49 protein-coding genes and 1 pseudogene (1 of these 50 only partly in view) are annotated in these 57,671 nt (G+C 59.1%); 30 read left to right on the forward strand and 20 right to left on the reverse strand.

Translation table 11 applies throughout. From position 1 onward, the window contains the following. The first annotated feature begins 279 nt into the window (after positions 1-279). Positions 280-1,785: a CoA-acylating methylmalonate-semialdehyde dehydrogenase gene (locus AC6I79_RS01275; RefSeq protein ID WP_021507389.1), complete on the forward strand. Its 1,506-nt coding sequence runs from the start codon at positions 280-282 to the stop codon at positions 1,783-1,785. 23 nt (positions 1,786-1,808) lie between these two features. Then, on the forward strand, positions 1,809-2,624 hold the full coding sequence (gene iolB, locus AC6I79_RS01280) for a 5-deoxy-glucuronate isomerase (protein ID WP_058759327.1): 816 nt from the start codon (positions 1,809-1,811) through the stop codon (positions 2,622-2,624). 185 nt (positions 2,625-2,809) lie between these two features. On the opposite strand, the gene AC6I79_RS01285 is transcribed toward iolB, so the two are convergent. Together AC6I79_RS01285 and AC6I79_RS01290 are read right to left on the reverse strand one after the other, a co-directional pair. Beyond that, positions 2,810-3,652, reverse strand: coding sequence for a MurR/RpiR family transcriptional regulator (locus AC6I79_RS01285; RefSeq protein WP_031279682.1), 843 nt, complete (start codon positions 3,650-3,652; stop codon positions 2,810-2,812). Positions 3,653-4,108: 456 nt separating this feature from the next. Beyond that, positions 4,109-6,022 carry a bifunctional 5-dehydro-2-deoxygluconokinase/5-dehydro-2-deoxyphosphogluconate aldolase gene (locus AC6I79_RS01290; protein WP_498027523.1) on the reverse strand — a complete coding sequence of 638 codons (1,914 nt, stop codon included), beginning with the start codon at positions 6,020-6,022 and terminating at the stop codon, positions 4,109-4,111. 545 nt (positions 6,023-6,567) lie between these two features. Here AC6I79_RS01290 and iolD point away from each other — a divergent pair. From iolD to AC6I79_RS01310, 4 genes and pseudogenes are all read left to right on the forward strand, one after another. Further along, on the forward strand, positions 6,568-8,502 hold the full coding sequence (iolD, locus tag AC6I79_RS01295) for a 3D-(3,5/4)-trihydroxycyclohexane-1,2-dione acylhydrolase (decyclizing) (protein WP_159378026.1): 1,935 nt from the start codon (positions 6,568-6,570) through the stop codon (positions 8,500-8,502). Positions 8,503-8,566: 64 nt separating this feature from the next. Continuing rightward, on the forward strand, positions 8,567-9,580 hold the full coding sequence (iolG, locus tag AC6I79_RS01300) for a bifunctional inositol 2-dehydrogenase/D-chiro-inositol 1-dehydrogenase (protein ID WP_021507394.1): 1,014 nt from the start codon (positions 8,567-8,569) through the stop codon (positions 9,578-9,580). A 69-nt stretch (positions 9,581-9,649) separates the two neighbouring features. Then, entirely contained in the window at positions 9,650-10,546 is an 897-nt protein-coding gene (gene iolE, locus AC6I79_RS01305; protein ID WP_058770955.1) for a myo-inosose-2 dehydratase, read from the forward strand. Positions 10,547-10,709: 163 nt separating this feature from the next. Continuing rightward, a pseudogene (locus AC6I79_RS01310) lies at positions 10,710-10,799 on the forward strand (hypothetical protein); the annotation flags it as partial. A 110-nt stretch (positions 10,800-10,909) separates the two neighbouring features. Here the strand turns inward: AC6I79_RS01310 and AC6I79_RS01315 are convergent. The 3 genes from AC6I79_RS01315 to glpD form a co-directional block, all read right to left on the reverse strand. Continuing rightward, on the reverse strand, positions 10,910-11,368 hold the full coding sequence (locus AC6I79_RS01315; protein WP_159378027.1) for a DUF943 family protein: 459 nt from the start codon (positions 11,366-11,368) through the stop codon (positions 10,910-10,912). Then, positions 11,368-12,207: a DUF3289 family protein gene (locus AC6I79_RS01320; protein WP_159378028.1), complete on the reverse strand. Its 840-nt coding sequence runs from the start codon at positions 12,205-12,207 to the stop codon at positions 11,368-11,370. The genes AC6I79_RS01315 and AC6I79_RS01320 overlap by 1 nt, the downstream gene beginning before the upstream one ends. Positions 12,208-12,387: 180 nt before the next feature. Next, positions 12,388-13,896: a glycerol-3-phosphate dehydrogenase gene (gene glpD, locus AC6I79_RS01325; RefSeq protein WP_058759321.1), complete on the reverse strand. Its 1,509-nt coding sequence runs from the start codon at positions 13,894-13,896 to the stop codon at positions 12,388-12,390. A 227-nt stretch (positions 13,897-14,123) separates the two neighbouring features. Here glpD and glpE point away from each other — a divergent pair, with 227 nt between their 5' ends. From glpE to malQ, 5 genes are all read left to right on the forward strand, one after another. After that, positions 14,124-14,450, forward strand: a complete 327-nt coding sequence (glpE, locus tag AC6I79_RS01330) for a thiosulfate sulfurtransferase GlpE (protein ID WP_159378029.1) — start codon at positions 14,124-14,126, stop codon at positions 14,448-14,450. A gap of 32 nt (positions 14,451-14,482) precedes the next feature. After that, on the forward strand, positions 14,483-15,307 hold the full coding sequence (glpG, locus tag AC6I79_RS01335) for a rhomboid family intramembrane serine protease GlpG (protein WP_088517946.1): 825 nt from the start codon (positions 14,483-14,485) through the stop codon (positions 15,305-15,307). Positions 15,308-15,350: 43 nt separating this feature from the next. Continuing rightward, a complete protein-coding gene (locus AC6I79_RS01340; protein ID WP_058759319.1) occupies positions 15,351-16,109 on the forward strand; it encodes a DeoR/GlpR family transcriptional regulator in 759 nt (252 codons plus the stop codon). 240 nt (positions 16,110-16,349) lie between these two features. Next, the gene (malP, locus tag AC6I79_RS01345; protein ID WP_159378030.1) at positions 16,350-18,755 is read left to right on the forward strand and encodes a maltodextrin phosphorylase; all 2,406 of its coding nucleotides are present in this window, start codon (positions 16,350-16,352) and stop codon (positions 18,753-18,755) included. A 56-nt stretch (positions 18,756-18,811) separates the two neighbouring features. Next, positions 18,812-20,869: a 4-alpha-glucanotransferase gene (gene malQ / locus AC6I79_RS01350; protein WP_498027524.1), complete on the forward strand. Its 2,058-nt coding sequence runs from the start codon at positions 18,812-18,814 to the stop codon at positions 20,867-20,869. A 36-nt stretch (positions 20,870-20,905) separates the two neighbouring features. Here malQ and nfuA read toward each other — a convergent pair whose 3' ends face one another. Both nfuA and gntX read right to left on the reverse strand, forming a co-directional pair. Continuing rightward, positions 20,906-21,481 carry a Fe-S biogenesis protein NfuA gene (gene nfuA / locus AC6I79_RS01355; RefSeq protein WP_021507402.1) on the reverse strand — a complete coding sequence of 192 codons (576 nt, stop codon included), beginning with the start codon at positions 21,479-21,481 and terminating at the stop codon, positions 20,906-20,908. A gap of 58 nt (positions 21,482-21,539) precedes the next feature. Continuing rightward, positions 21,540-22,217, reverse strand: coding sequence for a DNA utilization protein GntX (gene gntX, locus AC6I79_RS01360; protein ID WP_059011196.1), 678 nt, complete (start codon positions 22,215-22,217; stop codon positions 21,540-21,542). A gap of 35 nt (positions 22,218-22,252) precedes the next feature. Between gntX and bioH the strand changes: the two genes are divergently transcribed. Further along, a complete protein-coding gene (gene bioH, locus AC6I79_RS01365) occupies positions 22,253-23,026 on the forward strand; it encodes a pimeloyl-ACP methyl ester esterase BioH (RefSeq protein ID WP_021507404.1) in 774 nt (257 codons plus the stop codon). Here bioH and AC6I79_RS01370 read toward each other — a convergent pair. Continuing rightward, positions 23,007-24,695 carry an alpha-amylase family glycosyl hydrolase gene (locus AC6I79_RS01370; protein ID WP_159378032.1) on the reverse strand — a complete coding sequence of 563 codons (1,689 nt, stop codon included), beginning with the start codon at positions 24,693-24,695 and terminating at the stop codon, positions 23,007-23,009. The two genes, bioH and AC6I79_RS01370, sit on opposite strands and share 20 nt — an antisense overlap. 96 nt (positions 24,696-24,791) lie before the next feature. Further along, positions 24,792-27,122, reverse strand: a complete 2,331-nt coding sequence (locus AC6I79_RS01375; protein WP_159378042.1) for a Tex family protein — start codon at positions 27,120-27,122, stop codon at positions 24,792-24,794. A 236-nt stretch (positions 27,123-27,358) separates the two neighbouring features. Between AC6I79_RS01375 and AC6I79_RS01380 the strand changes: the two genes are divergently transcribed. Next, a complete protein-coding gene (locus AC6I79_RS01380) occupies positions 27,359-28,621 on the forward strand; it encodes a hypothetical protein (protein ID WP_159378033.1) in 1,263 nt (420 codons plus the stop codon). A 53-nt stretch (positions 28,622-28,674) separates the two neighbouring features. Continuing rightward, on the forward strand, positions 28,675-29,181 hold the full coding sequence (gene greB / locus AC6I79_RS01385; RefSeq protein WP_058780186.1) for a transcription elongation factor GreB: 507 nt from the start codon (positions 28,675-28,677) through the stop codon (positions 29,179-29,181). A 102-nt stretch (positions 29,182-29,283) separates the two neighbouring features. On the opposite strand, the gene yjbE is transcribed toward greB, so the two are convergent. Further along, positions 29,284-29,526 carry an exopolysaccharide production protein YjbE gene (yjbE, locus tag AC6I79_RS01390; protein WP_021507409.1) on the reverse strand — a complete coding sequence of 81 codons (243 nt, stop codon included), beginning with the start codon at positions 29,524-29,526 and terminating at the stop codon, positions 29,284-29,286. Between the two features lie 510 nt (positions 29,527-30,036). On the opposite strand from yjbE, the gene ompR reads away from it, so the two are divergent. Together ompR and envZ are read left to right on the forward strand one after the other, a co-directional pair. Next, entirely contained in the window at positions 30,037-30,756 is a 720-nt protein-coding gene (ompR, locus tag AC6I79_RS01395) for an osmolarity response regulator transcription factor OmpR (RefSeq protein ID WP_001157751.1), read from the forward strand. After that, the gene (gene envZ, locus AC6I79_RS01400; RefSeq protein WP_031279686.1) at positions 30,753-32,111 is read left to right on the forward strand and encodes a two-component system sensor histidine kinase EnvZ; all 1,359 of its coding nucleotides are present in this window, start codon (positions 30,753-30,755) and stop codon (positions 32,109-32,111) included. Before ompR ends, envZ begins: the two co-directional genes overlap by 4 nt. A 133-nt stretch (positions 32,112-32,244) precedes the next feature. Here envZ and pckA read toward each other — a convergent pair whose 3' ends face one another. The 4 genes from pckA to AC6I79_RS01420 all read right to left on the reverse strand — a co-directional run bounded on the left by pckA (position 32,245) and on the right by AC6I79_RS01420 (position 37,815). Next, positions 32,245-33,864 (reverse strand): phosphoenolpyruvate carboxykinase (ATP), encoded by a 1,620-nt coding sequence (gene pckA, locus AC6I79_RS01405; protein ID WP_159378034.1) that lies wholly within the window; start codon positions 33,862-33,864, stop codon positions 32,245-32,247. A gap of 270 nt (positions 33,865-34,134) precedes the next feature. Then, positions 34,135-35,007: an Hsp33 family molecular chaperone HslO gene (gene hslO, locus AC6I79_RS01410; RefSeq protein WP_021507412.1), complete on the reverse strand. Its 873-nt coding sequence runs from the start codon at positions 35,005-35,007 to the stop codon at positions 34,135-34,137. A 25-nt stretch (positions 35,008-35,032) separates the two neighbouring features. Continuing rightward, on the reverse strand, positions 35,033-35,434 hold the full coding sequence (gene hslR, locus AC6I79_RS01415; RefSeq protein ID WP_021507413.1) for a ribosome-associated heat shock protein Hsp15: 402 nt from the start codon (positions 35,432-35,434) through the stop codon (positions 35,033-35,035). 239 nt (positions 35,435-35,673) lie between these two features. Further along, positions 35,674-37,815: an intracellular growth attenuator family protein gene (locus AC6I79_RS01420; protein WP_132466605.1), complete on the reverse strand. Its 2,142-nt coding sequence runs from the start codon at positions 37,813-37,815 to the stop codon at positions 35,674-35,676. Between the two features lie 397 nt (positions 37,816-38,212). On the opposite strand from AC6I79_RS01420, the gene nudE reads away from it, so the two are divergent. After that, complete coding sequence (nudE, locus tag AC6I79_RS01425) at positions 38,213-38,779, forward strand: ADP compounds hydrolase NudE (RefSeq protein ID WP_132466633.1); 567 nt, start codon at positions 38,213-38,215, stop codon at positions 38,777-38,779. A gap of 83 nt (positions 38,780-38,862) precedes the next feature. Here the strand turns inward: nudE and mrcA are convergent, their stop codons facing one another. After that, complete coding sequence (gene mrcA, locus AC6I79_RS01430) at positions 38,863-41,412, reverse strand: peptidoglycan glycosyltransferase/peptidoglycan DD-transpeptidase MrcA (protein WP_031279687.1); 2,550 nt, start codon at positions 41,410-41,412, stop codon at positions 38,863-38,865. Between the two features lie 148 nt (positions 41,413-41,560). On the opposite strand from mrcA, the gene pilM reads away from it, so the two are divergent. From pilM to trpS, 12 genes are all read left to right on the forward strand, one after another. After that, entirely contained in the window at positions 41,561-42,370 is an 810-nt protein-coding gene (gene pilM, locus AC6I79_RS01435) for a type IV pilus biogenesis protein PilM (protein ID WP_132466607.1), read from the forward strand. Beyond that, positions 42,370-42,912, forward strand: a complete 543-nt coding sequence (locus tag AC6I79_RS01440; RefSeq protein WP_058774995.1) for a PilN domain-containing protein — start codon at positions 42,370-42,372, stop codon at positions 42,910-42,912. Before pilM ends, AC6I79_RS01440 begins: the two co-directional genes overlap by 1 nt. Next, entirely contained in the window at positions 42,905-43,393 is a 489-nt protein-coding gene (locus AC6I79_RS01445) for a HofO family protein (RefSeq protein ID WP_132466609.1), read from the forward strand. The genes AC6I79_RS01440 and AC6I79_RS01445 overlap by 8 nt, the downstream gene beginning before the upstream one ends. Next, the gene (locus AC6I79_RS01450) at positions 43,383-43,763 is read left to right on the forward strand and encodes a HofP DNA utilization family protein (protein WP_159378036.1); all 381 of its coding nucleotides are present in this window, start codon (positions 43,383-43,385) and stop codon (positions 43,761-43,763) included. The genes AC6I79_RS01445 and AC6I79_RS01450 overlap by 11 nt, the downstream gene beginning before the upstream one ends. Next, positions 43,705-44,964 (forward strand): DNA uptake porin HofQ, encoded by a 1,260-nt coding sequence (gene hofQ / locus AC6I79_RS01455; protein ID WP_159378037.1) that lies wholly within the window; start codon positions 43,705-43,707, stop codon positions 44,962-44,964. The genes AC6I79_RS01450 and hofQ overlap by 59 nt, the downstream gene beginning before the upstream one ends. Positions 44,965-45,445: 481 nt before the next feature. After that, a complete protein-coding gene (aroK, locus tag AC6I79_RS01460; protein ID WP_010617392.1) occupies positions 45,446-45,967 on the forward strand; it encodes a shikimate kinase AroK in 522 nt (173 codons plus the stop codon). A gap of 39 nt (positions 45,968-46,006) precedes the next feature. After that, positions 46,007-47,095: a 3-dehydroquinate synthase gene (gene aroB / locus AC6I79_RS01465; protein WP_058780177.1), complete on the forward strand. Its 1,089-nt coding sequence runs from the start codon at positions 46,007-46,009 to the stop codon at positions 47,093-47,095. 94 nt (positions 47,096-47,189) lie between these two features. Next, positions 47,190-48,218: an SPOR domain-containing protein gene (locus tag AC6I79_RS01470; RefSeq protein ID WP_021507423.1), complete on the forward strand. Its 1,029-nt coding sequence runs from the start codon at positions 47,190-47,192 to the stop codon at positions 48,216-48,218. Positions 48,219-48,314: 96 nt separating this feature from the next. Then, entirely contained in the window at positions 48,315-49,127 is an 813-nt protein-coding gene (dam, locus tag AC6I79_RS01475) for an adenine-specific DNA-methyltransferase (protein WP_021507424.1), read from the forward strand. A 65-nt stretch (positions 49,128-49,192) separates the two neighbouring features. Further along, on the forward strand, positions 49,193-49,876 hold the full coding sequence (rpe, locus tag AC6I79_RS01480) for a ribulose-phosphate 3-epimerase (RefSeq protein WP_021507425.1): 684 nt from the start codon (positions 49,193-49,195) through the stop codon (positions 49,874-49,876). Then, complete coding sequence (locus AC6I79_RS01485) at positions 49,860-50,537, forward strand: phosphoglycolate phosphatase (protein ID WP_021507426.1); 678 nt, start codon at positions 49,860-49,862, stop codon at positions 50,535-50,537. Before rpe ends, AC6I79_RS01485 begins: the two co-directional genes overlap by 17 nt. 15 nt (positions 50,538-50,552) lie before the next feature. Further along, on the forward strand, positions 50,553-51,557 hold the full coding sequence (gene trpS / locus AC6I79_RS01490) for a tryptophan--tRNA ligase (RefSeq protein ID WP_058770971.1): 1,005 nt from the start codon (positions 50,553-50,555) through the stop codon (positions 51,555-51,557). A 40-nt stretch (positions 51,558-51,597) separates the two neighbouring features. On the opposite strand, the gene AC6I79_RS01495 is transcribed toward trpS, so the two are convergent. From AC6I79_RS01495 to nirB, 5 genes are all read right to left on the reverse strand, one after another. Next, positions 51,598-52,044 (reverse strand): hypothetical protein, encoded by a 447-nt coding sequence (locus AC6I79_RS01495; RefSeq protein ID WP_058780174.1) that lies wholly within the window; start codon positions 52,042-52,044, stop codon positions 51,598-51,600. A gap of 72 nt (positions 52,045-52,116) precedes the next feature. Beyond that, a complete protein-coding gene (cysG, locus tag AC6I79_RS01500; protein ID WP_088517935.1) occupies positions 52,117-53,481 on the reverse strand; it encodes a siroheme synthase CysG in 1,365 nt (454 codons plus the stop codon). A gap of 46 nt (positions 53,482-53,527) precedes the next feature. Continuing rightward, positions 53,528-54,331: a nitrite transporter NirC gene (gene nirC / locus AC6I79_RS01505; protein ID WP_021507430.1), complete on the reverse strand. Its 804-nt coding sequence runs from the start codon at positions 54,329-54,331 to the stop codon at positions 53,528-53,530. Positions 54,332-54,361: 30 nt separating this feature from the next. Then, entirely contained in the window at positions 54,362-54,688 is a 327-nt protein-coding gene (gene nirD / locus AC6I79_RS01510; RefSeq protein WP_021507431.1) for a nitrite reductase small subunit NirD, read from the reverse strand. Then, complete coding sequence (gene nirB, locus AC6I79_RS01515) at positions 54,685-57,225, reverse strand: nitrite reductase large subunit NirB (protein WP_132466616.1); 2,541 nt, start codon at positions 57,223-57,225, stop codon at positions 54,685-54,687. Before nirB ends, nirD begins: the two co-directional genes overlap by 4 nt. A gap of 235 nt (positions 57,226-57,460) precedes the next feature. Here nirB and AC6I79_RS01520 point away from each other — a divergent pair, with 235 nt between their 5' ends. Continuing rightward, a protein-coding gene (locus tag AC6I79_RS01520) for a cytosine deaminase (RefSeq protein ID WP_021507433.1) crosses the window boundary here: on the forward strand, positions 57,461-57,671 show its 5' portion. The gene runs 1,073 nt beyond the window's last position; 211 of the gene's 1,284 nt are visible here — the first part of the coding sequence; it begins with the start codon at positions 57,461-57,463; its stop codon lies off the right edge, out of view.

The raw sequence follows: 57,671 nt of genomic DNA on the forward strand, positions 1-57,671 counted from the left end.
GACCCTCTCGCTGACGGATCGTCCTGATAATCTCCCTGCTGCTGATTACGGGTGCAGGCCGCATCGGCATTGTCATCAGGCCCGCACTTTGCGCCAGTCCGCTAACGCTGGCGGAAAAATGCGATCCAGGCCGCTAAAAGTAAATTTTCCAAAAAGAACTATTTGAAAAATTTATTTCACTGTAATAGCTTCATAGCACGCTTTCCGTATTGCCTGATCGGGCGCGACCCAGACTGACCCGCGGCCTGCAGGGACCTTACACATCAAAGAGGCAACGACATGACTATCGTAGGAAACTTTATCGGCGGCAAAATCACGCACAGCGCCAGCAATGAAACCATTCCGGTCTACGATCCGGCGACCGGCAAAGTGATCCGCGAACTGACGCAAAGCACGGCGGCAGAAGTGGCGCAGGCCATTGAGGTCGCCCATGCGGCATTTCCGGAATGGTCAAAAACGGCGCCGCTGCGTCGTGCCCGCGTCATGTTCAACTTCAAAGCGCTGATGGAAAAACATCGCGATGAACTGGCGGCGCTGATTGTTTCTGAGCACGGTAAAGTCTGGTCCGATGCGCTGGGTGAGCTGACGCGCGGCATCGAAGTGATCGAATTTGCCTGCGGCATTCCGCACCTGATCAAAGGGGAAAACTCACCGAACGTCGGTTCCGGCGTCGACAGCTATTCACTGATGCAGCCAGTGGGTGTGGTCGCGGGCATTACGCCGTTCAACTTCCCGGCGATGGTGCCGCTGTGGATGTTCCCCATCGCGCTGGCGTGCGGTAATACCTTTGTGCTGAAGCCGCCGGCGCTCGATCCTTCTGCCTCGGTACGCATGGCTGAACTGCTGAAAGAAGCGGGGCTGCCGGATGGCGTGTTCAACGTGGTGCACTCCTCAAACGAAGACGCCGAGCAGCTGTATAAAGATCCGCGCATCGCGGCGGTCAGCTTCGTCGGCTCGTCCGGCGTGGCCGAGCACATCTACAAAACCGCCAGCGCGCATGGCAAACGTGTGCAGGCCTTCGGCGCCGCGAAAAACCACGCCATTGTGATGCCGGATGCCGATCTGGATGCCACCGTGAACGCCATCATGGGTGGTGCTTTCGGTTCTGCCGGGGAACGCTGCATGGCGCTGCCGGTGGTGGTGGCGGTTGGCGACGATACAGCCGACAAACTGATTTCGCGCCTGACGCCGCTGATCAAAGCGCTGCGCGTGGGGCCGGGCATGCAGCAGGGTGCAGAAGAGAATGAAATGGGGCCGGTGGTATCCGCTGCGCACCAGAAGAAAGTGCTGGGCTACATCGACAAAGGTGAGCAGGAAGGCGCGACGCTGGTGGTTGACGGACGCGGCGTGAAAGTCGCGGGCCATGAAGAGGGCTACTACGTTGGCGGTACGCTGTTCGATAACGTCACGCCGGAGATGGTGATTTGGCGCGAAGAGATTTTCGGACCGGTGCTGAGCATCATGCGCGCCAGCGACTTCGACAGCGCGCTGCAGCTGGTGAATAGCCACGAATTTGGTAACGGCAGCGCCATCTTCACCAGCAACGGCCACACCGCCCGTGAATTTGTGCACAACGTGGAAGCGGGCATGGTGGGCGTCAATGTGCCGGTGCCCGTGCCGATGGCGTTCCACAGCTTTGGCGGCTGGAAGCGTTCGGTGTTTGGTGCGCTCAACGTGCACGGTCCGGACGGGGTGCGTTTCTACACCCGCATGAAAACGGCAACCGTGCGCTGGCCAAGCGGTCAGCAGACCGTTTCTGAATTCAGCATGCCAACGCTGGGTTAATGTCGCGCAACAGGAGAAACAGGATGTCACTGATTTCAAAAGTGCAGCAGCCGGACAGCCACGGGCGTATCCAGCACGTGACGCCTGAGAGCGCCGGCTGGGAATATGTGGGCTTTGACGCTTATCTGCTGAAAAAGGGCCAGACGCTGCGGTTAAGCAGCGGCGAGAGAGAGCTGTGCCTGGTGCTGGTGGCCGGTCTGGCGTCGGTGAAAACCCGCGACGCAGAATTCCCTGGCATCGGTAAGCGCCTGTCGCCGTTTGAGCGCACGCCGCCTTACTCGGTTTACGTGCCGCATCATGATGAGGTTGAAGTCACTGCCGACAGCGATCTGGAACTGGCGGTATGCAGTGCGCCGGGCAGTGGCAATCTGCCCGCACGGCTGATTGCACCGCAGGATGTAGGCGTGGAGCACCGTGGCAAAGGGCGCAATCAGCGCCTGGTGCATAACATTCTGCCGGATAATCAACCGGCCGACAGCCTGCTGGTGGTCGAGGTGTATACCGACGAGGGCGCGACCAGTTCGTATCCCAGCCACAAGCATGATGAGAAGGACAGCCCGGACGAAACCTATCTGGAAGAGACCTATTATCACCGTTTCGACCCCGAGCCCGGTTTCGCCATGCAGCGCGTCTACACCGACGACCGTTCGCTCGACGAGTGTATGGCCCCGTATAACCGCGATGTGGTGACGGTGCCGCGCGGGTATCATCCGGTGGCGACGCTGGCCGGTTACGATAATTATTATCTGAACGTGATGGCCGGGCCGGTACGGCTGTGGAAATTTACCTGGGAGAAGGATCACGCCTGGGTGAACAGCGAGCAGTATCCGCGCCGTTAATCGGGTCTCCGCGCGGTTGCAGGAAATGCGCACCAGGTTAAACGGCGCACGCAAGCATATAAACGTGCACAGCCGTAGGGTGCGCATTGATGCGCACCAGGTTAAACGGCACACGCATTCACTGATGCGCACAGATAAAAAAAGGCAGCCATCTGGCTGCCTTTTTTCTATTCGGTACCTGAGGTTTATTCGCTGCTGCTGTTATTCAGCGCCAGCGACACCGCCAGGGTTTGCGCCAGGCACAGCGAGGCCACCTGCGAGCGGAAGCCATCCACCTGCGCTTCGCGCACCACAAAACAGACATCGCTGAACGCTGCCAGCGGGCTGACCTGGCTGTCGGTGATGGCGATCTGATGCGCGCCACGTTTAGCACCCAGCTCCACCAGTTCCACCGCTTCACGCGCATACGGCGAGTAGCTGATAGCGATGACCACGTCTTTCGGATTCACCATGCTGAGCTGTTCAGTGAACATACCGCCCAGGCCATCAATCAGAAAAGCGCGACGCTCCAGATGGCGCAGCGCATACACCAGATACGAGGCCACGCTGAACGAGCGGCGCAGACCGATGATGTAGATGTTCTCCGCCTCGTTGAGCATCTTCACCGCTTTGTTCAGCTGGTCGGGATTCACCTGCATCGCCAGCTGCTGCAGCGCCTGGCTGTTGACCATGGTAAAGACGTTGAGGATCTCCACCGGGCTCTCCGGTGAGCTGGCGCTGTCGTCTGTGGCCGTCTGGCGGAACAGGCGCGCCCGTTCGGTATAGTTCACGGTCTCTTCCATCAGGTGCTGACGAAAGACCTGTTTCATTTCGTTGAAGCCGCTAAAGCCGAACGCGTTGGCGAAGCGGATCAGCGTGGAGGGCGGAACATCCGCCTGCTGGGCGATAGAAGCGACGGTATCAAACGCGATGCTGTTGCTGTTATCAAGGATATAACGAGCCACCTGCTTCAGGCGTTTACTCAGCGTCTCGTAGCGACGACGGATATCGTCCTGTAACAAGGTTAATTGCGTTGGGTTATTGGTCATTACTTCGGCCCGTCAGAAAAGGAAATATGGCTGGATAATGAGCGCTATAGTACCAGATGGATGGAAAATTTCATTTGTTTGACGCTATCGTGAAGGCTATTTCATCGGTTTATGAATTGCCTCACAAAACTCAGGGGTTGAGGGCTTGCCCTCACCCTAACCCTCTCCCGCAGGCGGGAGAGGGAACAGTCCGGAGCGGTCTGATCGGTCTGCCAGGACTGGTACAATGCTTAACGAGCTGCCTGAACGGCTCCCTCACCCTAACCCTCTCCCGCAGGCGGGAGAGGGGACAGTCCGGAGCAGTCTGACCGGCCTGACAGGACTGGTACAATGCTTAACGACCTGCCTGAACGGCTCCCTCTCCCGGTGGGAGAGGGCTGGGGTGAGGGCATCCGCGCGCAACACACTAAAAAGCGGCCCGTCAGGCCGCTTCTCAGTACATCCTCTGCAAATCCGTCAGCCGCGCGCGGCGCGCCAGTAGCCAATCAGGCGCAGATAATTGCCTTTCACGGTCTCAATCAGCGCCTTATCATCCAGCTCACCGTTCAGCCACTGGCGTGACGGCTGGCCAAAAATGGTGCGACCCACGGCAAAACCTTTCACCCACGTCGCCTGAGCAGCGGCGGCGAAGCCGGCTTTCAGCTTCTCTTCCGGCGCATCAAGGCCGAGTAACAGAATGCCGCGACAGTGCGGATCCTGCTGCTCAATCAGCTCGCCGATCGCCTGCCAGCTCTCCGCCGTCAGCGGTGGTAGCTTCCACCAGTCGGGCTGCACGCCCAGGCTATAGAAGTGGCTCAGCATGTCGTAATAGTAGGACTCGTTACGGTCCGGGTTGCTTTCCGGCAGAATCACTTCCAGCAGCAACTCGTGCCCGCTTTTGTTACAGCTGCGCCACACGTCAAGAACCAGTTCGTCCTGCTCTTTACGCAGTTCAGCACTGTCATGGGGATGGTAAAACACCAGGCATTTGACGACGTGTTCGGCCGGCCAGTCCACCAGCTGAGAGCCAATATTGCCGTGCTCAAGACGCAGTGGCCGTGAGCTCGGCAGCTCAATGGGCCGCCCAATCCACCAGTGCTTGCCGGTGATGGCGTTGAGCGCTTTCTGGCCGTACGTGGTATCCGCCAGGATACCACTCTTCTCATTGAGACCGGCTTCGTTAGCCGCCTCCTGTGCCGCCTGCAACAGCAGCAGCTTCAGCTGCGGAATGCGCTCCTCGCTGACGCCCGCTTCGCGCGCCATATCGGCCAGCTGTTTACGGTGGTCAAAGGCGAACACATTCAGCTCCGGCCACTGCTGCTTACGCGTGGTAACGCGATGCAGATGATTGAGGCGCGCGTCCAGATCCGGACGTTTCACCGCGTTATCGCGGCTGAGGAAATCGTCCAGCTCCTCTTTGGTTGGCATCGCCGGCGCACAGCCGTGACGGGATACCACCAGCGCGCCACAGGCGTTGGCGTAGCGGCACGCCTGCTCCCAGCTCTCATCGTTGAGCCAGCCGCGCAGCAGGCCCGACATAAACGCATCGCCGGCGCCCAGCACGTTGAGCACCTCAACGCGCACGCCGCTGTGCAGGCGCGTCTGTTCCCAGCTATCGGGAATCTCGCCCTCAAACACCACACAACCCAGCGGCCCGCGTTTGCAGACCAGCGTGGCGCTGCTGGCCTTACGCACATTTTTCAGCGCGGTCAGCGTATCAGTGCTGCCACCGGCGATATAGAACTCTTCTTCCGTTCCGACGATCAGATCGAAATAGTGCACCACTTCCTGCAGCTGCTGCGTCACCTGGCCGGATTCAATGAAACGCGTTTCACCGTCACCCAGTGAGGTCAGACCCCATAGCACCGGGCGATAATCGATATCCAGCGCGGTGCGCAGACCGTTGCGCCGGGCAATATCCAGCGCTTTCAGCACCGCCGCCCGCGTGTCCGGATGCGACAGGTGGGTGCCGGTTACCGCCACGGCGCGGGACGAGGTAATGAACTCTTCGCGAATGTCCTCGGGAACCAGCCCCATATCAGCACAGTTGTCGCGATAGAAAATCAGCGGAAAGGTCTCTTCGTCTTTGATGCCGAGAATCACCAGCCCGGTCAGGCGCTGCTTATCGGTAATCAGCCCGTCAGTATTGCAGCCCACGCGCTGCAGTTCTTCACGCAGGAAGCGGCCATTGTGTTCGTCACCGACGCGCGCCAGCATCGCCGACTTCAGCCCCTGAATCGCGGTGCCATAGGCTACGTTGCCGGAAGAGCCGCCGAGGTATTTGTTAAAGCTGGTCATATCTTCCAGGCGCGAGCCAATTTGCTGGCCGTAAAGATCGACGGCGATGCGTCCAATACAAATCACATCAAGCCGCTTCTGTTGTGTACTCATACTGATGGTTTCCTTCTGTGATAAGCAGACACGGCGGGCGCTGCCGCCCACTATCAAGCGCAATGCTTCCGGGGTCTCGGGGTGCCTGACTGGCTATGTGGGCAGTATGAGGAATAAAAATTCCAAACACAATATGAAATGAAACATCCATCGCGATTTTGTGAGCCAGGTAAAACTCTGGTGCCGCTGCCTTTCCCGCCCTTTACGGCTTGCCCGTTTCGCGGGTGCTCTGGCTTGTGAGCCAGCTCGCAGGAAATGATGATGGATGAGAGGAAGCTGCTGACGTGAAATGAAATTTCGTTATGATGGCTGAGGCACAGCAGGCTGTTTCACTTTGCTGTCATCCCGTCCCGTCACCGCCCGCGTTTCAGCGCCGAATTTGATCTTCATCGCAAAATGAAATGTTTCTTCTGTAATCAGGTTTAATGGAAAAAACATTTGTTTATAATCGCCACACGTTTCACTTAGCGTCGGGCGCGTTTTCACCGCCGACCCGAACCGCGTCGTACCCCCTGAGCGGGTACCACATGTAAAGGAAGAAGCATATGGGCACTATCAGACTGACTACCGCACAGGCGCTGGTGAAATTTCTGGATAACCAGTACCTGAACGTTGACGGCGTTGAAACCAAATTTGTGCACGGCATCTTTGCTATTTTCGGCCACGGCAATGTGCTCGGCCTCGGCCAGGCACTGGAGCAGGACAGCGGCGATTTACAGGTGTATCAGGGCCGTAACGAGCAGGGTATGGCGCACGCTGCCATCGGTTTTGCCCGGCAGTCGCTGCGCCGTCAAATCATTGCCTGTACCTCTTCCGTCGGACCGGGTGCCGCCAACATGATTACCGCGGCAGCCACGGCAACAGCCAACCGGATTCCTCTGCTGCTGCTGCCGGGCGATGTGTTCGCCACGCGCCAGCCGGACCCGGTGCTGCAGCAGATCGAGCAGAGTCACGATCTCAGTATCAGCACCAACGATGCCTTCCGCGCAGTGAGTAAATACTGGGACCGCGTGAGCCGTCCGGAACAGCTGATGACCGCCTGTATCAATGCGCTGCGCGTGCTGACCGATCCGGCGGAAACCGGGGCGGTAACGCTGGCGCTGCCGCAGGATGTGCAGGGCGAAGCCTGGGATTTCCCGGAATACTTCTTCCAGAAACGCGTGCACTTGCTTGACCGGCGTCTGCCGACGGCGGCCCAGCTGGACGCGGCGCTGGCATTGATTGCGCGTAAGCACAAGCCGCTGATTGTAGTGGGTGGCGGCGTGAAATACTCCGATGCCGGTCAGGCGCTGCTGAGCTTTGCCGAGCGTTTCAATATTCCGTTTGCCGAAACGCAGGCCGGCAAAGGCACCATCGTTTCCGACCATCCGCTGAACGTGGGCGGCGTGGGTGAAACCGGCTGTCTGGCGGCGAACCTGCTGGCCAAAGAGGCCGATCTGGTGATCGGTATTGGTACGCGCTATACCGATTTCACCACGGCTTCAAAATGGATCTTCCAGCATTCGGAAATCAGCTACCTCAACATTAACGTCAACAACTTCGACAGCTACAAGCTGGATGGCGTGCAACTGCTGGCGGATGCACGCGAAGGATTAACCGCGCTGGAAGCCGGACTGAACGGCTTTGAGAATCACTGGGGTGGCCAGATTGAACAGGCGCAGAGCAAGCTGCTGAAAGAGACGCAGCGCGTGTACGCCGCCACTTTCAACACCGACGACTTTATTCCGGAAATCGCTGACCACATCGATCGCACCGCGCTGTTCGCCGAGTTTGAGCGTTTGACAAAGTCGGTGCTGACGCAGAGCAGCGTGCTGGGCACCTTAAACGAACAGCTGCCAAAGGATGCGGTGATTGTCGCCGCCGCCGGCAGTCTGCCGGGTGACCTGCAGCGCGTATGGCGCACCAAAGATTACAACGCGTATCACGTTGAGTACGGCTACTCGTGCATGGGTTACGAAGTGAATGCCGCGCTGGGCGTGAAGCTGGCACAGCCGCAGCGCGAAGTCTACGCCATGGTGGGTGACGGCTCGTTCATGATGCTGCACTCCGAGCTGGTCACCTCGATTCAGGAAGGGGCGAAAATCAACGTCATCCTGCTGGATAACATGACCAATGGCTGCATCAACAACCTGCAGATGGAACACGGCATGGACAGTTTCAACACCGAGTTCCGCTTCCGTAATCCGCAGGGCGGCAAGCTGGATGGCGGCTTCGTGCCGGTTGATTTCGCGGCGATAGCCGCCGGCTACGGCTGTAAAACCTACCGTGTCACCACGCTGGAGCAGCTGAAAGCGGCGCTGGAAGATGCGCAGCAGCAGACGGTTTCGACCCTGATTGACATCAAAGTGCTGCCGAAAACCATGGTGCACAAATACTTCAGCTGGTGGCACGTCGGCGTGGCGCAGGCTTCCACCTCAGAGCGGACGCAGCAGGTGGCCGACAAGCTCAATCAGCATATTCAACAGGCGCGTAAGTACTAACCCTTTTCAGGCCGGCGCTGCCCGGCCCGTTTTACCCTACTTATCCGACTCTACAGGTGTAATTATGACGCTCAAACTCGGTGTAATCGGTACCGGCGCAATTGGTCAGGAACATATTCGTCGCTGCAACAACGTGCTGCAGGGCGCAAAAGTGGTGGCGGTTTCAGACATCAATGTGGAAGGTGCGCGCGCGGCGCTGCAGCGGCTGAATATCCAGGCCGAAGTGTATCAGGATGGTCATCAGGTGATTAACTCGCCGGAAGTGGATGCCGTGCTGGTGACCTCGTGGGACCCGACGCATGAAGAGTTCACGCTGGCCGCGATTGCCGCCGGGAAACCGGTGTTCTGCGAGAAGCCGCTGGCACTGAGCGCGGAGGGCTGCCGTCGCATTGTCGACGCCGAGATCGCGCACGGCAAACGTCTGGTGCAGGTGGGCTTTATGCGCCCGTATGATGCCGGCTATCGCGCGCTGAAAAAGGTGATCACCGACGGTGACATCGGCGAGCCGCTGATGCTGCACTGCGCACACCGTAATCAGAGCGTCGGCGAGAATTACACCACCGACATGGCTATTACCAACACCCTGATTCACGAGCTGGATGTCCTGCGCTGGCTGACCGAGGACGATTACAAAAGCGTGCAGGTGGTGTTCCCGCGCACGACCTCAAAGTCACACGCGAAGCTGAAAGATCCGCAGATCGTACTGTTTGAAACGCAGAAGGGCATCCGCATCGATGTGGAGATCTTTGTGAACTGCGCGTACGGCTATGACATTCAGTGTGAAGTGGTGGGCGAAGAGGGCATCGCCAGACTGCCGGAGCCGTCGGCCATTCAAATGCGCAAAGATGCCCGCCTTGGCAACGCGCTGCTGACCGACTGGAAAGATCGCTTTATCGACGCCTACGACGTTGAGCTGCAGGCGTTTATCAATGATGTGAAAGCGGGCCAGCTGAGCGGGCCTTCCGCCTGGGATGGCTTTGCCGCCTCGGTGGCTGCCGATGCCTGCCTGAAGGCGCAAACCAGCGGTGCGATTGAGCCCGTTGCCATGCCGCCGCGTCCGGCGTTTTACCAGAAATAATCAGGCGCGTGCGCTAAACCTATCCACGGCAGCGGATTACCGCTGCCTCTCTGTGTCAGGGAGCTGAAAATGAACCAAGAGAACGTCAAACTGGCGATTGCGCCGATTGGCTGGACCAACGACGACATGCCGGAACTCGGCAGCGAAAATACTTTCCAGCAAACGGTCAGCGAGATGGCGCTGGCGGGTTTCACCGGTAGCGAAGTGGGCAGCAAGTATCCGCGCGATCCGGCGGTGCTGAAGCCGATGCTGGATATCCGCGGTATGCAGATTTGTAACGCCTGGTTTAGTACCTTTTTTGCCAACGGTGACAAAGCGAAAACCATCGATCAGTTCATCAACCACATGAACTTCCTGCATGCCATGGGCGCGCGCGTGATTGGCTGCTCGGAACAGAGCAAAAGCATTCAGGGCACGTCGCTGCCGGTGCTGGAGCAGAAGCCGGTTTTCACTGACGAAGAGTGGCGCCTGACGGCAGAAGGTTACAACGAACTGGCGGCGATTGCGGCGCAGAAAGGGATGCGCGTAACGCTGCATCATCACATGGGCACCGGCATTCAGACGCCAGCCGAGATCGACCGTTTTATGGCAATGACCAACGATAACGTCGGTCTGCTGTACGACACCGGCCACATTTACTACTCCGAAGGATCACAGCAGGTGATGCTGGATGTGCTGACCCAACATCTGCCGCGTATTTTCCACGTGCATCTGAAGGATGTGCGTGACAGCGTGGTGGCAGAGGTGCGCGCAAACTCGCTGTCGTTCCTCGACGGAGTGAAGAAAGGCACCTTCACCGTACCAGGCGATGGCGTGATCGATTTCAAACCGGTATTCAAAATCCTCGATGATTACGGCTATAAAGGCTGGATGGTCGTCGAAGCGGAACAGGATCCGGCCATCGCTAACCCATTCGAATATGCAGTGAAAGCCCGTAAATATATTCGTGACAATGCCGGGCTGTAAGATTGACGGTCAGTTAGCGCAATGAATTGCGCCGCTACGGTAAATTCGACAGTGACTTTCGTCATTATCGACCGCACACACTGTAGCGGCGCGATTTATCGCGCTATGTATCAATTGCTCTTCTGCAATCGACTCATTTCATTGTCTTTATTCACTGTGTAAGGTTGAAGCGGAACAGGATCCGGCCATCGCTAACCCATTCGAATATGCAGTGAAAGCCCGTAAATATATTCGTGACAATGCCGGGCTGTAAATTTGCGTGTTAATTAGCGCAATGAATTGCGCCGCTACGGTAAATTCGACAGTGACTTTCGTCATTATCGACCGCACACACTGTAGCGGCGCGATTTATCGCGCTATGTATTAATTGCTCTTCTGCAATTGACTCATTTCGTTGTCTTTATTCACTGTGTAATTTCCTGAATCCAGTGAGAACATCACGCCACCATCCTGCGTCCGCTGAATTTTCATCAGTAAATTTTTATCCAGACAATTAGCAGGGGGTTGCATTTGCTTAAAGCAAATGCGGTCCTTTTTTTCTAATGGCTGATATCCTTCACCTAATGCATAAAAATAATAGCTAATGGAGCCATTTTCATTAAAGGCTTTAATATTGTATTTTAATGTTATTTGCTGCTGGTGACTCAACCACCACCTTATTTTTTCATCGTCAGAATAAGGCAGGTGATCGACGATAATTGATGCAGAATAGTAATCCTGGTGAACGTCAATGACGTTAACTTCCCTGAAGTTCAGGTAGCAATATATGCCACTGGCTAATGCAATAAGCAGAATTAATCCTGCCCATGTCTTCCTGTTCATTAACGGCCGCCTTCAATATCTATCACAGCATCCATGTTCGTCAGAAAAGGACGAAAGCCAAATTTATCATAACGTTGTAAGGTGAACCATATCTTAAAAAACTGAAATTGTCTGAATTTATGCTTGTGAATATCATGCGTATCCAGACCGAAATGATCCTGTCCACTGAAGCGCATTTTTGCCCTCCAGCGCGCACCATTAACGTCAAGACTCAATATGTCAATTTTGGTAGCATAAACATCATGAACAGTAATGCCTAAACCATTTATTTTATCCATGATTAATGAATCGAACTTAGGCAGGATTGAGTTATTAATGGCAGAATTAATATCACCTATATTTTTCAATGGCAGGCCTTTGATACCATAATCAATATTAACATTGAGGATGTCGATTATGGCTTTGTGTGTGCTGTTTATGCTTCTGTCGTTCATAATTTTGTCCCGATATGCCATATCCAGCGACAAATCCCGAAACGGCAGGCCGCTCGAGCGCATAAAATGCTCCAGCATCTTATTTATCAGGAAACGTTGCGGGCCAACAAGCGCGAAAGGTAATGAAGTGGTTTGCATCTCAGCAAACAGCAGCCTGGCGCACTCCAGCGGTGAAAGCTTTTCGCCAGGTTTCGCATAAGCACCAGCAAAGCGCGACTGGGGATTATGGAAGGGATGCAGCCGCGTCATGTTCCATGGGTCGACTACATTGGAAATGTGGGTGAGGCTGAATTCGTTTTTCATCCGGCGTTCACAGATATCGCCGTAGCGCATATCGTCAGCGCCATAGTCATTAAACATGCGCTGTGTGGTGAAGATATTGAGCGGAAAAGTGGCTAAAGCCATGCGTGATACTCCCTGTCACTGACGAGTCCGTTAATCCGGTCGCGGATTATTTAGTCAGTAAGTGGAGCGGTGAGAATTGATCTGGTGCAGTGCCTTGTGTGAATAACCTCTCGCCGACACAAAAAGAGAAAAAACAAAAACCCCGCGCGGTGGCGGGGTTGAGGACAATGCTTAAGGCGATTAGGAAGCCAGCGACAGCGCCGGTTTCTGGCCGTTTTCCGCCAGCCAGTCGCGGATGCGCGCCTGTTCGGCTTCGCTCAGCCACATACCCTGCTTGGTACGGCGCCAGATGGCGTCGTCCAGCTCGCGCACCCACTCGTGTTTCACCAGGTAACGCAGTTCGGCTTCATAGAATTCGTGGCCAAAGTTTTCACCCAGATCTTCACGGCTCTTCGCGCCTTCCAGCAGCACTTCAGTACGGCTGCCGTAGGTGCGGGCAAAGTGACGCGCCATGCCTTCGCTGATGAACGGATAGCGACGGCGCAGGCTGGCAGCGTAATCTTCACGCGTACCGGAGAAATCACCGCCTGGCAGCACGGCGTTTTTGGTCCACGCCGGACCGGCATCGGGGTAGTATTTCGCCAGTTTCTCCAGCGCATGCTCCGCCAGCTTGCGATAGGTGGTCAGCTTGCCGCCGAACACGGACAGCAGCGGTGCCTGGCCGTTGTCGTCGTGCACGTCCAGTGTGTAATCACGGGTGATCGCCTGCGGTGAATCAGATTCATCATCGCACAGCGGACGCACGCCGGAGTAGGTCCAGACGATATCGTCGCTGGTCAGCTGCTTTTTAAAGTGCGCGTTATACACCTTCAGCAGGTAGCTGATTTCATTGTCATCGATTTTGACATTTTTCGGATCGCCTTTGTATTCGACGTCGGTGGTACCGATGATTGAAAACTCATCCATCCACGGAATCACAAACACGATACGGTTATCTTCGTTCTGCAGAATGTAAGCCTGCTTCTCGGTGTGCACGCGCGGCACCACGATATGGCTGCCTTTGATCAGGCGAATACCGTACGGCGATTTCAGCTTCAGGCCATCGTCAAAGAACTGCTTCACCCAGGGACCAGCGGCGTTAACCAGCCCTTTGGCGCGCCAGGTGTAGGTCTTGCCGGTATCGACGTCTTCCGCTTCCACCATCCACAGACCGGCTTCACGCCAGGCGCGAGTTACGCGGGTGCGGGTGCGCACTTCGCCGCCCTGTTTCACCACTTCCTGCGCGTTAAGCACCACCATGCGCGCATCGTCCACCCAGCAGTCGGAATATTCGAAACCGCGCGTAATTTCAGGCTTCAGGGCCGATTCCGCGCCAAAACGCAGACCTTTACTGCCTGGCAGCGTAGTGCGCTTACCGAGGCGATCGTACATAAACAGGCCCATGCGGATCATCCACGCCGGACGCAGATGCGGGCGGTGTGGCAGACGGAAACGCATCGGGAAGGCGATGTGCGGCGCCATTTTCAGCAGCACTTCACGTTCGGCCAGCGCTTCGCCCACCAGACGGAATTCGTAATGTTCCAGATAGCGCAGGCCACCGTGAATCAGCTTGGAACTGGCAGAGGAGGTTGCACAGGCCAAATCCCGCGCCTCCAGCATCAGCACTGACAGGCCGCGTCCTGCAGCATCCACTGCAATGCCGGCACCGTTGATGCCGCCGCCGATCACGATCAGGTCTTTGGTTTCCACGTCATCTCCTCCGATGTTCGGAATAGTTCTAAAATGTTCGTTTTCGAGCGTAATAATAATCGGAAACCAACATTGACGCCAGCGCTTAACTCAATAAAAACATTCTTGCGTGATATAGCTAACATTTCGGCAGGAAAAAAATCACATATCCACAGGATTTGTCAGGTTATAGCGGCGGCTTATCAGGGTAAACTAACGCCAATTGATGACGAGGTAATGAGAGACCCATGGAAACCTTCGAGTGTATTAACGTCCTGCAGGCTAACGAGCATCTGGCACAGGGAGCGCAACTGGTAGACATCCGCGATCCGCAAAGCTTCGCCATGGGCCACGCCACCGGCGCGCAACATCTGACCAATGACAACCTGGCGACGTTTATCGCCGGCACCCGGCATGACCAGCCGGTGCTGGTGATGTGCTATCACGGTAACAGCAGTAAAGGCGCGGCGCAGTTCCTGTTAAGCCAGGGCTTTAGCGACGTCTACAGCATCGACGGCGGTTTTGATGCCTGGCGCGCGGCGTTTCCGACGCAGGTCGCCACCGGCAGCCTCTGATTGACCGATTAAAGGAAGGAGAGCACCGCATGATGCGCATCACCCAGTTTAACCAGCCGCGCATGGCGCAGGCGTTTGTGGATTACATGGCGACGCGTGGCGTCACGCTGCGCATTGAGCGCGAAAGTCACTGTGTCATTGTGCTGGATGACGACAGCAAGCTGGAGATGGTCGAAAACGAACTCGCGCAGTTCGTGCGCGATCCCAACCATCCACGCTATCAGGCGGCGAGCTGGCACAGCGGTACCACCGACAGCGGTCTGCGTTATGAGCGTGGTAATATCTGGGCAAACATTCGCGAACGCGCGGGTCCGCTCACGCTGACCATCATGATCGCCTGCGTGGCGGTGTTTATCCTGATGCAGATTGTCGGCGACGATGTGGTACTCAGCTGGCTGGCCTGGCCGGCGGATTCCTCCCAGTATTTTCAGGTGTGGCGCTGGTTCAGCCACGCGCTGCTGCACTTCTCGCTGCTGCACATTCTGTTCAACCTGATGTGGTGGTGGTATCTCGGCGGTGCGGTAGAGAAGCGCCTCGGCAGCGGCAAACTGTTCGTTATCATGCTGATTTCAGCGCTGCTGAGCGGCTGGATGCAGGCGAAGTTCAGCGGCGTGCTGTTTGGCGGGCTGTCCGGCGTGGTCTATGCGCTGATGGGCTACTGCTGGCTGCGCGGCGAGCGCGATCCCGAAAGTGGCATTTATCTCGAGCGCGGCCTGATTGGCTTCGCTATTGTATGGCTGGTGATTGGCTGGTACGGCGCCTTTGGCCTGTCGATCGCGAACGCTGCGCACGTCACCGGTTTGCTGGTGGGGCTGGCAATGGCGTTCGTTGATACGCGCAAACGCGCACGTCGCTAGCAGCAGGATAAAAAGAACACGGCCTTGAGCCGAGGAGAGAGATGTGAAGCAGACGCAACGTCATGACGCCATTATCGATCTGGTCCGGCGTCAGGGGTATGTCAGTACGGAAGAGCTGGTGGATCACTTTGAGGTCAGCCCGCAGACTATCCGGCGCGATCTGAACGATCTGGCCGATCAAAACAAAATTCAGCGTCATCACGGCGGCGCAGCGCTGCCTTCCAGCTCGGAAAACACCGCGTGGCAGGATCGCAAAATGATGTGGTCGGCGGAAAAGGCACGCATCGCCGAGCGCGTGGCGAGCCAGATCCCGGACGGCGCCACGCTGTTTATTGATATCGGCACCACGCCGGAAGCGGTGGCGCATGCGCTGCTCAACCATAACAATCTGCGTATCGTCACCAACAACCTCAACGTGGCGATTTTGCTGATGGGCAAGCCGGATTTCCGCGTGATCATCGCCGGCGGAGAAGTGCGCACGCGCGACGGTGGTATCATGGGGGAAGCCACGCTCGATTTTATCTCTCAGTTCCGGCTCGATTACGGCATTCTCGGCATCAGCGGTATTGATATGGACGGTTCGCTGCTGGAGTTCGACTATCACGAAGTGCGCACCAAACGCGCCATTATCGAGAACTCGCGCTGCGTGATGCTGGTGGTGGATCACTCGAAGTTTGGCCGTAACGCCATGGTTAACCTTGGCAACATGAGCCTGATTGATTACCTGTATACCGATCAAACCCCGCCGTTAAGCGTACTGAAGGTGATTGAACAGCACGAAGTGCATCTGGAGCTGTGCTGATTTCCCAGGTGCGCATCAATGCGCACCCTGTGAGGCACCTGGCCATCGTTACCAAACCGCACCCTTAGCGCATTGTGCCGTATTGTAGGGTCGCCATTGATGGCGACCAGGCCGCAGCGGCATGCCTTTTTTCACTGCTTCTTCATTTCCCTGTCGCTTTTTTCAGCGTCCGCGGCTTAACTTACTCTTTCAGATTTGCGCTTGCCCGTGTTTACCGTTTCGGATGCAAAGGGATGCACTATGTCGCCGCTAAAATTCAATAAAACCCGCTTTGACGCCGCGCTGACCCGCCAGTGGCAGCAGCTCGGACTGACTTCCGCCCGGCAGATGACGCCGCATCAGTGGTGGCAGGCGCTCAGCCGGGCGCTGATGGAACTGCTCGCCGCACAGCCGCCCGTGCCGCCGAAAAGTGCTCAGCGCCACGTTAATTATCTCTCAATGGAGTTTCTGCCCGGCCGGCTGACCGGTAATAACCTGCTCAATCTCGGCTGGTATAACGAGGTGGCCGCCGCGCTGGCAGAGCACCAGGTTGAGCTGAATGAACTGCTGGAGGAGGAAGTCGATCCGGCGCTGGGCAACGGCGGACTGGGACGGCTCGCGGCCTGCTACATGGATGCGATGGCGACGGTCGGCCAGCCGGCGATGGGGCACGGCCTCAACTATCAGTACGGCCTGTTTCGTCAGTCGTTTGTGGCCGGACAGCAGCACGAAGCGCCGGATGACTGGCAGCGCGATCGCTATCCGTGGTTCCGCCACAACGCGGCGCTGGATGTGCCGGTGGGGCTGGGCGGTAAGGTTAAAAAGCGCGACGATGGCAGCGTCGAGTGGCGTCCGGCACAGCAGCTGATCGGCCAGCCCTGGGATCTGCCGGTAATCGGCTATCGCAACGGCATCACGCTGCCGCTGCGCCTGTGGCAAGCCACCAGCGCGCAGCCGTTTGACCTGACGCTGTTTAACGCCGGGAAATTCCTGCAGGCGGAGCAGCCAGGTATTGAAGCCGACAAGCTGACCAAAGTGCTCTATCCCAATGACAACCATGCGCCAGGTAAACGTCTGCGGCTGATGCAGCAGTATTTCCAGTGCGCCTGCGCGGTGAGCGACATACTGCGTCGTCACCGGCTGGCGGGCCGTGCGCTGCATACGCTGCCGGATTTCGAAGTGATTCAGCTCAACGATACCCATCCCACCATCGCTATTCCGGAGCTGCTGCGTCTGCTGCTGGATGAGCATGGCCTGAGCTGGGACGACGCCTGGCACATTACCAGCCGCACCTTTGCGTATACCAACCATACGCTGATGCCGGAGGCGCTGGAGCGCTGGCCGGCGAGCCTGCTGCGCGAACTGCTGCCGCGCCATCTGCAAATCATCAAACAGATCAATCGCCAGCTGAAGCAGCAGGTCAAACAGCGCTGGCCGAATGACAGCGCCCTCTGGCACAAGCTGGCGGTGGTGAGCGACGGCGAAGTGCGCATGGCCAATTTGTGCGTGGTGAGCTGTTTCGCCGTCAACGGTGTGGCAGCGCTGCACTCGCAGCTGGTGGTTAACGATCTGTTCCCGGAATATCACCAGCTGTGGCCGCACAAGTTTCATAACGTCACCAACGGCATTACGCCGCGCCGCTGGCTGAAGCAGTGCAACCCCCTGCTGTCCGCGCTGATTGACGACAGCCTGCAGGTGGAGTGGGCCAACGATCTCGACGCGCTGGAATGGCTGGCGCCGCTGGCGAAGAAGAAAAGTTTTCGCCAGCAGTTCCGCACCATCAAGCAGCAAAACAAACTGCGGCTGACGGTGTACATCAAACGCGTGACCGGCATCGATATCAATCCTGACGCGCTGTTTGATGTGCAGATCAAGCGCCTGCACGAATACAAACGCCAGCATCTCAGTCTGCTGCACATCCTGCACTGCTATCGCCAGCTGCGCGATAACCCGGACAATCCCGACTTCGTGCCGCGCGTCTTTCTGTTTGGCGCCAAGGCGGCGCCCGGCTATTTGCTGGCAAAAAACATCATCTGTGCCATCAATAAAGTCGCGGAGGTGATCAACAACGACCCGCTGGTGGGCGATCGCCTGAAGGTGGTGTTTGTGCCGGATTACCGGATTACCGCCGCCGAGCTGATGATTCCGGCAGCCGATCTCTCGGAGCAGATCTCCACGGCCGGTTACGAAGCCTCCGGTACCGGCAACATGAAGCTGGCGCTCAACGGCGCGCTGACCATTGGCACGCTGGACGGGGCTAACGTGGAGATTGCCGAGGCGGTCGGTGAGAAAAATATCTTTATCTTCGGCAACACGGTGGATGAGGTAAAAGCACTGAAGGCCGACGGTTACAGTCCGAAGAAACTGCGTAAGCACGATCGCTATCTCGACGGTTTGCTGAAGGAGCTGGAAAAGGGCAAATTCAGCGACGGCGACCGGCAGGCATTTGCGCCGCTGCTGGAGAGCCTGAGCAAACAGGGCGATCCGTGGCTGGTGCTGGCCGATTTCGCCGCTTATATCGCGGCGCAGCAGCGCGTCGAAGCGCTGTGGCGCGATCCGGAAGCGTGGACCAAAGCGGCGATTCTCAACACGGCGCATACCGGCCGCTTCAGTGCCGATCGTTCGATTCGCGATTATCAACAGCGTATCTGGCAGGCGGCGCGCTGAGCCGCCGGAAAATGACGCTGCATGCGTAATGTGCGCACGGCAACGAAGGAGACAACATGGCCATGAAGAAACTGGATCAGGCTGCACGGGATGCCGGTATCGCACTGAGTTTTATCAACAATAAAGGTGAGTTACAGACCATCAGCGACGACACCAAACGCGCGCTGCTGGCGCTGATGGACGCCCCGACGGGCAACGCGCCACCGCTGCCGCCGGTGCTGGTGTTCACGCCGCCCGGGCAGCCTGAACTGACGCCGCAGGGCAGCGACGACTACCGCTGGCAGCTGGTGAGCGAGCAGGGGCAGCACTATGACGGCACGCTGAGCGCGGGAGAAAGCCTGGCGCTACCGGCAGAACTGCCCGAGGGCTACCATCAGCTCACGCTGAGCACTTCACGCCAGCAGTGGCAGACGCGCATTATCATCGCACCGGCGCGCTGTTATCTGCCGCCAGCACTGGCGCAGGGGGAGAAGCGCTGGGGCGCGCTGGTGCAGCTCTATACGCTGCGCTCGGCGCGTAACTGGGGCATCGGCGACTTTGGCGATCTAATGCAGATGCTGGAGCAGGTCGCCGCTCACGGCGGCGATTTCATCGGTCTCAACCCGCTGCATGCGCTCTATCCGGCGCAGCCGGAGCACGTCAGCCCGTACAGCCCGAGTTCGCGCCGCTGGCTCAACGTGCTGTACATCGACATCAATCAAATCGACGAATTCACCCACAGTGACGCCGCCCAGCGCTGGTGGCACAGCGCGCCAACGCGCAAAGCGCTAAAACAGGCGCGCAGCGCAGCGTTTGTCGATTATCGCGCGGTGACGACGCTCAAGCTGACTGCGCTGCGTTTTGCCTGGCAGCACGCACAGCCGCAGCTGACCCGGCAGCCGGCGTTTCAGCAGTTTCTGGCTGAAGGCGGCGATGCGCTGCGCTATCAGGCGGCGTTTGACGCCATCGTAGCGGCACGCAGCCAGCAGCATCCCGATGAGTGGGGCTGGGAAAAATGGCCGTCAGGCTGGCAGCAGGCGCAGCAGCCGGAGGTGCAGCAGTGGTGCGCGCAGCATGAGGACGACATCCTGTTCTGGAGCTGGCTGCAGTGGCTGGCGCAGCAGCAGTTTGCCGCCTGCTGGCAGCGTAGCCAGCAGCTGGGGATGGCGGTCGGGTTATATCGCGATTTGGCGGTTGGCGTGGCACAGCACAGCGCGGAAACCTGGCAGGATCCGCAGCTGTATAAGCTGGGCGCATCGGTGGGGGCACCGCCGGATCCGCTTGGCCCGCTCGGGCAGAACTGGGCGCTGCCGCCGCTCGATCCACATGTGCTGCGCGCGCGGGGCTATCAGCCGTTTATCGATCTGCTGCGCGCCAATATGCGCGATTGCGGGGCGCTGCGCATCGATCACGTTATGGCGCTACTGCGTTTGTGGTGGATTCCCTATGGCGAAGGTGCCGACAAAGGCGCGTATGTTGCCTATCCGGTGCACGACCTGCTGGCGATCCTTGCGCTGGAGAGTCAGCGCCAGCGATGTATGGTGATCGGTGAAGATCTCGGTACCGTGCCGCAGGAGATCGTCAGCCTGCTGCGCGACCGCGGCATTTTTTCGTGGAAGGTGCTGATGTTCGAATGCGGGGAGGAGGGGCAGTTCCGGCCACCGGCAGCCTATCCGCGCCAGTCGATTGCCAGTGCCAGTACCCATGATTTACCGACGCTGAGCGGATTCTGGCATGCCGCCGATCTGCAATTGCGCAATCAGCTGGGATTGTTCGCCAGACGCAGCATGCTGAACGCGGCCATCGCCGAACGCGATGGGCAGAGAAAAGCGCTGCTGAAGGCGATGAGCGAGGCGCAGGCGATTGACACACGCAGCAAAAACAGTGCGGGTCAGCGGCTGACGCCCACGCTGAATCAGGGCGTGCACCGCTTTCTGGCATTTACCGACAGCGCCCTGCTGGGGCTGCAGCCGGAGGACTGGCTGGGAATGGAGACGCCGGTCAACGTGCCGGGCACGGTAGCCGAATACCCCAACTGGCGGCGCAAACTGCGCGTACCATTGGAGAAGTTGTTTAGTTACCGGAAAGTGCAGCAGCTGCTGGCGATCGTCAATGAAGGGCGTAAGAAGCAGTAAAACACGCGGCAGCCGGGGTGGCTGCCGCATCTTCTATCAGTAGTAGGAGTGCTCGCCACGCTGATGCTCGGTGAGATCGCGCACGCCTTTCAGTTCCGGGAAGGCGGCCAGCAGCTCTTTCTCGATGCCGTCTTTCAGCGTCACGTCAATCATCGAGCAACCGTTACAGCCACCGCCGAACTGCAGAATGGCGTAGCCCTCGTCGGTGATCTCCATCAGCGAGACGCGCCCGCCGTGGCTGGCCAGCTGCGGGTTGATCTGCGCCTGCAGCAGATACTCCACGCGCTCAACCATCGGTGCATCGTCCGACACTTTACGCATCTTGGCGTTCGGCGCTTTCAGCGTGAGCTGTGAGCCGAGGTTATCGGTCACGAAGTCGATCTCCGCATCTTCGAGGTACGGCGCGCTCAGCTCATCGACATACGCAGACAGCTTGTCGAACTTCAGTTCGGTATCGGTGGCTTCGACCGCGTCCGGCGGGCAGTAAGAGACGCCGCACTCGGCGGTTGGCGTACCCGGGTTAATAACGAATACGCGAATCTGGGTGCCATCTTCCTGTTTTGACAGCAGTTTTGCGAAGTGCTCTTGCGCAGTATCAGTAATACGGATCATGGCGATTGCTCAATAGTTGACTAAAATACCTGGTTATAATACGCCCAACGCCGACGCTCTACAAGGTACGGCACAGGCATCCTATGTGTACGCTGGCCGCGCCCTGCGCCAGTAATAAGCGGCTGATTTCCCCCACCGTGCTGCCGGTGGTCACCACATCATCGATAAGCAGGATGTGGCGTCCGCGCACCGCCATTTCAAGGCGAAACGCGCCACGCAGATTGCTTTTCCGGGCGCGGGCGCTGAGCGCATGCTGCACCGCACCGTGACGCACCCGGCGCAGCCCTTCGCGGTATTCACAGCCGAGCCAGCGCGCCAGCGGTTTAGCCAGCAGCGCGGCCTGATTATAACCGCGCTGCCAGGCGCGGCGGCGATGCAGCGGCACGCTCAGCACCAAATCGATACGCGGCAACGGCTGCTGGCGGCGCTTTGTTAATAATTTTAACAAAAGCAGCCGCGCCAGCATCACCCTGAGTGCGGTTGCGCGCGAGAATTTGAGCTGCTGCACCCATTCGCTCAGCGGCGGCACATAATCACTCACGCAAGTGAGAGCGTGCCACGGCGGCGGCCGGCGCAGACAGCGTCCGCACGGCTGATCGCCGCTGGCCGGCAGTCCGCAGCAGGGACAGAGCGCCGGCAGCGCCGGTAGCTGACGCAGACATACGCTGCACAGGCCGTGCCGGGCGATCCGCAGCGGCAGACGGCATAGCCAACACAGGGCCGGGATTGCTAGCATAGCGACCTCCTTTTCACTTTTCGGGAGTGTAACCGATGAGTTCGCTTTACTGGCACACCACAGGCACAGGCGATCGCGATCTTGTGCTGCTGCACGGCTGGGGACTGAACGCCGAAGTGTGGCAACACATTGTTCCGCGACTCAGCCCGCATTTTCGTCTGCACCTGGTGGACCTGCCGGGATTTGGCCGCAGCCAGGGATTTGGGCCGCTGAGCCTGGCGCAGATGGCGCAGCAGCTACTACCGCAGTTGCCAGCGCGCGCTGTGCTGCTTGGCTGGTCGCTGGGCGGCTTAGTGGCCAGCCAGCTGGCGCTGAGCCAGCCCGATCGCGTGGCGGCATTGATTAGCGTGGCGTCGTCGCCGTGCTTTACCGCCCGGGATGAATGGCCCGGCATTCAGCCTGAGACGCTGGCGACGTTCCAGCAGCAATTGAGCAGCGATTTCCAGCGCACGGTGGAGCGTTTTCTCGCGCTGCAAACCATGGGGACGGAAAATGCGCGTCAGGATGCGCGCCAGCTGAAAGAGGTGGTGCTGTCGCAGCCGATGCCGTCGGTGGCGGTACTGGAAGGGGGATTGAACATTCTGCGCCACGATGATTTACGCAGCGCACTGGATGGGCTGACGCTGCCGTTCCTGCGTATCTATGGCGCGCTGGATGGCCTGGTGCCGCGCCGCATTGCGCCGCAGCTGGATGCGCGCTGGCCACATTCGCAGTCGGTTGTCATCGCGAAGGCCGCGCACGCGCCGTTTATTTCGCACCCGGAGGCGTTCTGCCAGCAGGTGCAGCAGTTCATCCACGCAGCCACATAAACTGCCAGGCGGCCAGCACCAGCGGCTGGCTGCCATCCACGCGCTGCCCGCTGATCACATCCTGAAAAGGGCGCGCCTGCGGCAGCGTAGTGCTGATCTCGCGGCTGCTGAGATTGAACACGCACAGTAACCCTTCGTCGCTGTCCGCGGCGTGACGGCGCAGCAGCAGCACCGCGTTGTCGCTCTCCAGCAGCGTCATCGGATTGTCCGGATGGAACGCCGGCTGCCGGGTGCGCAGCTGAATCAGCGCGCTAAGCCGCTCAAACACCTGCTGACGCAGCGGGTTGCCGCCGCTGATTTGCTGTTCGATATCGCGCAGGCTGTACTTCTCACGGTTGATGGCGCGGTTGTGCCCGGCAGCGCGCACGCCCTCGTTGTCATTGCGCGAGCCGAGAATACTTTGAATATAGATGGCGGGCACGCCGGGAAAGGCCAGCAGAATCGCGTGCGCCAGCAGGAAGCGACGCAGGCGCGTCTCGTCATCGTCGGTCTGGTGATTGAGCGCATCCAGATACGTTACGTTGATTTCATACGGGCTGGTGCTGCCGTCCGGGTTGTTTTTATAGGAGACCAGCGCGCCCTCCAGCGCCAGTTCACGCACCAGCGCCACAATCTCGACTTCTGACAAAATTCCGCGTGCCGGATTGAGGCCAATGCCGTCGTGCGAGGCGAGAAAATTGAAGAAGGTGGTGCCGCCATCACCGGGCTCAAGCGTGCTGGCCCACTGGCGCAGCGCGCGCGCCGAGCCGGAGTGAATGGCGTGCAGCACCAGCGGTGGCAGCGAAAACTGGTAAACCATCTGCGCTTCGTCGTGGCCGTTGCCGAAATAGCTGATGTTATCCTGATGCGGCACGTTGGTTTCGGTCACGATCACCGTACCAGGCGCGACTTCGTTGGCGATGGCGCGAAACAGCTTCACCAGCTGATGGGTTTTGGTCAGATGGATACAGCGTGTGCCCGGCGTTTTCCACATGTAGCCCACCGCGTCCAGCCGCACGTAATCCGCGCCTTTGTTGAGATAATCCAGCAGCACGCCCACCATGCGGATCAGCACCTGCGGATTGGCGAAGTTGAGATCGATTTGGTCGGCGCTGAAGGTGGTCCAGATAAAGCGCGTGTCGCCGTTAGCGAGGGTAAACGGCGTCAGCAGCGGTGAGGTGCGCGGGCGCGTCACGGCACTGAGATCGGTGGCAGGCGGCATGCTGATAAAGAAGTCGTCCCAGCCGGCATCCTGCGCCAGAAAGTGGCGAAACCACGCGCTGTGCGCCGACATGTGGTTACAGACGAAATCGAACATCAGCCGGGTTTCGCTGTGCAGCGCCGTGATGTGCCGCCAGTCACCGCAGATCGGATTTACCTGGTGATAATCGATAACCGAGAAGCCATCGTCGGACGAGTAGGGGAAAAATGGCAGCAGATGCACCAGGCTGAAGGTGGACTGCAGATGCTGCTGATAAAAGCGCGTAAAGCTGGCGAGCGTGGGCTGCTCGGGTTCGCGGAACTGGTCGGCGTAACTGATCAGCACCACATCTTTTTCATCCCAGTGCGCTTTACGCGGCAGTTTTACCGTGTCGCGCGCCGCGCGGATGTGCGAAAGCAGGCGCTCGCGCGCCACGACGGGGAAGCTACCTTCATAAATCTCATCGAGCAGGAAGTTGATAATGTCCATCGGATCGCCGGGTTACGCGGAAGGTCATTTTTTCACACGGTTTTTTCAGCGTAGTCCGCCAGGACAATTTATCAACCTCCTGCACTCGCGCGCCGCTTAGCGTTTCTTCCCAAACGCAGCCGCCAGCGCATCGCCCATCGCACTGTTACCGACGCTGGCGCTGGCAGGTTTGCCGCGGCCTTTGGCACCGGCGGCCGGCCGCGCGGCCTCTTTGCCTGCGCCACGGTTGCCGCCGCTGCGCGCGTTGCTTTCACCCGGCTGCTCATCCAGACGCATGGTCAGCGCGATACGCTTACGCTGCAGATCGACTTCCATCACCTTCACTTTGACGATATCGCCGGCTTTCACCACCTGATGCGGATCGTCTACGAATTTGTCCGACAGCGAAGAGATATGCACCAGGCCGTCCTGATGCACGCCGATATCGACGAACGCGCCGAAGTTGGTCACGTTGGTCACCGCACCTTCCAGCACCATGCCCGGCAGCAGGTCGTTGAGCGTCTCCACGCCTTCGGCAAACTGCGCGGTTTTGAACTCCGGACGCGGATCGCGGCCCGGTTTCTCCAGCTCTTTGATGATATCGGTGACGGTCGGCAGCCCGAAACGCTCATCGGTGAAGTCGCGCGCATTCAGGTCGCGCAGGCTACCCGGATTGCCCATCAGTTCATTAAGCGCCTGTTCTGTAGCGGCGAGAATGCGCTCTACCAGCGGATAGGCTTCCGGATGCACCGTTGAGGCATCCAGCGGATTATCGCCGTGGTTGATGCGCAGGAAGCCGGCGCACTGTTCAAAGGCTTTCGGCCCAAGGCGGCTCACCTTCAGCAGCTGCTGGCGGTTCTGGAAACGGCCGTTTTCGTCACGCCAGCTGACAATGTTCTGCGCCATCATGCGCGTCAGGCCGGCGACGCGCGTCAGCAGCGCCACCGAAGCGGTATTCAGATCGACGCCCACGGCGTTCACACAATCTTCCACCACCGCATCGAGTTTTTTCGCCAGCTGGCTCTGGCTGACATCGTGCTGATACTGGCCGACGCCAATCGATTTCGGGTCAATTTTGACCAGCTCTGCCAGCGGATCCTGCAGACGACGGGCGATAGACACCGCACCGCGCAGCGAAACGTCGAGATCGGGGAACTCCTGCGCCGCCAGTTCGGAAGCGGAATAGACCGATGCTCCGGCCTCACTGACAATCACTTTTTGCGCTTTGATTTGCGGGAACTGCTTCTGTACGTCGAGGAAGAAACGCTCGGTTTCACGTGAAGCGGTGCCGTTGCCGATCGCCACCAGTTCAACCTGATGTTTCGCGCACAGTGCCGCCACCGAGGTCGCGGCTTTGGCCGCCTGGCCGGTATGCGGATAGATGGTATCGGTCGCGACCAGCTTGCCGGTGGCATCGACCACCGCCACTTTGACCCCGGTGCGCAGGCCAGGATCGAGACCCATGGTGGCGCGCATGCCGGCGGGAGCCGCCATCAGCAGATCGTGCAGATTACGGGCAAACACGTTGATCGCTTCGTCTTCCGCCCGTTCGCGGATGGTGCCCATCAGTTCGGTTTCGAGGTGCAGCAGGACCTTGATGCGCCAGGTCCAGCTGACCACGGCTTTGCGCCAGCTGTCGGCCGGTGCGTTGTTCAGGCGCAGGCCAAGGTGGTCGGCGATCAGCGTTTCGCCGTAGCTTTCGCGCGGTGCCTCGTCGAACTGCGGATCGGCGTTGAGCGACAGCTGTAAAATGCCTTCGTTACGGCCACGGAACATGGCCAGCGCGCGGTGCGACGGCACGCTGCTCAGCGCTTCGTGATGATCAAAGTAGTCGCGGAATTTAGCGCCTTCTTCCTCTTTGCCTTCCACCACGCGCGCAACCAGATGGGCGTTCTTCCACAGGTATTCACGTACTTTCGCCAGCAGCGTGGCGTCTTCGGCGAAGCGCTCCATCAGGATATAGCGTGCGCCATCCAGCGCGGCACGCACATCGGCGACGCCTTTGTCCGCGTCGACATAACGCGCTGCCAGCTGCTCGGGATCCTGAGACGCATCGTTCCACAGCGTCTCTGCCAGCGGTTCCAGCCCGGCTTCGATAGCGATCTGCCCGCGCGTGCGGCGCTTCTGCTTATAAGGCAGATAGAGATCTTCCAGCTCGGTTTTGTTCAGCGTGCCGTTGATAGCAGTGGCTAATTCCGGTGTCAGTTTGCCCTGGTCTTCAATGGATTTCAGAATCGACTGGCGGCGTTCCTCCAGCTCACGCAGATAGCCGAGACGGCTCTCCAGCGTACGCAGCTGGGTATCATCCAGCCCGCCGGTCACTTCCTTACGGTAACGTGCGATAAACGGCACGGTGTTCCCTTCATCCAGCAAGCGAATGGCGGCGTCAACCTGGTCGGCGCGTGCCTTCAGCTCACCTGCGATAATCTGGCTCAGCGAATCTTTCATCATCAGTAACGGTCTTGCTTACACAGGGTTAGAAATAGGGGACAGTTATACGGACTGAGGCCGCAAATTGCCAGCCGCTGACCGGTGAATCCGTCTTTTTCTGAATGCAGCGCGCAACTCAGAGAAACTTAGCCACCTATGTGTTAAACCCCAGCGCAATGGCGTGCCGGTTGCAGCCAGGCTCGCCCCGTCTCTGCCCTATAATCCGCGGCAAACCACGGAAGGAGGGTGAAGCAATGATCAAATTACTGCTGCTGCTGGCCGGACGCGAGCTGCTGGTGCGTTATCGTCTGCTGATTTATGGCCTGGCGCTGTGCGGTGTGCTGCTGGCCGGCATGATTGTGGCGGACGTGCTGGTCGATGGGCATATCAATCTGTCGCTACAGGTGCTGGCGCTCTTACTGTCGCTGTCGCTGCTGTTTAACCTGCTGAGCGGCGAGGTGTCGCTGCAGCGCTGGCTCAATCTGCTGTTTTCCCTGATTTTTGTCGGCACGCTGCTGGCCGGCGCGCTGTGGCACGGTGACGAAAGGCAACTGAAGAAACTGCTGCTGACGGTGATGGAAATCTGCCTGTTGTTTAACGGCCTGTTTCGCTGCCTGAGCGCGGCGCTGATTCAGCGCCAGCGCTGGGTGCGACATTTTATGCTGGGCTGCGGCGAGATGGTGCTCAGCGTGGTGCTGTTTTTCAATGACAACCTGCATACCTGCCTGTTGCTGGGCAGCTGGCTGGTGCTGTTGCTGCTGTCGTTCAGCCTGACGGTATGGCGCGTCTGGCGCCAGTGGCAGCGCCTGCCGGCGGGTCAGTCCGTTACGCTGCTGCCGTGGTTTTGTCGCGGCCATCGTCATATCGCGCGGCTCCGGCCGTGGCAGCAGGCCCGCTTTCCGCCGGACGCTGCGGCATTTCCTCTCTGTGTCCACGTCTGGCAGGCGCAGTCTGAAGTCAGTCAACAGCCGAAGCGCTATGTGATTGACCGTTACATCGGCGTGATTAACGGTGAAGGGCACTTTTGTACCGGCCACGCGGCACTGAGCTTTGGCGAGCGCGGCTACATCAGCCTTTATCCGCAGCAGGAGATCGATCCGCAACCGCACGAGCTGCCGCGTCTGCTGCTGGCCGGACAGATTAACGATCGTCCCGGCCGTTTTCTCCCCTCGCTGGCGGCAGAGATTGCCGACTGGCGCAGCCCGGATTTAACCTTCAGTTTTCAGCACTACAACGGGCAGGCGCTCGCCAGCTACTGGCAGGCCAACCGTGGTGACAGCCTGTATAATCTGACGGCAAAAAACTGTTCGACCACCGTGGTGGATGCGCTGGACGTGGCGTTTGAAGGCTATTACGGCCAGCGGCTGCAGCAGGTGTTTGCGCTGCTGCTGCAGCCGGCGTTCTGGGGCGCCTGCGTGCTGCGCGAACGGGCAGAAATCATGACCTGGACGCCTGGCCTGGTCGCCGATTATGTGCGCCTGATGAAAAAGACGCTGGGTGCCTGTCCGGGCAGGTAAGGCTTTGTGATAGCCTCTGTGCAGTAAACAGGGCTGTAACCACGAGTGAAGCGATGAAAACCCAACTGATTACCCGCGAAGGCTATAACAAGCTGCGTGCTGAGCACGACCATCTGTGGAATGAGAAGCGGCCGGAAATCACCCGCATTGTCTCCTGGGCCGCCAGCCTGGGCGATCGCTCTGAAAACGCCGATTACACCTATAACAAGCGCCTGCTGCGCCAGATCGATCGCCGCGTGCGCTATCTGCGTAAATGCCTCGCCGAGCTGAAAATTGTTGATTATGCGCCGCAGCAGGAGGGCAAAGTGTTCTTCGGTGCCTGGGTGGAAGTGGAGAATGAGCAGGGCGACGTGAAGCGTTTTCGCATCGTCGGACCGGACGAGATCTATGGCGATACGGTGAAAGATTACATCTCCATCGACTCGCCGATGGCGCGCGCGCTGATCAAAAAAGAGGTGGATGATGAGGTGACAGTAAACACGCCGGAAGGACAGAAGGTGTGGTTTGTGAACCGCATTGAGTACGTGACGGAAAGTGAGGAAAAAAGAGGCGGAGAGTAATGGCCTGGTGAAACAAGCCGGGGCGCAACTTATTCTCCGCTGGCGAAAGGGCTGGCAGTATAAGAGGGGGAAGCGCCGCAGCCTTGCCGCGCCAGATAAGCGTTATTTGCCCGGCGTGGTCGCCGTGGTCGTTGAGGTGCTGCTACCGCCGTGATCGCCGCCGCCCATGGTGGCCAGCGCGACGCCGAGCAGGGCACCCACCGCACCGATGCCGATAGCATCTGAATTACCTTTGGCCGTGGTCGACGCCTGTGCGCCGGCGGCTTCGCCCGCTGGCGTAGCGGCCTGAACCTGTGTGAGGCTGGTGAGTACCAGAGCGCTCAGCAGAACAACGGTTTTTTTCATCTTTCTTCTCCACATGAACTCAGTAAGCAGGTACCGATGCAGTGTCGGAGATCATTTGCGCAGAGGAAAGGGGAGTTTACTGACTGATTTAAATCACTTTATTTAACACTGGCCTTATTTTGCGCGCGCACTGGCACTGTTCCGAGCGCGGATACGCAGTCAGCGGCGAAAACGCGCTATTTTATGCTGCTGAGCGCGGCCGTTGGCTTATCCTGCAGGCGAAACTTAAGCCAAATGGCGCGCCCCGCCTGACGGCGGAAGCGGGACGGCCCGGCTGGACCACTCGCCGACAGAAAACGCCGCTGATTTTCAGACAAGCGCTAAACGGCGTCAAAATCAGTCAGAAAAGCGCGAGCGGAGCCGCAGTTCGCGGTTAAAATTAAAGATAAGCTGCTGTTTAATATGCTTTGTAACAATTTCGGCTAGAATATAAACCATTAATGACTGTCACAGACAGGCATCTTTTTAACACAATATCGGCTCAGGCAATGGCGCCTTTGGGAGTTGAACATGCAAGAGAACTACAAAATTCTGGTCGTCGATGATGATATGCGTCTGCGCGCACTGCTCGAACGCTATCTCACCGAACAGGGCTTTCAGGTGCGCAGCGTCGCCAACGCCGAGCAGATGGATCGTCTGCTGACCCGCGAATCATTCCATTTAATGGTGCTCGATTTAATGCTGCCGGGTGAAGATGGCCTGTCAATTTGCCGTCGTCTGCGTAGCCAGAGTAACCCGATGCCGATCATTATGGTCACCGCGAAAGGTGAAGAGGTCGATCGTATCGTGGGGCTGGAAATCGGCGCCGATGACTACATTCCAAAACCGTTCAACCCGCGTGAGCTGCTGGCGCGAATTCGTGCTGTGCTGCGTCGTCAGGCCAATGAGCTGCCGGGCGCGCCGTCGCAGGAAGAAGCGGTCATCGCCTTCGGTAAGTTCAAACTGAACCTCGGCACGCGTGAAATGTTCCGTGAAGATGAGCCGATGCCGCTGACCAGCGGAGAGTTCGCCGTGCTGAAAGCGCTGGTGAGCCATCCGCGTGAGCCGCTGTCGCGCGATAAGCTGATGAACCTGGCGCGCGGGCGTGAGTACAGTGCGATGGAGCGTTCTATCGACGTGCAGATCTCTCGTCTGCGCCGCATGGTCGAAGAAGATCCGGCACATCCGCGCTACATCCAGACCGTCTGGGGCCTTGGCTACGTGTTCGTTCCGGACGGCAGTAAAGCATGAGGCGATTGCGCTTCTCACCCCGCAGTTCGTTTGCCCGCACCCTGTTATTGATCGTTACCTTGCTGTTCGTCAGCCTGGTAACGACCTACCTGGTGGTGCTCAATTTTGCCATTCTTCCCAGCCTGCAGCAGTTCAACAAAGTCCTCGCCTACGAAGTGCGTATGCTGATGACCGATCGGCTGCAGCTGGAGGATGGTACGCAGCTGGAAGTGCCGCCGGCCTTCCGGCGCGAAATTTATCGTGAGCTGGGCATCTCGTTGTACACCAACGCGGCGGCGGAAGAGAGCGGGCTGCGCTGGGCGCAGCATTATGAATTCCTCAGTGAACAGATGGCGCAGCAGCTGGGCGGGCCGACCGACGTGCGGGTTGAGGTTAACAAAAACTCGCCGGTGGTCTGGCTGAAAACCTGGCTGTCGCCGGATATCTGGGTGCGCGTACCGCTGACCGAAATCCATCAGGGCGACTTCTCACCGCTGTTCCGCTATACCCTGGCGATAATGCTGCTGGCGATTGGCGGCGCCTGGCTGTTTATCCGCATTCAGAACCGACCCTTAGTCGATCTCGAACACGCTGCGTTGCAGGTGGGGAAAGGCATTATTCCGCCACCGCTGCGCGAATATGGTGCTTCGGAAGTGCGTTCGGTGACGCGTGCTTTCAACCAGATGGCGGCGGGCGTGAAGCAGCTGGCCGATGACCGTACGCTGCTGATGGCCGGCGTCAGCCATGATTTACGCACGCCGCTGACGCGCATCCGTCTCGCCACCGAGATGATGGGCGAGGAAGATGGCTACCTGGCCGAGTCGATCAACAAAGACATCGAAGAGTGTAACGCCATCATTGAGCAGTTCATCGATTACCTGCGCACCGGGCAGGAGATGCAAACCGAGCGTGCCGATCTGAATAGCGTGCTGGGCGAAGTGGTGGCGGCGGAGAGCGGCTACGAGCGCGAGATTGAGAATGCGGTGATGGACGCGGAGCTGATGCTGGATATTAATCCGCTGTCGATTAAACGCGCGGTAGCGAATCTGGTGGTTAACGCGGCGCGTTACGGTAACGGCTGGATCAAGGTCAGCAGCGGTCAGGAATTGAATCGCGCGTGGTTCCAGGTGGAGGATGATGGTCCGGGCATTAAGCCGGATCAGTTACAGCATCTGTTCCAGCCGTTTGTGCGTGGCGATAGCGCGCGCAGCACCAGCGGCACCGGTCTGGGCCTGGCGATTGTGCAGCGTATTATCGATGCGCATGACGGATCGCTGGAGATTGGCGACAGTGAACGCGGCGGATTACGTATCCGTGCGTGGTTACCGATTCCGGAAAACAGCGCCACGACGGCAGTAAGCAGTAACGTTAGTTAAATTTCCGCACCAACCGTCGCGGCGCAATCTATTGCGCATCCATCAGCGATATTGCCGCTGCAGGCATGCGCGATAAATCGCGCCGCGACGAAATGTGCCATCGCTAAGCCGCCATTGTGGCGGCTGGGCTACTTCACAGCTGCGGGCCGGCCTGCACCAGCGCCTTACCGGCATCGTTATCGGTGTACTTCTCGAAATTGGTGATAAAGCGCTGCGCCAGTGCTTCGGCAGCCTGCTGCCAGGCGGCGGCGTCAGGCCAGCTGCGGCGCGGATCGAGAATGGCATCGTCCACCTGTGCCAGCGTGGTGGGCACCTGCAGATTGAACACCGGCAGCGTCACGGTCTCCGCTTCATCCAGCTCACCGGCCAAAATCGCGTTGATGATAGCGCGCGTGTCTTTCAGCGAAATGCGCTTGCCGCTGCCGTTCCAGCCGGTATTCACCAGATAGGCCTGCGCGCCGGACGCCTCCATACGTTTCACCAGCACATCCGAGTACTGCGTTGGATGCAGCGTCAGGAACGCCGCGCCAAAACAGGCGGAGAAGGTTGGGGTGGGCTGCGTCACACCGCGCTCGGTGCCGGCCAGCTTGGCGGTAAAGCCGGACAGGAAGTGGTACTGGGTTTGCTCTGGCGTCAGACGCGAAACCGGTGGCAATACGCCAAACGCGTCGGCGGTCAGGAAGATGACCTTCTTCGCGTGGCCCGCTTTCGACACCGGCTGCACGATGTTTTCGATGTGCTCGATCGGGTAAGACACGCGGGTGTTTTCCGTCTTGCTGGCGTCGGCGTAATCGACCGTGCCGTCGGCGCGCACTACCACGTTCTCCAGCAGCGCATCGCGGCGAATCGCGCGGTAAATCTCCGGCTCGGCCTGCTCTGACAGATTGATGGTTTTGGCGTAGCAGCCGCCTTCGAAGTTAAAGACGCCGTCGTCGTCCCAGCCGTGCTCATCATCGCCGATCAGCTGACGATCCGGATCGGTAGAGAGCGTGGTTTTACCGGTACCGGACAGGCCAAAGAACACCGCCACGTCGCCCGCTTTGCCGACGTTGGCCGAGCAATGCATCGAGGCGATACCCTTCAGCGGCAGCAGATAGTTCATGATGGCGAACAGGCCTTTTTTCATCTCGCCGCCGTACCAGGTGCCGCCGATCAGCTGCATGCGTTCAGTCAGGTTAAAGGCGACAAAATTCTCTGAATGCAGCCCCTGCGCCTGCCAGTCCGGATTGGTGCACTGCGCTGCGTTCATCACCACGAAATCCGGCGTAAACTCAGCCAGTTCGGCTTCAGTCGGACGGATAAACATGTTTTTGACGAAATGCGCCTGCCACGCCACTTCCATCACGAAACGCACGCTGAGGCGGGTGTCCGGGTTGGCGCCGCAGAAGGCGTCAATCACAAACAGACGCTTGCCGGAAAGCTGTTGCGTGCAGCGATCTTTGAGCGCCTGCCAGGTTTCCTGTGACAGCGGCTGGTTGTCGTTCTTGCCGTTGCCAACATCGTTCCACCACAGCGTGTCACGCGTGGTGTCATCCCGCACAATGTATTTATCTTTCGGCGAACGTCCGGTGAAGATGCCGGTATCCACGGCAATGGCACCGCTCTGCGTCAGGGTGCCGCGCGCGTAACCTTCCAGCTCCGGGCGGGTTTCTTCCTGAAATAACGTGGCGTAATCAGGGTTGTACACCACCTCGGTGGTGCCGCTAATTCCGAGCGTTTCGAGGTCTTGCGATGTCAGGCCGTTAACGCGCATGTGACTGCTCCTTAAATCGGTACTTCATGGCATTTTTTATGAGGGTTTCTGCGTCCTGCTGCGCATAGCCGCACAGGGCAGATCGCGCGCAGTGTACACGTCTGAGCGAGGTGGAAAAGTGAAGAGAGTTAAAAATGCGAGCTGGAACGTGACAAGTAGAGAAATCTGCCACTTATGAAACTAAAGTTAGCGTAAATTAGTTAATTTCCGTGAAAAATCATAGCGCTACGCCGGCGGAAAATACGGGCGGCGTCACCGCCCGTTTGCTGATTAATGCAATTGATCGCTATTGCCGGAGGGAGCGTTACGAATAGCAGCAATATCCACTGCATCGTACACATAGTGCGTGCCGCAGTAGTCGCAGTGCATATCGATTTTGCCGTCTTCGACCAGAATCTCATCCACTTCCTCTGGCGGCAGCGTTTTCAGCACTTCACCGCAGCGTTCGCGCGAGCAGGTGCATTTGAAGCTGACCGGCGCCGGATCGTAAACCGTGGCTTCTTCCTGATGATAGAGACGCCACAGTACGTCAGTCGCGGGCAGCTCAATCAGCTCTTCGCTCTTCACGGTTTCGGTTAACGTGGCCAGATGGTTGAAGTCATCCAGGTTGGGCTCCTGCGCGGGCAGCACCTGCAGCAGAATACCGGCTGCGCCTTTCTCGCTGGTGCGAATGAACAGGCGGGTTGGCAGCTGCTCGGAACGCATGAAGTAATCTTCCAGACAGCCCGCCAGCGTATCGGCTTCCAGGCCGACCACGCCCTGATAGCGCTCGCCTTTCTCAGGCGAAATGGTGATCACCAGATAGCCGTTACCCACCATCTGCTTCAGGCTGCTGCCGGCGGCAATCTCCGCATCCTCTTTCAGGCGCGCCACGCCGCGCAGCTCCTGGCGGTTATTTCCGTTGATCACCGCCATGCTCAGCGGGCCATCGCCCTGCAGCTGCACGGTGATGTCGCCGTCAAATTTCAGCGTGGCGGTGAGCAGGCTGGTGGCGACCAGCAGTTCGCCCAGCAGCGTTTTGACCGGCTCGGCGTAGTCGTGGTTCTGCACGATGTCGCGCCAGGTTTGAGATGCGTTGACCAGCTCGCCGCGCACGGCGACGTTTTCAAACAGGTAGCGATGCAGTTGATCTTGAACAGACATAAGGTTTCTCTCGTGGGGGCGCGAGTTATTCATCGCCCGACAATTTAAATTTCAGCAGATCGCGGCGCTCTTTTTTATCCGGGCGGCGATCGGGATGCGGCATGGTCAGGGCATTCATTTTGCGCGCCAGCGCGTTCTTTTCGCGCTTTTCGATGCTGGCGGCTGTCTCCGCGTACATCTGCTGCGCTTCGCTGGCCGGACGCCGCTGGTCGCCGATGGCGGTGATGATCACCGTGCGCTCATCGTTGCCCTGACGCAGCGTCAGCTCGGCCTGCAGTTCGACCACTTTACCCGGTTTGCTGCGCTGGCCGTTGTAATGCACTTTGCCGCCTTCAATCATGTCGCGAGCCAGCGCGCGGGTTTTATAGAAGCGCGCGGCCCACAGCCATTTATCAAGGCGGACGCCTTCACTGGTTTTCTCTTTCATTGCGGCTCCTGCTGTTACGCTGCGTCGCGCCGTGTGGCGATCGGTCGCACATGGTCGCATGACGCCGGAAAGATGGATCGGGCCGGTGCCGGATACCCAAAGGTATGGGTACAACGTGATAAATCAAGGGCGAGGTGCCGTTGCGGGCTGCCGATCCATCGCCAATCCCTTAAGCGTAATCGGCATTTTGTTTTCCGCCCTGAAAAACAGGGCGACAGGGTAGCACAGAAGGCGGAGGGTCAGAACAGCGAGCGCACGCTCTGCATAGTGCTGAGGTTGTGGTTAAAGCACTTGTCGTAATACTGCTGAATCTGCGCCATACGCAGGCGGTTGCGGTGGATACGGCGCAGCGCCAGCAGGCCGTTGCTGATGGCGCTGACAATCAGCACCAGCATCAGCAGCGCGGTGCCCAGATAACGCCACTGCGCCATGGCATCGGGCTCGTTGTGCAGGGCGATATGGCGCGTGCCGTTGGCATCGGTGGTAATGCTGGTAATGATACCGCTGGCGGCAAACGGCGTGTGCAGCAGCATGCCGGACAGGCGCTGCAGTTCGTGCCATTGTGAAGGGGCGTCGAGATCGAACAGCGCCACCGACGGCTGCGGCTGGTTCACCATCTGCCGGCCTTCGTCGCTAATGATCAGGAATCCGCCCGGCGGCGGGCTGTTCAGGGTTTCCGCCGCGCGACGCGTCTCCCGCGAGAAGAAGGTCGAGGTGGCGGTATTCACCAGATTCTCCAGCGCTTCGGCGCTAACCGGGCGCAGCAGCACGTTCATGCCGTTGAGCTTGCCGGAATCCGCACGGTGAATCAGCGTATCCCAGTCCTTGGCGTTACCGAGGTTAACCAGCGCATTTTTCAGGCGCACGCAGTCCTGCTGCTGGCTGCATAGCTGCTGGGTTTTCAGCACCAGATCGGAGAAATCATCCAGCAGGATCATGCCTGATTTCTGAATCGCCGACGCCAGCTGCGGGTTAAGTTTCGGGTCGGTGTTGGTTTCCGGATGCAACTGCTGCGTGGTGGTCTCCAGCAGCGCGGCGGCCTTATCGATGATGTCCGACTGCGGCAGCGGCAGCGGCGCAGCGTTGTTCCAGTAAATCGCCGAGCAGTCGAACGGCATGTAGCCGTAGCTGCGGTTGCTCTGGTAATTGCCCGGAACCGAGCACATGCCGGTGCCGCTCACTTTCAGGCTATCGCCAATGTGCAGCGGCAGGGCAGCGAGTTTATCGACGCTGTTCACTTCCACGCTCTCAGTCCCTTTTAACCAGGCGAGGCTGAGTTTGATCGGCATGCTGAGCGGAATCCAGCTCACCAGCATCACCAGCACCAGCAGCGAACCGCACGCCAGCACCAGGTTTTTACGCCAGCGCTGTACCGGGAAGTTGCGGACTTCATCCTGCAGCGACAGGAAGCGCCCCTGACGTACCACCTGACGATTCAGGTAGATATCCACATCTGTCACCTGGCCCAGGTCGTGTGCCACATAAGGCTGCCAGTGTGCCGGATAGATTAAGTCGATGATGCCGAGCGAAATGTTGCTCTGCTCCTGATTGGATTCGCCAAACAGGCCCCAGCGCTTCGGTGCGCCGCGCAGACAGTGCACATCGCGCAGCCCTTTTTCACCGGGGAATCGGTACATAAACCACAGGCTGACAGCGACGATCGCGCCGGCAGGCAGCGCAATCCACAGCATCAGGCTGCCGGGCAGCACCAGGCTGAGGAAAAACAGCAGGAAGGCGCAGCAAATAGCGCTCGCTTCACGCGTGCCGTCGGCGCGCGACAGCTGATACTCTTCCGGCGACTCTTTGCGCACCTGCAGCAGCTCGACGTTTTCGCTCTCCTCTTTACGAATCGAAGCGTTGGTCGACATTGGCCGCACCAGCGGCGGCAGCGCCGGTTGTTCCACCGCATAGTTCACCAGCGAGTGGCCGTTGAGCGAGATCACCAGCGGCAGGGTCTGGGTGCGGATCAGCTCGACGTAATTTTCTTCAGCGATGTACTGCTCCCACAGCGGCGGCAGATGCACCTCGACTTCGTCCAGGTAGTAGCGCCATTTGTGGGGATCGTCAGTGGAGAGGCCGTAACGGGTGATGGAGCGGGTAACGGGATAAACATTATTGCTCTGTGCGGTCAGCGCCAGCGCTTCGGGTTCCCGTGACGATCGGGTCGATCGCCCACTGCTGTGCTGACGCGCTTTACCCAGCGACGCAATATACTTCTCAACGGCAGCGCGTTCTTCATCGGTGAGTTTACGGCAGGGCGGACTGATAAACGGCAGTGGTTTCGCCAACGGCGGACGATGCCGCATAGCGTACCAGTAGCCGATTCCGGCCACTAACGAACAGGCCAGCATGACAGCCAGAATGACGATAAGAGTGCTCATGCTTTGCTCAATCCAGCCAAAAAACTGCCGTCACGTTTACGATGTGCTCCCGGTAAAACCTGCAATACGAGTCAATTTTGGCGAGCAGAAGTCATTCTGACAAGAGGCAAATGAAACAAAATACCGCGCAAAATCATTGTATTATAAATTTGTTAGATTATTCCTTAACGGGATGGTACTCACAAGCCCCTCAATTAAACATCGGTATTATCCGAATTTGCTGCTACCCCGTTGACTTATTGTGAAAATCTTACTGTGCAGATAACAAGAAGTTGTTAGCGGCAGCGGGCAAATGTATGTCACCATGATTGACCTGCGCTGCGTGTCGCACAATGCCGCGGGCTTCGGTATGCTGACGTCATCGCGTTCACAAGGCTGTGCTAAGTTTGAGGCTGATATGACCACTCCCCTGAAAAAACCTGACATCCTCAACGTGGAAGCGGTGGCCCGCTCCCGCCTGTTTACCATCGAAGCGGTTGATCTCGCCTTCAGCAACGGTGCGCGTCGCGTCTATGAGCGCATGAAGCCCTCCGATCGTGAAGCGGTGATGATTGTGCCGATCATTGGCGATGACGTGATCCTGATCCAGGAGTACGCCGTCGGACTGGAAACCTATGAGCTGGGCTTCCCGAAAGGTTTAATCGATCCGGGTGAAAGCGTTTTTGAAGCCGCCAACCGTGAGCTGAAAGAAGAAGTGGGCTTTGGCGCGCACCAGCTGGAAGCGCTGGGCAAACTCACCATGGCGCCGTCCTATTTCTCCAGCAAGATGAATATCGTGGTAGCTGAAGGGTTGTTCGAAGAGAAGCTGGAAGGGGATGAGCCGGAGCCGCTGATTGTACGCCGCTGGCCGCTCAGCAATCTGCTGGCGCTGCTGGAAGAGCCGGATTTTCGCGAGGCGCGTAACGTCAGCGCGCTGTTCATGGTGCGTGAGTGGCTGGTGAAGCAGGGGCGGTTGAGTTATTGAGGACACCTGGCGGCGCAATAAAAGGCGCGGAAAGCCGCACGGGGTAAAAACAAAAAGCCGGGGATTTCCCCCGGCTTTTTTGATCAAAACAGTTCGTGGCTTTCACCGTTGTCCATAATAGTGGTGCCCACATCATGCACCGAATATTCGGTCGGCTGGGTGCCGTTGATGAAGTACTCCTGACGGGTGTTGCCGCCACCGTTGGCCAGCTTGCCGGTGCTGCGATCAATGGTCACCGTCACCACGCCGTCCGGCGGTGTCAGCGGCTGCACCGGCACACCATCCAGCGCCACTTTCATGTAATCATCCCATGCCGGCTGCGCACTTTTCGCGCCGCCTTCGTAGCCGGAGATCTGATCCGGAATCGCACCCGATACCGTGGTGCGTCCCAGCGCGCGCGAATCATCGAAGCCAATCCACACCGACGTCACCACGCCCGGACCATAACCGGAGAACCAGGCATCTTTGGAACTGTTGGTGGTACCGGTTTTGCCGCCGATATCGTTGCGCTTCAGATCGCGACCGGCACGCCAGCCGGTTCCCATCCAGCCCGGTTCACCGAAGATGTTAGAGTTCAGCGCGCTCTTGATCAGGAACGCCAGCGGCGTGTTGATTACGTGCGGCGCATACTGCTGATCGCCGGCCGGCTGCGGCTGCGCCGGTACCTGCTCCAGCTCGGGCTGCGGCACGGTCTGATTCTGCTGCTGATTCGAGGTGGCGACGTTTTCCACGCTCTCTTCATTCAGCGCCACCGACTTTTTGGTGTCGCCATAGATCACCGGCAGATTGCACTGCGGGCAGGCGATCTTCGGCTGCGCCTGGAAAATCACGCCGCCCTGTTCGTTCTCGATCTTCGCGATGAAGTAAGGATCGACCAGGAAGCCACCGTTAGCCATCACCGCATAGCCGCGCGCCACCTGCATTGGTGTGAAGGATGCGGCGCCCAGTGCCAGCGACTCGGTATGGATAATATTCTGCGCCGGGAAGCCAAAGCGCTGCAGATACTCAGCGGCGTAATCAACGCCCATGGCACGCATCGCGCGCACCATCACCACGTTTTTCGACTCACCCAGCCCCTGGCGTAAACGAATCGGACCCGCATAAGTCGGCGGCGAGTTCTTTGGTCGCCAGTCTGCGCCGGCACCGGCATCCCAGCGTGAAATCGGCACGTCATTGAGGATGGAGGCCAGCGTCAGGCCGCGGTCCATGGCGGCGGTATACAGGAACGGCTTGATGTTCGAGCCGACCTGACGCAGCGCCTGGGTGGCGCGGTTGAACATACTCTGGTTGAAGTCAAAACCGCCCACCAGCGCGCGTACCGCACCGTCTTCCGGATTAAGCGACACCAGCGCCGAGTTCACCAGCGGCACCTGTCCCAGCCACCATGCATCCCCGACTTTACGTACCCAAATCTGCTGGCCAGCCTGCAGCACCTGAGTGACGCTGCGCGGCGTCGGGCCCTGCAGGGTGTCGGATTTATACGGACGCGCCCAGCGCACGCCGGCTAAGGTCAGCGAAACGCTGCTGCCATCTTTTAGCATGGCGGTGGCTTCGTCGGCGCTGGCGCTGGTGACCACGGCGGCATTCAGCGGACCGTAGACCGGCAGATTTTTCAGCGTATTGACGATGCGGGTGTGATCCCAGCTGGCTTCACCCACTTTCCACAGCACGTTGGTCGGGCCGCGGTAGCCGTGACGCATATCGTACGCCATCACGTTGTTACGCACCGCCTGCTGTGCGGCTTCCTGCAGATGGCGGGTCACGGTGGTATACACCTTGTAGCCATCGTCATAGGCGCTGTCGCCGTAGCGTTTCACCATCTCCTGACGCACGAGCTCGGTGAGATACGGTGCAGAGAAGGCAATTTCCGGGCCGTGATAGCTGGCGGTCAACGGTGTGTTGCGCGCGTCGTTATACTGCTGCTGCGTGATGTAGTTCTGATCCAGCATGCGAGCCAGCACCACATTACGGCGCGCCAGCGCACGGGCATGGGAATAGAGCGGGTTAAAGGTCGACGGCGCTTTCGGCAGGCCGGCGATCATCGCCATCTCACTCAGTGACAGCTGATCGACCGGTTTACCGAAGTAAACCTGCGCCGCCGCACCGACGCCGTAAGCGCGATAGCCGAGATAGATTTTATTCAGATAAAGCTCAAGGATTTCATCCTTACTCAGCAACTGCTCGATGCGAATCGCCAGGAAGGCTTCCTTGATTTTACGCATCAGCGTGCGTTCAGGGCTAAGGAAGAAGTTACGCGCCAGCTGCTGCGTAATGGTACTGGCGCCCTGCGAGGCGTGGCCGGAGACCAGCGCGATGCTGGCGGCGCGGAAAATCCCCACCGGGTCGACGCCGTGATGCTCATAAAAGCGGCTGTCTTCGGTGGCGATAAACGCTTTGATTAGCTCAGGCGGCATCTGTTGCAGGGTGAGCGGGATACGGCGCTTTTCACCGTACTGGGCGATCAGCTCGCCATCCGCGCTGTAAACCTGCATCGGGGTTTGCAGGCGCACATCTTTCAATGTGTTCACATCAGGCAGCTGCGGCTCTATGTATTTGTACAAACCATAAACCGTGCCGGCTCCCAGCAAAATGCAACACACTGCAAGGATCAATAAATACTTTACGAACTTCACCTGAGAATTCCCATCTGTTGGCGTTTGGGCAGTTTATAAACAATCGCGCGGTAGTATAAAGGCAAGCCTGACGCTTTGATATACCCGTCATTCTTCATGCAATGCGGGTAATCATCCTTTTTCCTGTAACGATAAGGAGATCGCGCGCATGGCTTTTCAGCGCTGGCAAATTGGACTGGACATCCAGAACGGGCAACTCTGCGCCCTTGGCATTGAACGACGCCGTCACGGATGGCAGCTGCGACACTGGTGGCAGCAGCCGCTGCCGCACGATACGTTACGCAACGGCGTGTTGCAAACCTCGCCAGTGTTACAGGAGATGTTGGTGCGCTGGCAGCGTCATTTACCCAGGCGCTACTCATTGCGCGTTGGCCTGCCGCCGCAGCTGGTGCTGCAGCGTACGCTGCCGTTGCCAGAGACCTCGTTACGCGAGCCGGCGCTCAGCCGCTACGTTAACGCGTCCGCATCACGCCTGTTCCCGGTCGAAGCCGCCTCGCTGTCGCTGGATTACCGGCTGGGCGGCAGCGCCAGCCAGCTGCACGTCACCGCTGCGCGCCGTGACGTCATCGCCCAGTGGCTGGCGCCGCTGCAGCAGGCCGGACTGCGCCCCGACGTGTTTGAGCTGAGCAGTCTGGCGCTGACGCAGATCGCCATGCGCGTTCCGCTGCGCCCGCATCAGCTGCTGATCCATCCGCTCAGCGACCACTGGCTGTGGACGCTGGCCGGCGAAAATAGCGCCTGCGGCGCGGCGACCGAATCTCTGACGCTCGCCCATCTGCGTGACACCTTTCCCCAGGCACAAACGGTGTTCTGCACCTCACCGCAGGCGTTGCCGGAGGCGGAAGTGCAGCGCTGCAAGCCGCTGGCGCTGCTGCATTATCTGCAACCGCCACTACCGGCAGAGGCGGGCGCGCTGGCGATTGCGCTAGGCCTGGCGCTACGTCCGGAGGATTACTGATGCTGGCGGTCAATTTGCTCCCGTGGCGGGCACAGCAGTTGCTGCTACGCCGCCAGCACAGCGTGGCGTTGCTGGTTGTCGTGCTGCTGGTAACGCTGTTACTCACGCTGCTGCTGTGGTGGCGCGCTGAACAGCGGCTCCAGCAGGCAGCCCGGCAGCAGGCCGATATGACCATGCAGCTCCAGCAGATACAGCAGCGGCTGGCGCAACAGCAAACGCTGATGGCGCAGCGGGATGATCTGTTACGCAGGCAGCAGGCGCAGCAACAGCGGCTGCAGCAGCATCAACGCTGGCAGCAGTTCTGGCAGCAACTGCCCGCACTGATGCCGGAGACGCTGTGGCTGAGTCGCGTGGAGCGGCGACAGGGGCAACTGGTGCTGGACGGTCTGGCGCAGAGCCTGGCTGATGTCAGCGCGTTCCGCCAGCAGCTGCAGACGCAACCGCTATTTGCGGCGGTGAAGCAGGGCAGCGTACAGCGTCAGGCGCAGGGGGATTACCGCTTCGCGCTGCGCGCCCGGCTGCAGGAGGCGACCGATGAATGAACTCATCCAGCGCTGGCTGCAGCTGGCACTGACGTGGCGAATAGCCAGCCTGCAACTGCTGGCGCTGCTGCTATTCGGGCTGGCGTGGCTACTGCTGCTGCGTCCGCAGCAGCAGCAGTTCAGCACGCTGCAACAGCAGCTGTCACAACTGGCGCAGCAGCACCAGCAACGTCAACAGCAGCTGGACGAGCGACCGGCCATCGAACAGCTCCAGGCGGAGATCGCAACGCTGCAGCCAGCGGCAACGGCGGCGTCCGTATCGTTAGAGCAACTGGTGGCAGCGCGCGGCAATCAGCTCGAGGCCTGGCATCCGGACAATCAGCCACAGCAGCTGGCGCTGCGCCTGAGCTGGCCGCAGTTTCTGCCGCTGTTCAGCGGGCTGGCTGCGACGGCGTTAGCGGTGCCACAGCGTTTTCAGCTGCAGGCGGAGCAGGGCGTGTTACACAGCGAGTTCTGGCTGGAGAGTGACGATGCGGAGTAGCGCACTGGTGTTACTGCTGTGCAGCAGCTGGGCGCTGGCGCGCGATCCGTTCCAGCCGCTGGCTGCCAGCCAGTGTCAGGTCCCCGCTGCCGTGCCGCAGGGCTGGCGCTTACAGGGCATCATTGGTCGCGCGCCGCACTTTGTGGCCTGGCTGGTTTCACCGCAGGGCAAACGTCAGCGGCTGAGTGCACCGGCTGCTTTTCCGGTGGCACCGTGGCAGGTGACCCATCTCAGTGCACATACGCTGGTACTGAGCGCCACGCAGAGCTGTCCGCCGCAGCACATCACATGGGTAATAAAAGGAGGATTTTATGAAAAGGATGACGCTGCTGCTGTGGCTGGCGCTGAGCAGTCCGCTGCACGCCGCTGATCAGCCCCTGAGCCTGGTATTTGATGATGCGCCGGTCGAGCGCATTCTGCAGGCGCTGGCTGACTATCAGCAAACCAACCTGCTGATCGCGCCGGGCGTCGAGGGGCGGCTGTCGCTGCGACTCGATAACGTCGGCTGGGAGCGCGCACTGGCGCTGGTCACGCGGCTGGCGAAACTCACGGTGATCCAGGAGGAGGGTGTGCTGCTGGTCTATCCGGAGAGCTGGCAGCAGCGACAGGCACAGCAGGCACAGGCGGAGCGTGAAGAGAAGCAGCTGCAGGCGCCGCTTGAGCAGCGCACCGTCACGCTGCACTACGCCAGCGCCAGCGATGTCTACCGCAGCCTGCAGGCGGAACGCTCGCTGATGACGCCGCGCGGCAGCGTGACGGTGGATAGTCGTACCAACAGCCTGTTACTGCGGGACAGCACGCAGGCGCTGCGCGACACCGAGCGCTGGCTGCAGGCGCTGGATCTGCCGCTGGAGCAGGTGGAGCTGTCAGCGCACATTGTCACCATCAATGAAGAGCATCTGCGCGAGCTCGGCGTCAGCTGGAGCACCGCACCCGGCGATGTCGTCACCGGGGCGCTGCGCAATCCGCAGCTGCTGGTGCCGCTGACGGTGAGCAATCCGGCGATACGCGCCGGCATCACGCTCGGACCGATGAGTGGCGAACTGCTTAACCTGGAGCTGAGCGCGCTGGAGCAGGAGAACCAGATCGAAATCATCGCCAGCCCGCGGCTGTTTACCTCACACCAGCAGACCGCCACCATCAAGCAGGGCACCGAAATTCCCTACGAGGTGAAATCCGGTAACAGCGGTGCGACGGCGATTGAGTTCAAAGAGGCGGTGCTGGGCATGGAGGTGACGCCAGTAGTATTGGGCAACGGGCGCATTCAGCTCACGCTGCGGCTGAGCCAGAACATGCCGGGTCGCAGCCTGACGATGGGGGAAAGTCAGGTGCTGAGCATTGATAAGCAGGAAATTGCCACTCAGGTGACGCTGCGCGACGGTGAAACGCTGGCGCTGGGCGGTATTTTCCAGCAGCAGCGCACCCAGGGCGAAAAGCGCGTGCCGTGGCTGGGCGAGGTGCCGCTGCTCGGCAGTCTGTTTCGTCAGCAGACCGACGAGCGCAAAAAACGTGAGCTGGTGATCTTCATCACGCCGCGACTGGTCAGGGAAGCAGCGCTTACCGCCGGATAAAGCGGAAAATTCGCTCCATATGACCAACTGCGTTGACGCAGGGCAGGAATTAGCATACAAGGTTTAGCGATTTTAAAACGGTGTAACGGAACGCGGCAGGATAACCTTCCGGCGGGTGTCAGTGACAAGCGATACTGGCATCGAAAGAAATATGCCCGAATTTTGGGTGGTACAGGACGTCAGCAACGGCACCAATTCCACAGTTTACGCAGGTAAGCTGTCGGGAGCGACAGGCCCAGCCAGCGCACCTGTAGCGCGCACAAGGATGGCAAAAAAGGAAGAGCGTTACCGTCTCGCGAACCACAGACCGGTCCTGTTTGAAGGTCGCCGGGGGCAATTTATTCGGTTGCCAAACGGCCATGAGTGTTGAGATAATTTTCCGTCTGACTCTTGCTAACGCTCATGAGGTCTCAGTTCCTGTCCCGCCAGCAATGTGCTGAACGCGGGGTATCATCAACGAATTCTTAGTAATACCGACAAAATGGCAGAGAAACGCAATATCTTTCTGGTTGGGCCGATGGGTGCCGGCAAAAGCACTATTGGTCGTCAGTTAGCTCAGCAACTCAATATGGAATTTTTCGATTCCGATCAGGAAATTGAGCGACGTACCGGAGCGGATGTAGGCTGGGTATTTGATGTGGAAGGCGAAGCCGGTTTTCGCGATCGTGAAGAGAAAATCATCAACGAGCTGACCGAGAAACAGGGCATTGTCCTGGCGACCGGTGGCGGCTCCGTCAAATCCCGTGAAACCCGTAATCGTCTCTCCGCCCGCGGTGTGGTCGTCTACCTCGAAACCACCATCGAAAAGCAACTTGCCCGCACTCAGCGTGATAAAAAGCGTCCGCTGCTGCAGGTTGACGAACCGCCGCGCGAAGTACTGGAAGCGCTGGCTGGCGAACGTAATCCGCTTTATGAAGAGATCGCTGACGTCACCATTCGCACTGACGATCAAAGTGCAAAAGTTGTCGCCAATCAGATCATCAACATGCTGGAAAAAAATTAATCCAGCACCCTGAGGGCTCAGCAATAGGTATCGGTCATCATGGAGAAGATCACTGTCTCACTGGGGGATCGCAGTTACCCCATCACCATCGCTGCCGGACTGTTTAACGATCCGGCTTCTTTTTGGCCGCTGAAAGCCGGCGACAATGCCATGCTGGTGACGAATCAGACGCTGGCACCGATCTATCTGGACAAACTCGCGACGCTGCTGAGCAACGCCGGGGTGAAAGTGGATCAGGTGATTCTGCCCGACGGTGAGCAGTACAAAACGCTGGCGGTGATGGACGAGGTTTTCACCGCGCTACTGCAGAAGCCGCACGGCCGTGACACCACGCTGATTGCGCTGGGCGGTGGCGTGATTGGCGATCTGACCGGCTTTGCTGCTGCCAGCTACCAGCGCGGCGTACGCTTTATTCAGGTGCCGACCACCTTGCTGTCGCAGGTTGACTCCTCGGTTGGGGGCAAAACTGCGGTGAACCATCCCCTCGGTAAAAACATGATCGGTGCTTTCTACCAGCCGGCTTCGGTGGTGGTTGATACCGACTGCCTCACTACGCTGCCGCCGCGCGAGCTGGCCTCCGGTCTGGCGGAAGTGATCAAATACGGCATCATTCTCGACGGTGAATTTTTCCAGTGGCTGGAGCAGAATCTTGATGCGCTGCTGGCGCTGGATAACACTGCCATGGCTTACTGCATTCGCCGCTGCTGCGAGCTGAAAGCCGACGTGGTGGCGGCCGACGAGCGTGAAACCGGCCTGCGTGCGCTGCTCAATCTCGGTCATACCTTTGGTCATGCGATTGAAGCGCATATGGGTTACGGCAACTGGTTGCACGGTGAAGCGGTCGCGGCGGGCATGGTGATGGCGGCGCGCACCGCTGAGCGTCTGGGTCAGTTCAGCGCTGCCGATACTGACCGCATTATTGCGCTGCTGCAGCGTGCTGGCCTGCCGGTTAACGGCCCGGCCAGCATGACGGCAGAAGCCTATCTGCCGCACATGATGCGCGATAAAAAAGTGCTCGGCGGCGAGCTGCGTCTGGTGCTGCCTCTCGCTATTGGCCGCTCCGAAGTGCGTGGCGGCGTGGCGCATGATATGGTGCTGGCTGCGATTAACGATTGCAAAGTATCTTGATTATCCCCGGACTACGTCGGGCTGCTGTCCGGCGGGGGAACAGTGAGCAGTGATGCGGCACGTGGGAAGCGTGCCGTTTTATGGAGGAGGCTAAATGGATGAGTTCAAACCGGAAGACGAGTTAAAACCTGACGCCAGTGACCGCCGTCCCACGCGGCCTCGCAAATCGTCTTCTGCGCCGAAAGCGAAAGTACCGGTTTCCCGTCAGCATATGATGATGGGCATCGGCATTCTGGTGCTGCTGATTCTGGTGCTGGGCATTGGCTCCGCGCTGACCGGCCCGGACGAGAAGAAACCGGCCAGCAACAGCGCCAGCACCGGTAGCGCGGCACCGGCTGGCGGCGGTAGTGAAAAGAATATCGACCTGTCAGGTTCAACCGCCATGAGCGGCCAGCAGAATGCCACGCCGTCGGCTGAGGGCAGTGCGCCGCAGAATACCGCCGGTAACGCCGCACCCGCTGGCAGTGACGGTCAGCCAATCTCCATGCCGTCTGTCTCCTCCACGCCGACTCAGGCAGCACCGGTTGACACACCGGCCAACCAGCAACGCGTAACGCTGCCGGGCGATCTCAATACCGCGCTGAATAATCAGCAGGGTTCCGTTGATGCCGCGGCGCAGGGCGCACAGGGCAACAGTTCGCTGCCTACCGCACCGGCAACGGTCAGCGGCAGCGCCGGCAAAGCGGTCACGCCGCCGGCGGTACGCGCTGAGACGCCACCGCGCAGCCTCGGTGCCAGCAGCGGCAGCAGCCACAAAACCCCGGCTGCCAGCAAACCGGCCGCAGTGAAAGAGAACAAAACGCACACCACCACCGCGCACAACAGCGCACCGGCCAGCAGTGGCGGTGCCAGCAAGTCGCTGCCATCGGGCGGCAACTACACGCTGCAGCTGAGCGGTGCGTCGAAAGAAGCGAGCCTGAACGCCTGGGCGAAGAAACAGAATCTGAGCGGTTATCACGTGTATAAAACCACGCGTAACGGCCAGCCGTGGTACGTGCTGGTGAGCGGCGCTTATGCCACACCGGCCGAAGCCAAACGTGCAGTAGCTTCACTGCCGGCGGAAGTGCGTGCGGCGAACCCGTGGGTTAAACCGCTCAGCCAGGTGAAGAAAGAGAGCCAGTAAGTGATGTGGGGCCGCGCTGCTGCGGCCCCGTTCTAAGCGCAGATCTGCTGTCGGTTTCGCCACAGCCAATAATTAAGATGTAATAGCCACGACAGCATGAAGAAAAATCGCGCTTTCCTGAAATGGGCCGGAGGGAAATACCCGCTGCTTGACGATATCCGTCGTCATCTGCCACAAGGTGATTGTTTAATCGAACCTTTTGTCGGCGCCGGTTCCGTATTCCTCAACACCGATTATGACCGTTATCACCTGGCGGACATCAACGGTGATCTGATCAATCTCTACAATATCGTTAAAACGCGCACCGCCTCGTTTATTGAAGACGCGCGCCAGCTGTTCAGCGCCAGCGGCAATACGGCGGAAACCTATTACGCCCAGCGTACGGCGTTCAACGCCAGCACGGATACCTATCAGCGCGCCGTGCTGTTTCTTTATCTTAACCGCCACGGTTACAACGGCCTGTGCCGTTACAACCTGCGCGGTGAATTTAATGTGCCCTTTGGCCGCTATCGTAAGCCGTACTTCCCGGAAGCCGAACTGTTATGGTTCGCCGAGCGCGCGCAAAAAGCCACCTTTGTCTGTGAATCGTACGATGTTACTCTGGGCAACGCCCCTGCAGGCTCAGTGGTTTATTGCGATCCGCCGTACGCGCCGCTGTCGGCGACGGCTAATTTTACCGCTTACCACACCAACAGCTTTAGCCTGCGTGAGCAGCAGCATCTGGCGGAACTGGCCAGTAAGCTGGCGCAGGAGAGCCGCATCCCGGTACTGATTTCAAACCACGATACCCTGCTGACGCGCGAGTGGTATCAGCATGCGGATTTACACGTAGTTAAAGCCCGGCGTTCCATCAGCCGAAGCATAAGTGGTCGCACTCAGGTTGACGAACTGCTGGCGCTTTTCCGCTAGCCTGTTTCGTCCGCGACCAACGCATCACGCCAGCTCCGGCTGGCGCACAAAATTGGGAGATTCGGATGAAACAATTTTTACTGGCCCCATCAATCCTTGCCGCTGATTTTGCCCGCCTGGGCGAAGATACCGCTAAAGCGCTGGAAGCGGGTGGCGACGTGGTGCATTTCGATGTGATGGACAACCACTATGTTCCCAATCTGACCATGGGGCCAATGGTGCTGAAAGCGCTGCGCGATTACGGCATCACCGCGCCCATCGATGTGCATCTGATGGTCAAACCGGTCGATGCGCTGATCCCGGAATTCGCCAAAGCGGGTGCCAGCTTCATTACTTTCCATCCCGAAGCCAGCGAGCACGTTGACCGTACGCTGCAGCTGATCAAAGAGCACGGCTGTAAAGCCGGTCTGGTGTTCAATCCGGCAACGCCGCTCAGCTATCTCGATTACGTGATGGATAAGCTCGACATCATTCTGCTGATGTCGGTCAACCCAGGCTTCGGCGGCCAGTCCTTTATTCCGGGCACGCTGGATAAACTGCGCGAAGCGCGTCGTCGCATTGACCAGAGCGGTTATCAAATCCGTCTGGAAGTGGATGGCGGCGTGAAAATCGATAACATCGGTCAGATCGCGGCGGCCGGGGCTGATATGTTTGTTGCCGGCTCGGCGATCTTCGGTCATCCGGATTACAAGAAGGTGATCGATGAGATGCGCAGCGAACTGGAGAAAGTTAATGGCTCATTTCACTGATATCCGCGCGCTGGCGTTCGATCTCGATGGCACGCTGGTGCACAGCGCGCCAGGCCTGGCACAGGCGATCGATCTGGCGCTGGCCGATTTGCAGCTGCCGCCCGCGGGCGTTGAGCGCGTCTCGACCTGGATTGGCAACGGTGCGGACATCATGATGGCGCGGGCGCTCAGCTGGGCGCTGGGCCGTGAGCCGCAGGCCGACGAGCAGCGCGACGCGCGTGCGCTGTTCGACAAACATTACGCCGCAACGGTGGAAGCCGGCAGTACGCTGTTTCCACAGGTGCAGGAGACGCTGGCCGCGCTGCACGCCAGCGGTCTGCCGCTGGCCATCGTCACCAACAAACCCACACCGTTTGTTGCTCCGCTGCTGCAGTCGCTCGGCATTGCCGACTACTTTTCTCTGATCATCGGCGGCGACGATGTGGTGGTGAAAAAACCACATCCGGCGGCGATTTTCCTCGTTCTCGGCCGTTTCGGCGTGCTTCCAGGACAATTGCTGTTTGTCGGTGATTCGCGCAATGATATTCTCGCTGCCCAGGCGGCGGGCGTGCCAAACGTTGCGATGACCTTCGGCTACAACTACGGTGAGCCGATTGCCACCAGCCAGCCCGATTTAACTCTCGATACTTTTAGCGAACTTTTGCCCGTTCTCGGGCTGTGATTATCAGGACATAACATGAGCAAACCCATCGTTTTCAGCGGCGCCCAGCCTTCCGGTGAACTGACCATTGGCAACTACATGGGTGCGCTGCGTCAGTGGGTGCAGATGCAGGATGATTTCCACTGCATTTACTGCATCGTCGATCTGCACGCCATCACCGTTCGTCAGGACCCGGCCGCGCTGCGCAAAGCCACGCTGGATACGCTGGCGCTGTACCTTGCCTGCGGTATCGATCCGGAAAAAAGCACCATCTTCGTGCAGTCGCACGTACCGGAGCACGCGCAGCTGAGCTGGGTGCTGAACTGCTACGCCTACTTCGGCGAGCTGAGCCGCATGACGCAGTTCAAGGACAAATCGGCACGTTACGAAGAGAACATCAACGCCGGTCTGTTCGATTATCCGGTGCTGATGGCGGCCGATATTCTGCTCTATCAGACTAACCAGGTACCGGTCGGCGAAGATCAGAAGCAGCACCTTGAGCTGAGCCGCGATATCGCCGCGCGCTTCAATGCGCTGTACGGCGACGTGTTTAAAATTCCTGAGCCGTTTATTCCGAAGTCCGGCGCGCGCGTGATGTCACTGCTGGAGCCGACGAAGAAGATGTCGAAATCCGATGATAACCGTAACAACGTGATTGGTCTGCTGGAAGACACCAAATCGGTGGTGAAGAAGATCAAGCGCGCAGTGACCGACTCGGAAGAGCCGCCGGTGGTGCGTTACGACATCAAAGAGAAAGCGGGCGTGTCTAACCTGCTGGATATCCTGTCAGGCGTGACCGGTAAGTCGATTGCGCAGCTGGAGCAGGAGTTCGAAGGCAAAATGTATGGTCACCTGAAAGGCGCGGTGGCAGATGCTGTGTCTGAGATGCTGACTGAGCTGCAGGAGCGCTATCATCGTTTCCGCAATGACGAAGCGTTCCTCAACCAGGTGATGCGCGATGGCGCAGCGAAAGCCCGTGCGCATGCCCAGGAAACGCTGAAGAAAGTGTATGACGCCGTAGGCTTCGTGGCGCAGCCATAAGCCGGTTTGCCGGGGCGCAGCACAACGCGCCCCGCAGGCTTTACTTCACCCGATGCAGCGTCAGCTCTGCGCCATCCCAGAATAGCCGCGCATTGCCGTCGGCCAGCACGCTCAGTACCGCGCCCGGTGCCGGTCCCCACGCCTGATTGCCACAATGCACGTTGAAGCCATAGCGAAAGCTGAAATCACGATCCTGTCCGGCCCCGCTGGCGGCGCTCAGGCGCGGTTTTCCCTGGCAATTGTCGGTCGCCGGATTGATGCCGCGTTCGGCAGTGCCGCGCGTCCAGCTGATCGCATTGGGTTTAAACGCCACGCGCGCGCCCATAAACTGCGGATCGTTTTTGATGTAAATCTGGCCGTTCTCCTTTTTCGGCGTCACGGCAACCACCTGCCATTCGCCCGTGACCGATGACCACGTTACCGGGGCGGCACTCACCGCCACGCTCAGCGGCATCAGCAGCGCCGCGGCCAGAGAAATAATGCGCATGGAAACTCCTTGTGATTGATTTGGCTGCTCAGTCTGGCGGCAAAGCGCAGCGCTGTACAGTAATTTACCGCATCAGAACCAGCGCAGCTGCGTGCGCAGGCTGACCACGCGGCCCACAATGATCAGCGCCGGACTGGCAAACTGCTGTGCCAGCGTCGCCAGCTCCTGCAGCGTGGCGCAGGCGACGCGCTGCTGCGGCGTGGTGCCGTGCTGCACGATAGCCACCGGCATCGCTGCGTCCATCCCGTGCCGTAACAGCTGCTGCTGAATGTCGGCCGCCTGGCTGAGGCCCATATAAAACACCAGCGTCTGCTGCTCCGCCGCCAGTTTGCCCCACTCCATTTCGCCGTGCTGCTGCAGATGGCCGGTGACGAAGCGCACGCTCTGGGCATGGTCGCGGTGGGTGAGGGGAATACCGCTGTAGGCGGCACAGCCGGAGGCGGCGGTGATGCCCGGCACCACGCTGAACGGGATGTTATGCTGCGCCAGCACCTCCAGCTCTTCGCCGCCGCGGCCAAAAATAAAGGGATCGCCGCCCTTGAGACGCACCACACGCTTGCCGCGCTGCGCCTGCTCCAGCAGCAGCTGGTTGATTTGTTCCTGCGGCACGCAGTGATGACCCGCCTGTTTACCCACGAAGAGGCGTTCGGCATCGCGCCGCACCAGATTAAGAATCGGCTCCGACACCAGCCGGTCATACACCACCACATCAGCCTGCTGGATAGCCTGCAACCCTTTCAGCGTTAGCAGACCGGCATCACCCGGCCCGGCGCCGACCAGCACGACTTCGCCCTGCTGCGTCAGCGGCGCCGCAAACAAGGCATCGACCTGCGCGGCAGCGCGTGCCCGATCGCCGTTGGCCAGCGTTTGGGCCAGCCGATCGCTGGCAAAGAAGCGCTCCCAGAAGGCGCGGCGTGGCGCCATGGCGCTAAAATGCTGCTTCACGCGCTCGCGCAGTGAGCCCGCCAGCGCAGCCAGTTCGCCGAGATGCTGGGGCAGCATCGCCTCCAGTTTCTCACGCAGCAGACGCGCCAGCACCGGCGCGCGGCCACCGGAAGAGACGGCGATCATCAGCGGCGAGCGGTCGACGATCGACGGCATAATGGCGCTGGCCTGCTGCGGCGCATCCACCAGGTTACAGAAGAGGCGGCGCTGTTCGGCGGCGTCAGCCACCTGCTGATTGACGGCATCATCGCTGGTGGCCGCAATCGCCAGCCAGCATTCATCCAGCCAGTCATCGGCAAAGGCGCCGTGCAGTAACGTCACTTTTCCCTGTTGAGCCCACAGCTGAAACGCCGGGGAAAAATCCCGCGCGCCGACGTACAGCTCTGCGCCGGCCTCCAGCAGCAAACGCGCTTTGCGTTCAGCCACATCGCCTGCGCCAACCAGTAAACAACGCTTGCCTTGCAGCCGACAAAACAGCGGAAAGTAATCCATAACGAATCCTGAAAAAAAGCCCGCACGGTGCGGGCTGTGGAAGGGATTATACCGATTTCAGCGGCGAAGCCTGGGCTTGCGTCTGCGGGCGCTGCGCCTGCGGCGTGGCATACCAGTAGCCGAGGCCCATCAGCACCATGCCAGAGAACATATTGCCGAGCGTCACCCACAGCAGGTTGTGGCCGATGCCGCGCAGCGTCAGGTCGGCGCTGTGCTGACCAAACCACGACAGCGCAAATACCGTCATGTTGGCGATGGAGTGCTCGTAGCCGGAGGCGATAAACGCCAGCAGACACCACCAGATAGCGATGAACTTCGCGGCCCCTTCGCTGCGCACCGCCATCCAGATCGCCAGACACACCAGCCAGTTGCACAGCGCGCCTTTAAAGAACAGCGCCATCGCCGTCTGCGTGGTTTTTGCCAGCGCCACGCTGTGGATCAGCGAACCGGCGTTCGGCAGCAGCGCACCAGCGGCGTAGTAGTAGAGCAGGGCGACAAACACCGAGCCGATAAGGTTACCCAGCCAGGTTTGCGGCAGCACACACCACATCTGACCGTGGCTGATGGTGCCGGCTTTAACGCCCACGGTGAGGAACATGGTGTGGCCGGTAAACAGCTCGGAACCGGCGATGATCACCAGCGTCAGAGCGATACCGAAGGTGGCGCCCATCAGCAGTGGACGATACGCCGGGTCCGCCAGGTTGCCGAGGGTGAAGATCAGGATGATCGCCAGGCCAACATAAGCGCCGGCCATCGCCGAGCCAATCCAGAAGGCCAGCGGGCTGTGCTGCGCGGTGCGGACAATGCGCGCCGCATTGGCGGCGCAGGTGTTCAGGGTGTCAGAAAACATAGTGACGTCTCATAAAGTGAAGGAATTCTGTCAGGCGCAGACTTCGACCTGGCCGTTGCTGACGCGCACCGCATAGCTCGCCACCGAGCGGCTTTCATCTTCCAGACAAACGCCATCGCTCAGGCGAAAACGCTGTTTTTTCAGTGGGCTGGCGACCCACAGCGTGTGCTGGTGTTCGGCGATCAGGCCGCGCGACAACACGCTGGCTTCAGCAAACGGGTCGATGTTGCTCAGAGCGTACAGTTGCGCATCGTCGCGCGGGCGAAAGATGGCGATCTGCTGGCCGTTAACCAGCGCGCACACGCCGGTAGCGGGCAGGATTTGTGTGAGTTCACACACGGTGTACCACTGGCTCATGCGTCAGCCTCCTCGATCAGGGTAATAGCGATGCGCTCCGCCGGACGCGCCGGGCGATGCTGCTCGCGTTCACTGACGTGCTGCACCAGCGGGTCGCGCTGCGGGCTGTTAACAAACGTGGCGAAGTGCGCCTGCTGCTGCGGGTCGTTAACCGTGGCGGTCCATTCACAGCGGACGTCAGCGCGCAGACGCGTCAGCTCCTGCTCCAGCTGCGCGTTAAGGCCGAGCCGATCGTCAATAATCACGCTGCGCAGATAGTCGATGCCGCCGTCCATGCTCTCCAGCCACAGCGAAGTGCGCTGCAGGCGGTCGCCGGTGCGGATGTAAAACATCATGAAGCGGTCGAGATAGTGCAGCAGCGTGTCGCGGTCGAGGTCAGCCGCCAGCAGATCGGCGTGGCGCGGTTTCATGCCGCCGTTGCCGCACACGTACAGGTTCCAGCCTTTTTCGGTGGCGATGACGCCGACATCTTTGCCCTGCGCTTCGGCGCATTCACGGGTACAGCCAGAGACGCCAAACTTCATCTTGTGCGGCGTGCGGATGCCTTTGTAGCGGTTTTCCAGCTCAATGCCGAAGCCGAGGGTGTCGCCAACGCCATAGCGGCACCAGCTGCTGCCGACGCAGGTTTTCGCCATGCGCAGCGCTTTGGCATAAGCCTGTCCGGTTTCAAAGCCGGCGGCAATAAGTTGTGACCAGATGGCCGGCAGGTCGTCGCGCTGCGCCCCAAACAGGCCGATGCGCTGTGAGCCGGTGATTTTGGTGTAAAGGTTGTACTGCCGCGCCACTTCGCCCAGCGTCATCAGCCCCTGCGGCGTGATTTCACCGCCGGCGGTGCGCGGAATCACCGAGTAGGTGCCATCTTTCTGGATGTTGCCGAGATAGAGATCGTTGCTGTCCTGCAGCGGCGTGTGCTGCGGCTTGAGGATGTATTCGTTCCAGCAGGAGGCCAGCAGCGATCCGACGGTCGGTTTACACACTTCACAGCCGTAACCCTGGCCATACTTCGCCAGCAGCGCGTCAAACGACTTGATCTCCTCCACGCGGATCAGGTGATACAGCTCCTGGCGCGAATAGGCGAAATGCTCGCACAGGTGATGATTGACTTCGATGCCCTGACGGCTCAGCTCAGCGTTCAGCACCTGCGTAATCAACGGAATACAGCCGCCGCAGCCGGTACCGGCGCGGGTTTCGGCTTTCAGCGCCGCCACGGTGTGGCAGCCCGCCTGCACCGCGTTAACGATATCGCCTTTGCTGACGTCAAAGCAGGAGCAGATTTGCGCGCTGTCCGGCAGCGAATCGACGCCCAGCGCCGGTTTTTCGCCGCTGCCCGCCGGCAGAATCAGCAGCGCCGGGTTTTCCGGTAAGGCGATGCGATTGAGCGCCAGCTGCAGCAGATTGCCGTAGTCGCTGGTGTCGCCCACCAGCACCGCGCCGAGCAGAGTTTTGTTGTCTTCGCTGACGATCAGGCGCTTATACACGTGCTGCTGTTCATCGAGCCAGATGTAACTGCGCGCGCCCGGCGTGCGGCCATGCGCATCGCCAATGCCGCCGACGTCCACGCCCAGCAGCTTGAGTTTGGCGCTCATATCGGCACCGGCAAAGACGCTGTCACGCCCAACCAGCGCATCGCTGGCGACCTGCGCCATTTTGTAGCCTGGCGCCACCAGACCGTAAATCCGATCCTGCCAGGCGGCGCATTCCCCAATCGCGTAGATCGCCGCATCGCTGGTCTGGCAGCGATCGTTGATGGCAACGCCACCGCGCTGGCCGAGCGCCAGGCCGCATTGTTGCGCCAGCTTATCCTGCGGACGAATGCCGGTGGAGAACACGATGAAGTCGACGTCGAGCGCGCTGCCATCGGCGAACTCCAGCGTTTTACCGCCCTTAGCGTGATGCACAATCTGCCGGGTATTTTTGCCGGTATGGACCTGCACGCCCATCTGTTCGATCTTACGCCGCAGCTGTTCGCCGCCCTGCGTATCCAGTTGTTCCGCCATCAGCACCGGCGCAAACTCAATCACGTGCGTTTCAATGCCGAGATTTTTCAGCGCGCCCGCCGCTTCCAGTCCGAGCAGACCGCCGCCAATCACCGCACCGCGTTTGCTGCGGCGCGCGCAGGCTTCAATGGCGTTGAGATCTTCGATGGTGCGATAGACAAAGCAGTCGCTGCCCTCCGCGCCGGCGATCGGCGGGATCCACGGATAAGAACCGGTGGCCAGAATCAGCGTGTCGTAATGCACCGCACGACCGGTGTTGGAGTGAATCAGCTTTTCCTCACGGTTGAGGGTAATGGCGCGCTCGCCGAGCAGCAGATTGACCTGATGCTTTTCGTAGTAGCCTTCGCGCACCAGTGAGAGTTCTTCGGCGGTGTGGTGGGAAAAATAGGCGGAGAGATGGACGCGGTCATAGGCGACGCGGGGCTCTTCACAGAAAACGGTTATCGCGAACTGCTCAGGGGCGGCTTTGTCGATCAGTTCTTCGATAAAGCGGTGGCCAACCATGCCGTTGCCAATAATAACGACACTGTGCTTGCTCATGCTTGCCTCAAAATTTGCGGGATCTGCGCCTACCTTAGCGCGCTGTTTCTGGCGCTTATTGACGTACATCAACTGCGGCTTTATATACCCATTTAGAGGTATGTTGCTGATTTTAAGCGTTTTTATCTAAGTCTTTTATTTGGTTGAAAATTACCCAATGGCGGCAGAAAAGTTGCCAGCGGCGCGGCCGTTTTTCGTGCTAGCTTAAGATGTTGCGTTTTCAGCGGAGAAGGATATGACCCAGCAAGCGTTTAAGTGGATAAACAACCTGCGCCTGGCAGGCCAACCGGGTTTATGGCAGATCGAAATTCGCCACGGCAACATCAGCGCCATTATTCCGCAGCCGCCGCACGCGGCCGCCCAGCCGGATGCGCTGGATGCCGCCGGTGGCCTGGCGAGCGCGCCGTTTATCGAGCCGCATATTCATCTCGACACCACGCAAACCG

It is taken from the genome of gamma proteobacterium symbiont of Scutellera amethystina (genome assembly GCF_059730845.1).

Excerpts from the sequence above, each read along its gene's own strand:
- AC6I79_RS01275 (WP_021507389.1), top strand. The coding sequence starts at position 280 with ATGACTATCGTAGGAAACTTTATCGGCGGCAAAATCACGCACAGCGCC.
- iolB (WP_058759327.1), top strand. The coding sequence starts at position 1,809 with ATGTCACTGATTTCAAAAGTGCAGCAGCCGGACAGCCACGGGCGTATC.
- AC6I79_RS01285 (WP_031279682.1), bottom strand. The coding sequence starts at position 3,652 with ATGACCAATAACCCAACGCAATTAACCTTGTTACAGGACGATATCCGT.
- AC6I79_RS01290 (WP_498027523.1), bottom strand. The coding sequence starts at position 6,022 with ATGAGTACACAACAGAAGCGGCTTGATGTGATTTGTATTGGACGCATC.
- iolD (WP_159378026.1), top strand. The coding sequence starts at position 6,568 with ATGGGCACTATCAGACTGACTACCGCACAGGCGCTGGTGAAATTTCTG.
- iolG (WP_021507394.1), top strand. The coding sequence starts at position 8,567 with ATGACGCTCAAACTCGGTGTAATCGGTACCGGCGCAATTGGTCAGGAA.
- iolE (WP_058770955.1), top strand. The coding sequence starts at position 9,650 with ATGAACCAAGAGAACGTCAAACTGGCGATTGCGCCGATTGGCTGGACC.
- AC6I79_RS01315 (WP_159378027.1), bottom strand. The coding sequence starts at position 11,368 with ATGAACAGGAAGACATGGGCAGGATTAATTCTGCTTATTGCATTAGCC.
- AC6I79_RS01320 (WP_159378028.1), bottom strand. The coding sequence starts at position 12,207 with ATGGCTTTAGCCACTTTTCCGCTCAATATCTTCACCACACAGCGCATG.
- glpE (WP_159378029.1), top strand. The coding sequence starts at position 14,124 with ATGGAAACCTTCGAGTGTATTAACGTCCTGCAGGCTAACGAGCATCTG.
- glpG (WP_088517946.1), top strand. The coding sequence starts at position 14,483 with ATGCGCATCACCCAGTTTAACCAGCCGCGCATGGCGCAGGCGTTTGTG.
- malP (WP_159378030.1), top strand. The coding sequence starts at position 16,350 with ATGTCGCCGCTAAAATTCAATAAAACCCGCTTTGACGCCGCGCTGACC.
- malQ (WP_498027524.1), top strand. The coding sequence starts at position 18,812 with ATGGCCATGAAGAAACTGGATCAGGCTGCACGGGATGCCGGTATCGCA.
- nfuA (WP_021507402.1), bottom strand. The coding sequence starts at position 21,481 with ATGATCCGTATTACTGATACTGCGCAAGAGCACTTCGCAAAACTGCTG.
- gntX (WP_059011196.1), bottom strand. The coding sequence starts at position 22,217 with ATGCTAGCAATCCCGGCCCTGTGTTGGCTATGCCGTCTGCCGCTGCGG.
- bioH (WP_021507404.1), top strand. The coding sequence starts at position 22,253 with ATGAGTTCGCTTTACTGGCACACCACAGGCACAGGCGATCGCGATCTT.
- AC6I79_RS01370 (WP_159378032.1), bottom strand. The coding sequence starts at position 24,695 with ATGGACATTATCAACTTCCTGCTCGATGAGATTTATGAAGGTAGCTTC.
- AC6I79_RS01375 (WP_159378042.1), bottom strand. The coding sequence starts at position 27,122 with ATGAAAGATTCGCTGAGCCAGATTATCGCAGGTGAGCTGAAGGCACGC.
- AC6I79_RS01380 (WP_159378033.1), top strand. The coding sequence starts at position 27,359 with ATGATCAAATTACTGCTGCTGCTGGCCGGACGCGAGCTGCTGGTGCGT.
- greB (WP_058780186.1), top strand. The coding sequence starts at position 28,675 with ATGAAAACCCAACTGATTACCCGCGAAGGCTATAACAAGCTGCGTGCT.
- yjbE (WP_021507409.1), bottom strand. The coding sequence starts at position 29,526 with ATGAAAAAAACCGTTGTTCTGCTGAGCGCTCTGGTACTCACCAGCCTC.
- ompR (WP_001157751.1), top strand. The coding sequence starts at position 30,037 with ATGCAAGAGAACTACAAAATTCTGGTCGTCGATGATGATATGCGTCTG.
- envZ (WP_031279686.1), top strand. The coding sequence starts at position 30,753 with ATGAGGCGATTGCGCTTCTCACCCCGCAGTTCGTTTGCCCGCACCCTG.
- pckA (WP_159378034.1), bottom strand. The coding sequence starts at position 33,864 with ATGCGCGTTAACGGCCTGACATCGCAAGACCTCGAAACGCTCGGAATT.
- hslO (WP_021507412.1), bottom strand. The coding sequence starts at position 35,007 with ATGTCTGTTCAAGATCAACTGCATCGCTACCTGTTTGAAAACGTCGCC.
- hslR (WP_021507413.1), bottom strand. The coding sequence starts at position 35,434 with ATGAAAGAGAAAACCAGTGAAGGCGTCCGCCTTGATAAATGGCTGTGG.
- AC6I79_RS01420 (WP_132466605.1), bottom strand. The coding sequence starts at position 37,815 with ATGAGCACTCTTATCGTCATTCTGGCTGTCATGCTGGCCTGTTCGTTA.
- nudE (WP_132466633.1), top strand. The coding sequence starts at position 38,213 with ATGACCACTCCCCTGAAAAAACCTGACATCCTCAACGTGGAAGCGGTG.
- pilM (WP_132466607.1), top strand. The coding sequence starts at position 41,561 with ATGGCTTTTCAGCGCTGGCAAATTGGACTGGACATCCAGAACGGGCAA.
- AC6I79_RS01440 (WP_058774995.1), top strand. The coding sequence starts at position 42,370 with ATGCTGGCGGTCAATTTGCTCCCGTGGCGGGCACAGCAGTTGCTGCTA.
- AC6I79_RS01445 (WP_132466609.1), top strand. The coding sequence starts at position 42,905 with ATGAATGAACTCATCCAGCGCTGGCTGCAGCTGGCACTGACGTGGCGA.
- AC6I79_RS01450 (WP_159378036.1), top strand. The coding sequence starts at position 43,383 with ATGCGGAGTAGCGCACTGGTGTTACTGCTGTGCAGCAGCTGGGCGCTG.
- hofQ (WP_159378037.1), top strand. The coding sequence starts at position 43,705 with ATGAAAAGGATGACGCTGCTGCTGTGGCTGGCGCTGAGCAGTCCGCTG.
- aroK (WP_010617392.1), top strand. The coding sequence starts at position 45,446 with ATGGCAGAGAAACGCAATATCTTTCTGGTTGGGCCGATGGGTGCCGGC.
- aroB (WP_058780177.1), top strand. The coding sequence starts at position 46,007 with ATGGAGAAGATCACTGTCTCACTGGGGGATCGCAGTTACCCCATCACC.
- AC6I79_RS01470 (WP_021507423.1), top strand. The coding sequence starts at position 47,190 with ATGGATGAGTTCAAACCGGAAGACGAGTTAAAACCTGACGCCAGTGAC.
- dam (WP_021507424.1), top strand. The coding sequence starts at position 48,315 with ATGAAGAAAAATCGCGCTTTCCTGAAATGGGCCGGAGGGAAATACCCG.
- rpe (WP_021507425.1), top strand. The coding sequence starts at position 49,193 with ATGAAACAATTTTTACTGGCCCCATCAATCCTTGCCGCTGATTTTGCC.
- AC6I79_RS01485 (WP_021507426.1), top strand. The coding sequence starts at position 49,860 with ATGGCTCATTTCACTGATATCCGCGCGCTGGCGTTCGATCTCGATGGC.
- trpS (WP_058770971.1), top strand. The coding sequence starts at position 50,553 with ATGAGCAAACCCATCGTTTTCAGCGGCGCCCAGCCTTCCGGTGAACTG.
- AC6I79_RS01495 (WP_058780174.1), bottom strand. The coding sequence starts at position 52,044 with ATGCGCATTATTTCTCTGGCCGCGGCGCTGCTGATGCCGCTGAGCGTG.
- cysG (WP_088517935.1), bottom strand. The coding sequence starts at position 53,481 with ATGGATTACTTTCCGCTGTTTTGTCGGCTGCAAGGCAAGCGTTGTTTA.
- nirC (WP_021507430.1), bottom strand. The coding sequence starts at position 54,331 with ATGTTTTCTGACACCCTGAACACCTGCGCCGCCAATGCGGCGCGCATT.
- nirD (WP_021507431.1), bottom strand. The coding sequence starts at position 54,688 with ATGAGCCAGTGGTACACCGTGTGTGAACTCACACAAATCCTGCCCGCT.
- nirB (WP_132466616.1), bottom strand. The coding sequence starts at position 57,225 with ATGAGCAAGCACAGTGTCGTTATTATTGGCAACGGCATGGTTGGCCAC.